The sequence below is a fragment of the Micromonospora sp. NPDC049051 genome (assembly GCF_043197575.1).
GTDB lineage: Bacteria > Actinomycetota > Actinomycetes > Mycobacteriales > Micromonosporaceae > Micromonospora.
Genome location: NZ_JBICTL010000015.1, coordinates 1 through 57,671, shown reverse-complemented (window position 1 = coordinate 57,671; position 57,671 = coordinate 1). Strand labels below are relative to the sequence as shown.

Here is a 57,671-nt window from a genome sequence, read left to right as displayed (position 1 = left end):
TGTGGAAGGCGAGCGACTCCGTCGCGCTCTGGCTGTCGAGCCCGAAATCGATGACGCCGAGCAGGAACAGCAGGGTCCACTGGTCCTGGCGGTCGCCGCCCGGTGTGCCGAAGGACAGCACGGACCCGTCGTCCTTCACGACGACTGTGGGGCTCAACGTGGTCCGGGGACGCCGCCCAGGAGCGACGCCGTTGGGGTGTCCGTCGACCAGCCACATGGTCTGTCCACGGGTGCCCAGCGGGAAGCCCAACTCCCCGATCACGGGCGAGCTCTTCAGCCACCCGCCACTGGGTGTCGCCGCCACGGTGTTGCCGGCCCGGTCGGTGACCGTCACGGTGCAGGTGTCCCCACGGGCGGCCGTCCTCGGCAGGATGGTCGGCAGACCGTTGCCAAGTTGGTTGATCCAGTCTTCCGCCCCGGGCTGGAGGTCTGGCTTTCCGGGCGTCGGCATCCAGGGATCGCGACCGTCCGGCGCCCCTGGGCGCAGGGTCTCGGCTGCCTCCTTGGTGACCAGTTCGCGACGGGCACGGTTGTAGTCGGCGCTGAGCAGCGTCTGCAGCGGGACGTCGGATTGCAGGGGGTCTCCGTACCATGCCTCCCGATCAGCGAACGCCAGCTTCGCGCACTCGACGACGGTGTGGAGGTACTCGGCGCTGCCCAGCCCCATGGCGGCGAGATCGAAGCCTTCGAGGAGCGCCAACTGCTGCAGGAAGACCGGTCCCTGCGACCAGGGTCCGGGCTTGTGGACGAGATGCCCCCGATAGACCACACCGGGTGCCTCTTCGACCGTCGGCTGCCAGTTTGCGAGGTCCTGTCCCGTGAGGAAGCTTCGATGACGCCTTCCCGTCGCGTCGATGGCCTCGGTACGGTTGGTGAAGGCGTCGATGGCCTCTGCCACGAAGCCCCGGTAGAAGGCGTCCTGCGCAGCCTGGATCTGGGCCTCGCGGGACGTGGACGCCGCCTCCGCGAGATCGACGATGCGGCGATACGTCTGCGCAAGAGTGGGATTACGGAACCGTGTCCCTGGCCCAGGAGCTTTGCCACCGGGCAGGTAGATGCTCGCCGACCCCGTCCACTCACTGGCGAACAGCGGGGCCAGCGCGGCGATCGCGTCCGCGGTCTCGGGCAGCAGCGGAAATCCTCGTTCCGCGTAGTCGATGCCGTACGAAAGCACCTCGCGCAGGCGCATCGTGCCGAACTCAGCCAGGAGCCGCATCCACCCACCGAACGCTCCCGGCACGGTGGCAGGCAGCAGCCCCGAGCCGGGGATCTGTCCAAGCCCCAACTCCCGGAACCGATCCAGCGTGGCCGCACCAGGCATCGGGCCCTGTCCGCAGACCGCGGCGGTCTTCCCGGTCGCCGACGAGTACAGCACGACGGAAAGATCACCTCCCGGGCCGTTGTAATGAGGCTCCACCACCTGAAGCACGAATCCCGCGGCCACCGCCGCGTCGAAGGCGTTGCCACCGCGCTCGAGGACGGCCATTCCCACAGCCGACGCCGCAGGATGCGTCGAGGAGACCGCTCCTAGATCACCTTTCAATTCCGGTCGGGACGGAAACAAGCTGTCACCACCATCTGTCGTCACCGGGAAGGCCGCCGGCCGATACCGCTTGCGACTGCCGGCCGGCCGGTTCTTGTCAGGAGCCCCACCACAGGCCTTGCGCGGATCTGCACCGGGGGCACGGACAGCATATGACGTCACTCGATTTCAGTCCGCCCACGCTTTCTGCTGCGTCGCTTCTCGCGGAAACCGCGTCTCGCCGGCGAGACATTGACCGTCGCTCCCGGAGCGCATCGGCCCGCCCAGCCAGCCAGGACTCGATGCGCTGCTACACTTCCGCGCTGCGCAAGAGTTTCGAATCCGCGCCGATCGACTGCACCCGATTGCGGAACCAACGTGCCTAGGATCTGCGGGAGGCAAATCATCGACGGCGACAAGGAAGCATCACCATGACCGATAATCCACTGCAGATCGTAGAGTTCCGCGAAGCGGAGCAACTACGGGCGTGGCAAGACTTTCACCTGTCGAAGATGCCCGAGCTGATCAGTTCGATGCACTTGTGTCAGGCGGTTTTCGCCATGCTGGACAGCGGCCTTCTGCAAAGGCTCCGCAACGGTCAGCACCGAACGGAGGACGGTCTCCTCGACGACCTCGACGAGCGGATGGGACCGGGGTTTCTGCAGTATCTGACCATCCGGGGAGTCCTGGAACAACGCGACGGCGGAGTCCACCTGACGCGTTGGGGGGAACTGCTGACCTCCGACGTGTCGTTGGCACGGCTCGGCATCTACGTCGGAGCGTACGGCCCGGTCACCAGCAGGATGAGCGACCTGTTGACGGGCCGGGTGCGTTACGGCGAAGACGTCAACCGCAACGGCGGTCCGTTGGGGGCGCACTGCGCCACCCTGTTCTCGATCTTCCACACGCCCGTGGTGCTCAGGGCGATGCAGGGTCGGGACGTGACGTGCGTGCTGGACGTCGGCTGTGGCGGCGGTCAACTTCTCGTCGATGCGTGCCTGCGCGACAAGAGCCTCAGGGGGGTGGGGCTGGACATCTCGCCCGAGGCGGTGGAGGTGGCTCGTGACCTGGCCCGCCGAGAGGGTGTCGACGACCGGGTGGAGTTCATGGTGGCCGACGGCTTCGCGCCGGAGACCTGGCCCGAGGCGGCGTTCAAGGCCGACGGGCTGTGCGCGGTCAGCGCGCTGCACGAGCACTTCCGCGACGGCGAGCAGGCGGTCGTCGACATCCTCGACACATACGCGAGGGTGCTGCCGGAACAGAAGATCTTGCTGGTGGGCGAGCCAGAAATGCTGTATGTGGACAACGAGAACCACGACGACTTCTTCCTCGTGCATCTGTTGTCGGGACAAGGGCTCCCACGGGACAGGTCGGCATGGCTCGCGGTCTTCGAGAAGACGGCGCTGGAGTGCCGTCTCATCTACACCAGGCCGGGCGCCGGGCCCCGGATCTGCTTCTATGATCTCGCGCCGCGCCGGTGTTAGTTCAGGCGTCGGTCACGGCCGGACGGCAGGCACCTGCGGGGAGTCAGGCCGGGCCCGGCCGGTCTCGTTAGACCGACCGGGCCCAGCTGTTCGTCGATGGACTCACGCCCTGCTGGTCATGCTGTGGAGGCACTGGACAACGACCCCTGCACCGCGCGGTCGAGTACCCTCGCCATCCAGTCGGACAAGCTGCAGTTGTGCCGGGCTGCTTCAGCCTCCCACCGTTCCATTCGCTCCGGGCTTATCTGCAGCTGCAGCCGCACCTTCGCGACGTCCGGCTCGTTGCTGTCGGCCACGCTGGCCCGCACCTGCTTACGTAGTTCGTTGCGCGACCAGTTCATCCGTAGCGCGAAATCGAGCCAGTGCTCTTGTTCGTCAACCGGAAGCGCAGCGACCTCCATGTGGTGCTGAAAGGTCAGTCTGGCCCTCCGGCGCGAAGGCTCGAAGCGTCGCGCGACCCAGGCGTAGTTGCGCAGGGTCTGGTAGTCGAGCAGGGTCTCGGCCATTGCCCGCTTGTAGCGGTCGCGGTATCGCTCCTGGCCGAACACCAGCCAGTCGCCGATCCACCAGGACGACGAGTCCGCCAACCGGAGAATCTGATTGCCGATCTCACACCACGTCGGCAGCGGAAGGGTCTCAGGCAGGTCCAGCCGGGTTGGTTCGACCGACGCGGCGAGGTCGAGATAGTTCGGTAGCGAGTTTCCGGACTCCGGCCTGCGACGTGTCTCAGCGGGTTGGCTCGCAGCGGCTGCCGGGTGGCGTCCCCCGGCCGACACCGCCCCACCCGGGCCCGTCCCGTACTGCGGCTCACCGCGTCTCCCCGTCATCAGCTTCACCAGTCTCCATTTCTGCGGAAAACGAGGGCGGAGACCGAAGGTCGGCCAAAGCACCGACCAGACCGTGGCCGAAGGCAGGAGGAGGTGGTCGGTCAAGTGACAGGGCAGGCTCGGACGATCGGCGATGGTGGCCCGACGATCGGCCGATGGCGGCCCGACGTCGGCCGGCCATCGACGCTGACAGGCGCTGGACCGAGCGCTGGACCGAATCGTCCCAGGCAGAACGAACCCCCGTACGTGACATCCGCCTTCGCCCCCGGCGCGGGGATCTCCACCCGCCACCAAGGATTGCCCGACAAACGTAACAGTGAATGTCGGCTTGGAACGCGCTCCGTCACATGCCACACATCGTTTAACATCTTTTTCTCGGTGAAGCAGGTAGATATCGCGTATGGGCGATAAGAGTGCTTCGCGGCGACAGCGCGTACGTCGCCACGTTCGTGCGGACAGGAGAGGAATGAGCGACGACGCGGCTCCGACCAGCAAGGGGTGGCTACTCGACCGGCTCGAGGAACGAGTCCTGGCGTCGGGTGACTCGGTTGCGCTCGCCCACGGCGACGACACCATGACCTACACCCAGCTCGACACCCACGCCAACAAACTCGCCCACCACCTCCGAAACCACGGCATCGGCCCCGAAACCGTCGTCGGCGTAACGCTGCACCACGGCTTCCCCGCCGTCATCAGCCTGCTCGCCGTCCTCAAAGCCGGCGGCATCTACCTACCCCTCGACACCCGCCACCCCACCGACCGACTCACCTACATGACCACCAACGCCGACACCCGCCTCATCCTCACCGACCACAAAACCACCCTGCCCCCACTCCCCACACCCGTCATCACCTACGACGACACCCCCGACACCACACCAACCCCACCCCCCAAACCCCGCACCACCCCCGACAGCGCCAGCTACATCGTCTACACCTCCGGATCCACCGGAAAACCCAAAGGCATCACCGCCACCCTGCGAACACTTCTGCCTGCGGTGCGCTGGCTCCTGTCCCGTGACGGCGCCGCAGCGCGGTGCGTTCAGCTCGCGTCAATCGGGTTCGACGTCTCCCTGCTCGAGATACTCGGCACGTTGCTCTCCGGTGGCGTCCTCGTCCTCATCGACGACGAGCACCGGCAGGACCCGGAGAAGCTCCTCCAACTTCTCGCAGAGCAGCGGGTCGAGCGCCTCTACACCTCGCCGGCCCAGCTGCACCACATAGCGCTCGCCTGGACCGAGCGAAAGCAGCCGCTGTTCCTCTCCGAGGTACTCGTTTCCGGTGACGTCGTGCACATCTCCGACCCGATTTGTCAAATGCTCTCGAGCATCCCCGGAGTGGTTCTGGAGAATCAGTACGGTCCCTCCGAGACCCACCACGCCACCGCCAACCGCCTCACCACACCCCCCACCCAATGGCCCACCAACCCCACCATCGGAACACCCATCCCCGACACCCACATCTACCTACTCGACCACCACCTCAACCCCACACCCATCGGCGCCACCGGCGAAATCTACATCGCCGGAAAAGGCCTCACCCGCGGCTACACCAACCAACCAACCCTCACCGCACAACGATTCATCGCCGACCCCCACACCGGCAACGGCCAACGCATGTACCGCACCGGCGACATCGCCCGCCACACCACCAACGGACAACTCCAATTCCTCGGCCGCGCCGACAACCAAATCAAAATCCGCGGCCACCGCGTCGAACCCGCAGAAATCGAAACCACCATCGCCCAACACCCACACATCAACGACGTCGCCGTCATCGCCCACACCACACCCACCGGACCACAACTCACCGCCTACATCGTCACCACCCCCCACACCACCATCACCAACGACGACCTCCGCAACACCCTCAAAAACAAACTCCCCGACTACATGCACCCCACCACCACCATCACCATCCCCCACCTCCCCCTCAACACCAACGGCAAACTCGACACCACCGCACTACCCAAACCCACACCCACCCGCCCCACACTCACCACCACCTACACCGCCCCCCGCAACACCCAAGAAAACCTCATCACCGCCATCTGGACCGACATCCTCGGCATCACCGGAATCGGCATCGACGACAACTTCTTCACCCTCGGCGGCCACTCCCTACTCGCCACCCAGGTCATCTCCAGAACCCGCACCACATTCCAAACCAAAACCCCCGTACGAACAATCTTCGAAAACCCCACCATCCGCACACTCGCCAAAGCCATCGAAAAAGAAGCCCCTACCCGGAAGCAAGCGCTGCCCCCCGGTGACCGCAGCCGGCTCTCCTTCGCCCAACAGCGGCTCTGGTTTCTCGACCAACTGCTGCCGGGCGTTCCGCTCTACAACGTCGACACCGTCTGGCGCCTGACAGGAGCGTTGTCGCACACCCACTTCAAGCAGGCGTTCGTCGAAGTCGTCGCGCGCCACGAGACGCTGCGGAGCAGGTTCCACGATGACGGGGGACAGCCGCGGCAGATCATCGACACGAGCACTTCGGTGGAACTGTCGATCGAGGATCTGAGCGGGCTGGCCCCGGCAGAGGCCGAAGCTCGGGGACGGCAGATAGCCAGCGAGAGTGCCGTTCGCCCATTCGACCTGGCAGGCGGGCCGCTCCTGCGCGCGCAGTTGGTCCGACTCAACGATCACGAGCACCTCCTGGTGCTCGTGTTCCACCATGCCGTGATCGACGGCTGGTCCATGGTGATCTTCTGGCGGGAACTGACGCTGCTGTACGACGCGTTGTCGGCCGGCCGCGTGGCCGAACTGCCGCCGTTGCGGGTCGGCTATGCCGAATACACAGCCTGGCAGAGATTGTGGCTCGACAGCGACGATGCCGCCGCGGACCTGGCGTACTGGCGGCGGACGCTTCAGGATGCCCCCCGGACGACCGAGCTTCCGGCTGACCACCCCCGGCCGGCAATGCTCAGTGGCGCCGGCCGGCTCGTACGGTTCGACCTGCCCGCTCAGACGGCTGACGCACTGCGCCACCTTGGGGTGACCCAGGGGGCCACCACCTTCATGGTGCTGCTGACGGCCTTCACCATGCTCCTGTCGCGCTACACGGGAACCAGCGATCTGGTCACCGGCGTGCCGAGCGCGGGGCGCGCCCTGACCGAGTTCGAAGATCTGGTGGGCTTCTTCGTGAATCCGTTGCCGGTGCGGCTGCGCTGGTCGGGCGATCCCACCTTCACCGAACTACTCGGCACCACCCGCGAGGCCATGCTCGACGCGGTCGCCCATCAGAACATGCCGTTCGACCGTCTGGTCGAAGAACTGGTCGACGGTCGGGACCTCAGCCGCAACCCCCTCTTCCAAGTTTGGTTCGACGTCGACAGCTCCCCCGAAGTCGCGCAACCGAAGGACCTGGGCGTCGCACTGGTGCCGCTCGACACCGGTAACACCCGATTCGATCTGGAGATGCGGCTCGAGGACCGGCCGGACAGACTCACCGGCACGTTGTGCTACAGCACCGACATCTTCGCCGACGAGACAGCAGAGCGCCTCGTGCGACATTTCCAGCACGTACTGGCGAACGTCGCCGCCGCCCCTGAGGAACGCCTGTCGCGCCTGTCCCGACCTGACGAGCATCAGCAACGCCTGGTCCTGGACGTCTGGAGCCGTTGCACCACCCCGGGGACGACGGCCATCGACGACGTGATGGCGAAGTATCAGCAACGGGTCGTGGCGTCGGGTGACTCGGTTGCGCTCGCCCACGGCGACGACACCATGACCTACACCCAGCTCGACACCCACGCCAACCAACTCGCCCACCACCTCCGAAACCACGGCATCGGCCCCGAAACCGTCGTCGGCGTCACGCTGCACCACGGCTTCCCCGCCGTCATCAGCCTGCTCGCCGTCCTCAAAGCCGGCGGCATCTACCTACCCCTCGACACCCGCCACCCCACCGACCGACTCACCTACATGACCACCAACGCCGACACCCGCCTCATCCTCACCGACCACAAAACCACCCTGCCCCCACTCCCCACACCCGTCATCACCTACGACGACACCCCCGACACCACACCAACCCCACCCCCCAAACCCCGCACCACCCCCGACAGCGCCAGCTACATCGTCTACACCTCCGGATCCACCGGAAAACCCAAAGGCATCACCGCCACCCTGCGGACACTCGCGAGCTTCACCGCCCCCCGGGTCACCCTCTCGCCCGGGCCGTCGTGCGTCCAACTCGCCTCGATCGGGTTCGACGTATATCTGCAGGAGGTGTTCGGTACGTTGCTGTCCGGTGGCGTCATCGTCCTCGCCGACGACGAACACCGGCAGGACCCGGCACACCTGATCCGGCTCATGGCACAGCAGCGGGTCCAGCGGCTCTTCCTCTCGCCCTCCCTGTTGCACCAGGTGGCGCTCACCTGGGCCGAAGAGAAACCGCAACTCGCGCTCGCCGAAATAATCGTCGGCGGTGAGAAACTCACGCTGACGCCCGAGATCCGAACGTTCGTCGAGGCGCATCCGGGGATTGTCCTCGAGAATCAGTACGGTCCCTCCGAGACCCACCACGCCACCGCCAACCGCCTCACCACACCCCCCACCCAATGGCCCACCAACCCCACCATCGGAACACCCATCCCCGACACCCACATCTACCTACTCGACCACCACCTCAACCCCACACCCATCGGCGCCACCGGCGAAATCTACATCGCCGGAAAAGGCCTCACCCGCGGCTACACCAACCAACCAACCCTCACCGCACAACGATTCATCGCCGACCCCCACACCGGCAACGGCCAACGCATGTACCGCACCGGCGACATCGCCCGCCACACCACCAACGGACAACTCCAATTCCTCGGCCGCGCCGACAACCAAATCAAAATCCGCGGCCACCGCGTCGAACCCGCAGAAATCGAAACAACCATCGCCCAACACCCACACATCAACGACGTCGCCGTCATCGCCCACACCACACCCACCGGACCACAACTCACCGCCTACATCGTCACCACCCCCCACACCACCATCACCAACGACGACCTCCGCAACACCCTCAAGAACAAACTCCCCGACTACATGCACCCCACCACCACCATCACCATCCCCCACCTCCCCCTCAACACCAACGGCAAACTCGACACCACCGCACTACCCAAACCCACACCCACCCGCCCCACACTCACCACCACCTACACCGCCCCCCGCAACACCCAAGAAAACCTCATCACCGCCATCTGGACCGACATCCTCGGCATCACCGGAATCGGCATCGACGACAACTTCTTCACCCTCGGCGGCCACTCCCTACTCGCCACCCAGGTCATCTCCAGAACCCGCACCACATTCCAAACCAAAACCCCCGTACGAACAATCTTCGAAAACCCCACCATCCGCACACTCGCCAAAGCCATCGAGCAGGAGGTGATCGCCGAGGTGGCGGCCCTTACTATCGACGAGATCCACCCGGCAAATACCAATGGCGACGGCACGGACCATCAGCAGAGGAGAAGTGATGGAGCGTAAGGTCATTTCGACCGGCACCCGATTCGAGAAGATCTTCGGATACGCCCGCGCCGTACGCGTCGGCCCGTTCATCTCCGTCGCCGGCACGACCGCCATGGGACCCGACGGACCTGTGGGTGGCCCTGACGTCGCGGAGCAGGCCCGTGAGGTGCTGCACCGCATCCGGGCCGCGCTCGAGGAGGCTGGCGCCTCCCTCCAGGACGTCGTGCGCACGCGCGTCTTCGTCGCCGACGTCTCGGAGTGGGAGAGAGTCGGCGAGGTCCACTCCGAGTTCTTCGCCGAGATCCTGCCGGCGAGCACCATCGTCGAGGCGAAGCTGGCCGACCCGCGCCTACTGATCGAGATAGAGGCGGACGCGGTGACGACCGACTGATCGCCTCCCTCCGCGTACGTCGTCGGCGAACCGGTGGGACCGCCCTCCCGTGCAGCCCCACCGGTTTCCGGCGCCCTGAGAACGGTGGTAGCGCCACCACTCCCCACCAGGACGGACCCGCTACCCGTACGGGTCAGGCACGACCGGACGGACGGCGGCTCCTGGAAGGGGTTCCATCCAGCGCCGGTGCTCGGCGGGAGGCCGGAACCGGGCCTTGCGTCGCGTCAGGCACCGGCACCCGGTGGTGGAGCTGATGCCGGACGAGCCGGAGGCGCGTCCAGGTGCCGCCATGCTGGGCCGACCGCCGGATAGGCGCTGATCAGCAGGTAGAGCGCGGCAGCCAGCACAAGGGTAGGGGTCAGGCCGAGGTGCGACACCAACAGACCCGCGCCGAACGCGCCCAGTGGTACGGCGGTGACGACGGCGGACATGATCGTCCCCGAGACACGGCCGCGGAGCTCGGGTGGTACACGGGAAAACTGCGCCGAGGTCAGCAGCGGATTGACCGGTCCGGCCGCCACACCCGCAACAGCCATCACCGCGACCAGCGCCGGGACGCTGGGAACGAACGCCAGGACGACGAACTTCGGCGCGCCCGACACTACTAATGCGGTGGCCAACACCGTGCGCCGGGGCAGCCGGTGGCCGAAGACACCGAACGACACGGCACCGACGAGCGCCCCCGCGCCGAACGCTGCGATCGACAGTCCGAGTGCGAGAGGGTCGTCGAGTACCTGCTCCGCGACGGTCGGCAGCAGCACGGCGAACAGCGCGTTGTCGACCATGTTGGCGACCATGAACAACACGAGCAGTCCGGGAAGCAGCGAGTCGGCACGAATGAATGCCAGTCCCTCGTGGATGTCGGCCAGGTAGCGACGACGACCGGCAGACCTCGGTGCGACGGGTAGTGCGCGGCGGGCGATCAGCCCCACCAGCAGAGCTGACACCAGGAAGCTGGCCGCGTCGACGACCAGGACGCCGACGGCCCCGACTGCGAGGATCAGTGCGCCGCCGAGAAGACCGCCCGCGAGCTGCGCGACGCGGATTACCGTCTCGTGCGCGCTCATCACCCGCTCCAAGCGGACGGCCGCCTGCGTGGCGAGTCCGGGCAACAGCGCCCGGCGGGCGGTCGTGCCCGGGACGTCCAGCAGCGATCCGACGAAGGTGAGCACGAGCATCCACCCGAAGGAGAGCTGGTCCACTTGGTGGAGAAGTGGTATCGCTGCGACCGTCAGTCCGCTCGCCACGTCCGCAGCGACACTGCTGCGGACGAACCCGAACCGGTCGACCAACGCGCCGCCGAGGACGCCCCCCAGCACGACGGGAAGGAAGTAGGCCACGCCGGTCAGGCCTGCCCGGGCCGGGTCTCCGGTGGTCTCCAGGACGAACCAAGGGATCGCGATCATGGCCAGGCGGTTGCCGGTGATCGAGATCGCCTCGGCCGCCAGCACGAGACCCAGCCCACGCCGTGCCGCGGAGGTGGCGACGGACGAGGGCATCGGGCCCGTTGTCGGGCCGGCAGAAGGCGAGGTCATTGGCTCCGGAAGAGCGCGGAGACCGCGCTCACGCCGGTGCCCCGTCCCGCCAGTCATGACTGTCCCGGTCGTCCACATACGGTGCCAGCTCCGGGGCGTCGAGCGGCAGACCCGCCAGCATCGTCGGCAGGTAGTCGTCCGCGGCAGGCAGGTAGTAGGTGCTGGGTACGGCGTCGGCGATCCCTCCGAGCAGCAGCCGCCTGCGCGGGGTCATGCGGTCGAGGACGTGGGCTTCGACCTGCGCATAGTCGACCGGTCGGGCCCACAGCTGCGAGTACCAGACGACCGCGCTCACCCTGGTGGTGGTCGTGTTGTTGGGCCCGACCGAATGCCACAGGTTCCATGGGAACAACACCACGTCGCCCGCGTCGACCACCAACTCGCGCTCCCGGGCTCGAGCCGGATGCGTGCTGAACCCCTCGCCCGTGCGGGGCAAAGGTATCCGGTGGGAACCTGGCACCACGGTCATGTTTCCGGTGCCCGGTCCTGGAGTGGCAGTGAGGAAGTAGAGCGCCTTGACGTGCGAAACCGGCGCTCCGGGCACCGTCATCATCCGGCTGAGTGCTGCCCCGCCGTCAAGGTGCATGGCCAGTGCCGGAGTCGGTCGCGGGTGCCGCAGGATGATCTCCGTGCCACACACCTGCAGGTACGGTCCCGCGAGGGCGACCGCCCGCCGGTAGACCGGATCAAGGTCGAGGAGTTCGTCCAAGCAGTCCGACAGGCTCACCACGTTCTTCACCCGCAGGTCCTCACGGTTGCCGGTCGCACCCTCGTGCGCGCGTCCCACCCTGGGTCCGTCGCGGTAGTCGGTGGCGGCACGCTCCACCCGGCCGCGCAGGTCGCGCACCTCAGCCCGGTCGAGGACTCCCTTGAGGACGAGGTAACCGTCCTCCTCCCACCGTGCCAACTCCTCTGCTGCGAGAAGCCTCGCCGGCCTGCCCGTCGACACCATCAGCGGACCTTCGCGACGGGAAGTGCCGTGGCTCCGGTGGACGCGGCGGTCGAGGCCCTGACGCCTTCGCGGACATGCTCCACGAAGGGACGCCATCCGCAGCAGTTGGCGTACGCGTCCGGTCCGAGGTACTGGCGCGACAGGTGGTAGTCGTGTGGGCATCCTCCCGCACAGATGTCGAACCCGGGGCAGTTGCGGTGATCCGCCAGCCGCTGGTCGTTGTCAGAGACGGTCTGGAGGTAGCTCGGGTGTTGGCGCATCTGCGCGAAGGTGTCGCCGTGCACGGTGCCGATGACGAAGTCGGACAGGTCCTCGTAGAGCCCGCAGACGTAGACCTCGCCCGTCGGCTCGATCCCGAAGAATCGTCCCATGCAGTCGCCGCTCGTGACACAGCCGACCGAAGAGGCACCGAGCACGCGACGCACCACCGAGTCCATCGTGGTGATGCGTACCGGACGCTTGCTGGTCCACCAGCGGTCGAACAGATCGCACAGAAATTCCGACCACCGGTCGGACGCCTCACCAGCGGAGAACTTGACCGCCTGTGGCGACACCGTCTCGTGCTCGGGGGTGTTGGGGGGTCGGGCCGGGATGAGGTCGACGTCGGTGAGCCCTTCGTCCTCGATGAACCGCCAGATCCGATCGGCGCCGAGATCGATCATCTCCTGCGATAGCACCATCAGGGTGGCGAACGGGATACCCCGGTCCAACATCTTGTCCATCGTCGCGCGGACGGCGCGGAAGCTTCCCCGGCCGGACACGGTCGGACGCATCCGGTCGTTGAGTTCCTGCGGGCCGTCCAGGCTGATTCCGACGCGGAAGTTGTTGGCCGCGATGAAGTCCAGCCAGCGGTCCGACAGGGAGACGCCGTTGGTCTGCACGACGTTGGCCACCAGCCTGCCGTGCTCTGCGGTCAACTCGCGCTGTCTACGCACGGCGTACTCGTAGAACTCCAACGGTGCCAGCGTGGGTTCCCCGCCATGCCAGGCGATGACCGCCATGGTGCTCGCGGGATCGGTCAGCGCCGTGACCAACGTGCGATCGAGAGTCTGCATGCTCATCACCGGGGCCGTGTTGGGCCGCCAGTCGTTGCAGTACACACAGCGGAGGTTGCAGCGACGGGTCACCTTGACGATCAGGGTCAGCGATTCCATCGGTCGACCGCCTCAGTGCTCGTGGTGCCCGGCGAGCACGCCGATCATGTGCCGGGGCTCCGGCCTTGTCCCGAGGGCGACTTCCCTGACGTGCCGCTCCACCTCGGCCGTGGCCCACCGAAGCTCGTGCTGGTCGACCTCGGCGTGCTCGTCGATCCATGCCCGCGCGGCGGCGGCCATGCCGTCGAGGAGCTGCTGGCCTGCCTCGGTAGGCCGGGCATCGGACTCGCGAAGTAGTTCGACCGCGCGCAGCACGGCGGCCCGCCAGGCAGCCCGCCTACGCCTGCCCTGCGCCGACGGCCTTCCCAGCGCCATGATCGGGTCGAACGCGCGCGCGACGTTCGCGAAGACGTAGGCACCGTGCAGTACCCCGTCCGCAGTCCGGATGTCGGGCCGCCACGGTGCGATGACCGGCGCCGCCGGGTTTTCCAGCAGTGGGACAGTTTCCGCGAGCAGATCCAGTTTGAGGTGGTGGTACTCATGGACTATCAGGTCGACCGTCTCCAGCGGGTCGACCAGATTGGTGTAGATGACGTCCGGCAACCCGGTCGCGGTCAGGCTCAGCCGGTGCTGGCCCCGATCGAGCAGGGCGAACCGGACCGGTAAGGCCCGCAACTCGGCGTGGAGTTCGGGGTTGGTGCGCGCGAGCACGGCCAGCGCCTGACGAAGTTGGGTCGACTCCGGCCCGTTCGGCGAACGGCCGAGGAGAGCGAAGTGCGGCGGCAGCGTGATCACCGAAGACACCCCGTCGACGTCGATGAGGAAGTCATCGAGCGCGGGAATCCGCTCCACGCCGGCGGCGTTCTCCGGCGCTTCCAGTCCCACTTCTCCGCAGGTCCGCGCGGTGAGCACCGTCCAGACGCCGTCCGCCTGCACGGTCACGGTCTCGTGGTCGATGGTTATCGTGGCTTCGGTCACCGAATCGAAGCGCACGATGAGCCGGCTGGAGGGAAACGAGACCGCAGCGGTGGGACCGACCGTCAGCACGGCGCTGATCTTTGCCGCACAGGCGACTTCGGCGACAGCACCCGCAGCCGCTGTGGCGACGCGGTTGATCCGGGCGGGCAAGGCCCCGTCGGCGAGCCGCACCCCGGCCGCGCCCGGAACTCCGCGCCACAGTTCGGGGCGCACGTCGAGCGCTTCGTCGAGCGCTTCGTCGAGGGCGGCGAATGCCGTGTGGACGCCTGCAATCCGGGTGAGGAGCTGGCGGTCGCGGTCGAACCGTCCCTCGATGGCTGCGGTCAGTGCCGCCGACGCGCCGAGCGGGAAGAGCCAGTCCGCTGAGATCCGACCTTGTGCCTCTGCCATGTGAAACCTGCTTCCCGTCGGTGCGCCACGGATCGGTTCAGCGGTCGAGCGGGGCCACCGCACGCGCTGACCCCGCCCGAATCTCAGCCCGCCAGTGCGGGGACCCCGATTACTTCCTCGACGTCCTCCACGAAGCCCGCCCTCGGACGGTTGTCCTCGGGCACCGCTGCGATCCACCACTTGGTGGGGGTCTCGGTGTCCTCGGTGGCCAGGTCGTTGGTGATGCGGTCCAGCTGCGAGAGGCTTGCGCCGGTGCTCATCTCGACTCTCCCGTTCGTCGTTGTCGGACAAAACCGTTCTCGAGAAGGTCTTTTATTTATACCTACCGATTGATGACATTCCGGCCGGTCGCCGCGCCTCATCACCAGCTCGGGCGGAACGCCGCTGAGGCCGCCTCCGCTCGTCTGCTCGTCTCGCCGGCGGGACGGGACGCGGCCTCGCCGTCGGCGTCCTGCCAGCTGATTCTGGATGTCCTCAGCTTTCAACCAGCTGAAGCAGACGAAGTCCGAGGCTGCTCAGATCCGCCGCCACATCCAGCTCCTGCCGACGCTGTGGCCTCCGACAGCTTCGACTTCCGCCGGTTCCGCAACGTTCCCCAACTCCACCTCCCGGCCCTCGCGCAATCGAGAGTGGTCCCCGAGCCCCTCAAAGAGGCACCCGCGAGACGGGACTGTGCCGCGACGACGGCAAAATGTCTGCGATGTCCCAGTTATTTGGATTCCCCGCCGGGAGTCGGGATCCTGCGGCATTCTTCGCGACGCAGATGCCGATCAGCCGGGGCAAACTGCCACCTGCTGATCACCCGCCGCTGGCCGTGCGGCGCACCCTCTGACAACCGCGGTCGCTGCGGCCGCATCGACTCGCCGAGAAGCTGTGCCGTACAACCTGCAAGAACACGCCCCGCCAGAGTGACTCCGGCGGGGCGTGTCCTTGCCTATCGAAAGCGGTTCAGCACCTCACTCGTCGCAGGACGGCCTTTCAATTGCCGCCCAAGAGAACAGTTCCCCACTCGCGGGATCCACCAGGATCACGTGGGTGATGGAACCGACCTTCAGCGACCCGATCGCCACGCGCCCCGACTTCCGCTCCAGATCAACCATGAAGCCGTCGAACCCGTGGAGAGTCAATCCCTGGTCCTTTGCGATCTCACCTCTGACACGGTAAGTGGCGACGACATCAGACGCGAGGACCACGGCGAAGCCGATTTCCTGGCCGATGAGATCCTCGATCTGCACTCGCATACCGGCCCTTGCCGCCATGGCTTGCATGGAGCTTGCCAATTCCTGATCGATTGTGCGGTTCGTTTCCATCGACACCACCCCGCCGATCAGCCGACATGATAATGTCGCTGAACGTTCACCACACCTTGTATCAGCACTTCACTTTCCCCCCACTTGTCCAGATCCATGAACGCCATGTCGATGATCGGCCCCGTCGTACCACGGCGCACCATCAGGACGGCACCCCTGCCAGAAAGCAACTTCGCGTGCCGCTCGGCAGTCGACCTGTTGGAAGTCCACGAGGTGAACACACTGTCCGTGTCGTTGTCGTTGTGGCGCACAGGATCATTGTGACCACCGACCGGCGCGACCGTGCCGCCATGCTGCGTCGCGTAGGAGCGATGATGTTCATCGACTCCCCGGAAGAACCACTCGCCGTCGTTCTCCGGAGGCCCGTCATCGCCGCAGTTGTGCACCAGGACCGGCGTGCCACCGGCCACGACATAGTACGTGTGGACGGTGGAGACCGTGAGGTCCCGCATCGTCTCTCGGCCGCGGAAGTTGTCGACCTTGGCAACGGTCACCGGGTCGCCCGACGCGGTCTTCAGCCACTCCGTCGGCTGGAGCTCCCCCGCGTCCACCCACTTGCCCCGGCTGTCGCTCCAGAACGGGTGGTGCTGGGTGGTCTTGAGGGTGACGAAGGTGCCGTCCTCCTTGCGGACGGACAGGTTGGTCAGTGCCTCGTCCTCGTTGACGTGCAGGACCTCGACCGTCTGCGCGGTGGTGTCGCCCGTCTCCGGATCGTGGGCGAGGACCTTGTCCCCCACCTTCACCTCGGCGATCGGGAGCGTGCTTCCGCCTGCCATGAGGACTGGGGTGGCGGGGTCGAAGCTGTGCGTCGGGCAGCCGTCCTTTGACGTCGGCGCACCGCCGCCGTTCTCGCCACCGGTCTTGCCCTTGGTCTTCGGCGCGGGTTCCTTCGTCGGCGGCTTCGGGGTCTTCGCGGGGGGCGGGTTCTTGGCCGCCTCACGGATCTCCTTCTTCAGTGCGGCCATTTCCGCGGCTTCGGCCGCCGGGTTGATGCTCGGCGCCTTGCCGAGCGGGACTCGACCGAGAAGTTTCTGGACCTTGCCACCGACCCAGTCGATACCTGCCTTGCACCAGGCTTTGATCTTGCAAGCCCAGTCGAGGACGGGGACCGCCGACACGGCGGACAGGGCGGCCTCGGCCGGCTTGCCTTCCTTGATGTAGATAGCGGCGTTGATCCCGTCGCAGACCGCGCCCAGGCCGACGATGAACAGACCGCAGGCTTCCAGGCTCTCGTGAGTCTTCTGCGAACCGCTCTTCTTCGGGAATCCGCTGTCGCCCGTACCGGGAGCGGGGTCACCCTCACCCAGACCGGTGGTGCCCTCCATCATGTTCTGGCACGCGTAGCCACCGACGTTCAGTGCTGCGCAGACGCTCAGTCCATTGCCAGCCGGATCCGCGTACTCGGGGATGATTTCGCCGCTGGGGTCGCTGTAGGTGGTCGGGTTGTTGGCGGCATAGGTGTATGCCGGCAACTGTTGCGGGTTGCCCGGGTCGTTGATCGGATCCACGGAGATGAACCGGCCGATGGTCGGGTCGTACTCACGGGCACCGAGGTGGGTGAGCCCGGTGGGATCCTGGTAACCGCCCAGGAATCCCTGTTTGTTGGGCCAGGTGACCGATGCCCCGCGGGGCGTCCCGTACGGTGTCTGCCGCCGTTGGGTGATCGTCTGGTTGGTGTCGTTGGCGACGCTGACCTGCGCTGTTCCCTGGTGGTCGCTGGCGAGCCAGGTGATGCCGGTGACCGTCCGTTGGGCGATGGTCTCGCCGTTGAACGAGTAGTACCGGGTGGCGTCGACCTGGCCGGTGCTCGCGTTCTTGCGCACCTCCTGGTCGCCGAGGAAGAGCGTGCTGCCGGTCGGGTCGGTGGCGATGAGCCGGTTGCCGTCGGCGTCGTAGATGTAGGAGTTGCCGCCGTTGCTGTCAGTCAGCGACGCCAGGTGCCCCTCGACGTCCCAGGTCAGCGTCTGCTGACCGGATGGTCCGGGGCGGGTCTTCATGTTGCCGGCTTCGTCGTAGGTGTACGAGCCGGTGGTGGTGCCGACGTTGTCGCTCCTGCTCCAGCCGTCGAGCCGGTGCGGCTGGGCCGCGCCCGCCGCCGGGTAGGAGTAACTGGTGGTCACCGTGCCGGTGGGGGTACCGAACTCGGTCTGGGTGAGCCGGTTACCGATACGGCCCCTGGGGTCGTCCGGGGCACCGAAGGACCACTGCTGCCAGTACGGCGCGGGGCCGCCCAGGTCCGTCGTGGCCTGCGGCTTGGTGGCGCAGTCGTAGGACGCGGGCGTCCACGCCTCGGTGAGCCGGCGTTGGTGGTCGTACGAGAAGCACTGGGTGTCCCTCGGACGCGCGCCGGAGTTGTCGTCGATCTTGAGGAGATTGCCACTGGCGTCGTAGTCGTAGAACGTGTTGGCGATGTACGACGGTGAGGTCGAGCGGATGATGGCGCTGTTCTCGACCCGGCCGGTGCCGTCGTCGTACCGGTTGGTCGTCTGCACGAACTTCGCCCCGGTCAGCGCGCTGGCGCGGGTGAGGGTGCTCAGCTCGTACAGGTTGGTGTAGCCCGACTGGATGGCGTAGTGCGTGGCGTCGCCGTAGTCGGTGGCCAGCTTGTCGGCCATCGCGTACGTCGAGTCGTACTCGTAGGTCAGTATTTCCTGATCGAGCCCGCCGGCGGCGGGCAGCGTCACCGTGTTCGGCGAACCATCGGCGCGGTAGGTGGCCCTGGAGGTGAAGCTGCACGTCGTCGCCCCGATGCCGCAGAAGCCGGCCTGCGAGGTGGGCAGGGTGAGCCTTGTCTGGGTCGGCCGGTACCGTGCGTCGACGGTGACGGTCTCCGACCGGTACTCGTCGGCGCCGATCCACCGGGAGGCCGACTTGGTCAGGCCCTTGGCTGGCAGGTCGTAGGTGTACTCGGCCCGCTTCGCGCCGGTGAGGCTGCCCTCCCGCACGGTAAGCATCCGACCCAACCGGTCGTAGTCGTACCAGAGGTCCGGAGTGTCCGGGCGCGAGTCGGTCGTCTTCTCCAGGTCACCCAGAGTGTTGTACTGGAGTGTGGCCGTGCCCTTGTCCGGGTCGCTGGACGAGATCAGCCGGCCCTGGATGTCGTAGGAGTACGACCACGTGTTGCCCGAGGCGTCCTTGACGCTCGCCAGTTGGCCCACCGGGTGGTAGGTGTAGCTGGTCTCGTCGTAGCTGCCCGTGGCGGTGGGGCCGTGGTACTGCCACAGCTTCGCGGTCCGCCCCTGCGCATCGGTCCAGACCGTGGTCGCGGCCTCGCCTTCCGGCGGCACCACCGTCACGTGGTCACCGTGGTAGGTCGTCGAGGTGCGGGCCTTCTCCACCTGGACGCTGGCCTCGGACGCGAGCAGCAGGGAGTGGATCTGCCGCCCCGCCGCGTCGTACAGCGTCCGGGTCTGACTCGGCACGTCCGCGTCCAGGCCGGAGTACAGGGTCGTACCGGCCGTACCGCTGTTGTAGTACGCCGAGTTCGCCTTGTAGACCCGACCCGCGGCGTCGTAGAACGTGTCGGTCAGGATCCGGCCGCCACCGTACGCCGCCTCCTGCGTCTGCCTCGGCCGGCCCAGCGCGTCCACCAGAGCGTACGAGGTGTCGTAGGTGCCGTTGGCGTTCAGCGCCTTCGTCATGATCGACGACGGCGCCGTCTTCGACAGGGTGTACGTGTAGCTGGTCGACGGATCGGACGGGAAGGTCGCCTTCGACCGACCCGGCAGCCAGACGGCGCTGTTGCGACCCATCGCGTCGTACGCGTACTCGGTGATCCGGTTGTTCGGGTCTGTCGCCTTGAGCGGCAGACCGAACACCGGATCCAGGTCGACCGTCTCCGTCCAGAGCAGCGGGTTGGTGGTGACCATTTTGGTCACCGGGCCACCGGTCGCCGGGGTGTAGGCCGTGGTGGTCGTCTCCCCGGCCACATCCGTGGCTTCCACCATCCGACCCAGCACGTCGTACTTCGCCGTCGACACCTGCTGGTAGGAACGGGTGCCGTTGGCGAAGCCCGTGACCTTCTCGGTCGCGGTCAGCAGCCCCTTGGTCGGCGCCGTGCCGTAGGCGAGCGAGTCGTAGCGGAACCGGACGTCCCCGGTGACCTGCTCCTTGGTGGTCGGAGCCGTCGCACAGTCGCCCGTCCAGCCGTTGATGCGCTTGACCCGCGTCAACAGGTGGATGCCCGTGTTGCGGACGTACTCGGTCTGCACGCACCGCTCGTCGCCGGTCCTGGTGTCGTCCCCGCTGTCCTCGACCGTGGTCGGCATGCCGTAGCTGTCGAACGTCGTGGTCGATGCGGTCCGCCGCCACCCGTCGTCCGTGGCGATCCGGTTACGGCCCACACGGACCCGGGAGTAGCGGGCCTCGGCGACGGGCGTGCCGGCACGGGTGGCCGTCGCGTCGGACCGCCACATCTCGTTCACCGAGGCGGACAGGATCTTCGACCCCAGCCAGGTCACCGTCTCGCGAGGCGTGCCGGCATAGTGGTCGTAGTCGTTGGTCGCCCCGCCCTCACGGCCCTGCACCTGCGTGGTACGGGTCCCGCCCGCGGCAAGCTTGTCGCCGTACATGCCGCGGAAGTAGAGGGTCTCGGTCTTGATCCGGTCGGCGCCCTCACCGGTGTACGTGACCACCGTCGGGTAGCCCCGCCACTGCGACCAGGTCCGGCGCTTGTTCGGAGCGATCCCGGTGTCCTCGTCGTGGTGCCACAGCGGCTCGCCATCCGGGTTCAGGTAGTCGTACTCCGTCCGCACCGGCCGGGCCCCACCGGTGTGGTCGATCTGCTGGACCTCCTCGACCACGTACTTGTGGAAGTAGTCGGTCACCGGATCGGTGTAGCCCTGCGGGGTCCACTTGACCGGGTAACACCGCAGGGTGTTGCTGTCCAGTGCCGTCGCCGACGGCATCGTGCCGCCCTTGACGCACTCCCGGGAGCTGTAGGTCACGAAGATCTCGCCGCCGGTCTCCAGCCTGATCGAGTTCACCCGCCACCAGTTCATGGCCAGCGCCCAGTCGCTGCCGGAGGCGTCCACCCGGTTCGGCATCTGGATGCCCGAGAAGGTGACCTCCGGGGCCGTGACGGTCGTGCCGTTCAGCCCTCTGTGCGTGACGCCCTCCAGCCAGAGCCCGGCGCGGGTGCCGTCACCCGGGTCCAGGAAGCTGTGCCGCAGCGTCCAGGAGTCCGCCGACTGGTACGACGACGTCGCAGCCTTCCACACCTTCGTGGTGACGACCGTCGTCCGCTTCGCCGACCAGAACGTCGGGGAGACGTTCAGACACGGGTTGGTGGACGCGGTGCACTCCTGGTCCCAGGGGGTGTCGGGCCAGGTGGTCGCGTTCTTCGTGGTGCAGTTGGCCAGACACCGGTCGACGTTCGTGAACTCGATCCGGGCCGGGGCGTTCTGGACGTACGGGCTGGTGGCCGCGTACTCGGTGTTGTCCCGGTTGTCGGTGCCGTAGTCGATCCGGGTCAGGTGACCGGCCCGGTCGTAGACGACCGGCGTCGCGTACGTCATGTTCTTCGCGTAGTGGCTGGTCTCCTTCGACCACCACAGCGACATGGTGTTGCCGTGAACGTCCTGGACGTAGTCCAGGTTCCACCGCCACGCCTGCCGCTGACCACCACACTCCGACGCGGCGAAGGTGCTGGCGTAGCACGGCTCACCCGGGTTGTTGCCGAACACCGGCACCGTCAGGACCGAGTTGGTCGTCGGACGCCCCGAGGACCAGCCGGGCAGCTGGTGCCGGCCGAACCAGTACTGGGTGCCGTCAGCGGTCGTCACCTTCCAGTACTCGTTGTCGTTGTCACCGTTGCCGTAGGCCGGCGAGGTCAACAGCTCGACCTTCGAACCGTCCTCCCGCCGCGGATGCCACTTGCCGTCGCTGCCCTTGAGCAACTCCACTGACGAACCGTTCAGGGACAGGACGGCGTTCTCCGGCCCCCAGCAGAGGTCACCCGTCTTGGTGGTGTTGTTCGCAGTCCCACCCATGTCGTCGGCGCAGGTCTTGTACTGCCGCTCGATGAACCCCGGCGAGTAGTCGAAACCCTCACCGAACGCACCCGGCTGGTTGTTGGTGGCCGCCTGCCGACCATCCACCGACTGTGACGAGTAACCCAGGCCCAGGCTGGGCGCAGGCCCACCCGGACCCGGCGGCGTCCGCATCGGATACGACCACTGGAAGCTGCCCGTCGAGCCGCTGTGGCTCCACGACGACGAAGGCGCGAGGCTGGACGCGGTGAAGTCACCGGCCCCACCCGAGGGGCCACTGGTCAGCGCGACGAGCGTACCGGCGCTGCCCGCGGTCACGGTTGTCCCGAAGCGCTTCGCTTCCGCCGCCGACACCCCCGCGTCCGCCGGCGACACCGACACCGTGGCCGACACCGTCCGTGTCCGCACGTGGTTCCGCGAGTCCAGCGCCAGGGGCGCGCAGTCCTTGGCGCCCGGGCTCGCCAGCGCGCACTCCGGCAGGCGCACCAGCCGCAGCCGCGACGACCAGTCCGCCCCGTACGCCGACGCGAACGACGCGTAGTCCACGCTGACCTCGGCCTGGCCGGCCGAGGTCGCGCCGTCGGTCCGGCCGACCCGCACCAGTACGCCGTTCACACCTGCCGCCTGCGCCTTGGCCTTTGGCAGCACCTCGACCCGGACCTTGGTCAAGTCGGCCGCCGCAACCTGGGCACGAGCGGTGGGGGCCACCGGCTTCACGGTCACCGGCAACGTGCCGGCCCGTACCGCTGACGCAGTCGCCGCCCGGGCGCCCGCGGCGACCGTCGGCAGGGTGACCTCGGCGACCCCTGCCGCCGGCCACACCGGCGCCGGCCGCCTGACCTTGGCCGCCGCCTCCTCGGCCTCCGGCCCTGGCTTCGTGGCCCTGACCCGCTGGACGGGCACCGACTCGTACCGCTGCGCCTCGAGACGCTCGGCCTGTGCGGCCAACTGCGCCCGCGCAGGCACCTGACCGCCAACCGTGCCCGCGAGCACCGCGAGCAGACCAGCGGCAAGGACCTTGCGTCCCCCTTGCCGCATCCCCTCGAACGCCGGTGTGCCCCGCCGCCTGCGGTGCGTCCGACTCGTTCTGAGCGTTCCCATCGTTCCCTTCCTGGAGAGGTGTCTGCGCCGCCAACGGGTTGTGGCGGCGCGGGCCGGGCCGGATGGCTCTCCGTTGGCCCCGGCCGACAGGTGGTGGGGACTTGCCGTCACGGCACAGTCCCCACCACCTGTGATGCTTTGGGAATCAGGCGCCCGCGAAGACCGCCTGGATCTCGGCGCCGCTCAGCGCCCCCTGCCAGGCCCGCACCCGGTCGATGTCGCCGGTGAACCAGTCAGTCGAGGCGCTCCACTTGGCCCGGCCCACCGTGAACGGTCCGTTGGCATGCCAGGGGGACGCGGCATTGATCTGCACGGAGAGCGCGCCGTTGATGTACAGGCTGAGCGTCTGCTTCGCCGCGTCCTGCACCGCGGTGAGGTGCACCCAGGTGTTCATCTGGCAGGTGCCGCCGATGGCGTACCGGGCACCGCTGGAGGTCGAGTCGACCGTCCGGTTCATCACCGACCACTTGATGCCGGTCGAATCGTTGCGGCAGGCCAGGAAGAAGCCGGACACCTGGGTGCCGTCCTGGGCGATGACCGATCGGGCGCCGGTGCCACCGGCCCAACGCACCCACGCCGAAACGGTGTACGACTGGTCGGTGCGGAGCACCGGCCCGCTGGTCTGGGCCTGGCCGGCAACGCCGTCGAAGTGCAGGCCGCTGGAGTCGAATCCCGCCTGGTCGGACCAGTCGACAGTCGGGGCGGCGCTGAGGTTCAGCGGCCGCTGGTAGCCGGAGATGTCACCCTCCTGCCGCTGGTCGTAGTTGTAGTCCTCCATGTCCCAGCCACCGACGAGGACCGGCTTGACGACCTCCACAAGATCCAGGTCAGGGTCGATAACCCGGTCCCAGACACGGACCTCGCTGATCGCCCCGTTGAAGTGACCCGTGTAGTCGCCGTTCTTGGCGCCGGCGATGAGCAGCGGGCCGGACGAGGCCCAGGCGGCTGAGGCGACGTTCCCGGTGCCCTTGAGGATCCCGTTGACGTAGATGCTCAGCTTGTTGGCGGCGCCGGCGTCATACACGCCGGTCAGGTGGCTCCAGACGCCGACCGGAACGGGGTCCGTCGCGCAGGCCGGCGAAGCGGTCGCCGTGCCGTTCACCGTGTCGGAGCCGTAGCTGACGAAGCACCACTGGCCCTTCGAGGGGAAGTACTGCAGCTCGAAGGGGCTCTTGTTGGTGCCCGGCTGCGACAGCACCACACCGTTGGGCGTGACGTCCGGACGAACCCATGCCGAGAAGGAGAAGCTGCGCGAGGTGTTTACCAGCGCAGCGGCGGTGCTGGCCCGGTTGGCGCTGCCGCTGAACTTGACCGCCCAGTCCTTGCCCTTGCTCTTGTGGGTGCCGAGAACCCGCGAGTCGGTCCAGGTGCCGCCACCAGTGAGGGCCGCCGTCGGGCCCCCCTCGATCCTGTTGGTCAAGGTGGTGCCGCTGCCCTCGTCCATGGCCCAGTGCGCCTTCGGCGCGGACGCGTTGTCGACCAGGAAGATGTAGTCGTAGGGCTCGGAGGCGTTGCCCGCCTGGTCCCGGCTACGCACCGTCAGAACGTTCTCGCCCACGACGTTCGGGGTCACCCACACCGTGCCGGAGCCGCCCAAGCTGGCCGCCCTCACCGTCAACTGCGGGCCGCCGCTCACCTGGTAGACGTAGTCGTACACGTCAGCCGCGCCGTTGGCGGAGAAGGTGAACTGCCCCGAGTAGCCGATGGAGCCGCGCACGTCCTGGTTGGTGCCCCGCGGTGCGGACTCCAGGTAGAGACCGTCGGCCGGCTCGACCTTCGGAGTGACGGCCGGTGCCGAGTAGTCGACGTAGAACTCGCACCACGGCGACCAGAGTGACTCTCCGCCGAGGGTGTCCTTGGCCTGCACCTGCCAGCGGTAGACGTCGCCGTCGACGGTCTTGGTGGTCAGCTGCACCTCAGCCTTGGCACCCGGCGCGACGCCCGAGTCGGTCCTGGGCCAGCCGGCCACCGTGGTCCAGACGTTGGCGACCAGCTTCTGCAGCGTGAACGTGCCGGACAGAGAACCGCCGTTGCTGCCGTCCGGGTCGGTCAGTGCGGCCTTGAACCACGGGTAGTCCGACCGCACGGCTGGCCGGGACGTGCCGGTCGTGCAGGCCTGGGCCGCCGAGGTGTAGTTCGCGTGCGTCGCCAACTGGGCGGCGGTTGGCGTGTTCGGATTGGTGTTGTACTCGATCGACAGTTTCGTCGCTGCCGCGTCGAACTTCTTCCACCACGTACTGGTCGACTCGGACGAGCCGTCGGACTGCCGAGTGGAGAGCGCCAGCGTGTAGATCGCCTGGCCCCGGTTGTTCGTGATGTCGGTCTTCAGATTGCTGCTGGAGAACTCCATCGGCAGGTCCGGTTGCGGATCGTCCGAGCAGCCCGCTCCTGTCGACGGCTTGTGCGCATGGCCGGACCGCTGTTCGATCCACAGCGAGAAACTCGGCCCCGACCACGTCTGCTTACCCGACGTGGTCAGGTCCGCTGTCCGCCACAGGTTGATCGGCGTGGAGGTGCACGACCAGGAGTGCGTCATCTCCGTCAGGAACTTCGCCGACCGGATCGTCTTGCCCGACAGGCTGGTGAGGCTGAAGGAGAAGTACGACCGGAAGACGCCGTCACCGGACGGGTCGAGGCCGGCCCGAGGGATGCCGTCGTCTCGGGTGGAGTTGGTGGTGTTCGCGTACCCCCACCGGAGTTTGCCGATCGTGCTCCACGGGTCGATCACCACGGGGTAGGTGGTGTTCTTCCCCCGCAGCAGCGACAGATCCGGTCGGATGACCAGGTCTCCACCCTGCACCGTGGTCGAGAGTTCCGCCTTGCGCGCCAGGTCGGGAGCCGCCCGGACGATGTCCTGCTTCTCCCGCGCCGCGAACGCGGCAAGCGCGCCGTTCTTCGCGGCCTGCGCCGGCGGGGTGAGACCGGACGAGTCCCACATCGCTGCGCTGCCCGCCGAGAGGAGCGGAGTACCCGAAGCGTCCACCACCTCGAAGCCGCCAGCAACGCGGCTGCGCTTCCGCAGCGAGCCGGTGGTGTCGAGGCCGAACCGGAGGGTGTCCAGCGCCGGGTTGGCGGCGGCCTCCGCCGACTTCACCACGAGCACCCAGGTGAACCCGTCGCTCAGCGCGCGCAGCCGCAGATCCACCCCGGGCAGCACCGACTCGTAGACCGCCGAGTCACCCTCGACACGGGGCGCCGGCAGGGCGCCAGGCCAGGTCAGTGACACCTGGCCACCGTTCAGCGGTAGCCGCACCGCAGGTGCGGAGCCACCCGCCGAGAAGGTCACGTCGGCGAGCGTGGCGATTGGCCCGACGCTGCCATCCGGGTTCTTCTGCAACCGGGTGTCGATCGGCTGCCAACCGCGATCGTCGCGCTGACGGGTCCACTGTGGCACCGCGTAGGACTCCAGGACCAGGCTTCCTCGGGGTGTCGCGACCACCCGCGAGTTTTCCGTCTTGAGCCCGATGACCTCGACCGGCGAGCCCGAACGCTTCGCCGCCGCGAGGGCATCAGCCTCACTCAACCCAGAATCCGGACGATTGTTGGCAGGTTCGGCACCAACGGCAACTTTTTCGGTCACCACACCGCCGACCGCCATTAACGAAACAGCCATCAAGGTCGCAGCGCAACCGCCCCAACGCGAACCTCGGGAACCGGACTTACTCACTCAGAATCTCCTCCCCGCAGGGCAACAAATCACTGGTAATAATCAATGGTCATTCTCGAACCACGCCCGCCACCGCGTTTTACTGGTTTCGGGAATGGCGAAGGTTTCGCTCAAGCTGCTCGTCGACTCCGTCGAAGGTTCGATCGACTGGTCAACAATGCGAGAGGGCAGTCAAATCACCCTGGTGGGCGATGATGTCGTTGAGATTCGCGTCAACGGACGCGGTCGACAGCTCCAGCTGCGGATCGTCGGAACATCCCGCGCCGCCCAAGGAGTTGTGCGCTCACCCCGAGCACCGACACTGGCGACCAGTCAAACCCTGACTGCGGACACACTTGATCGCGCCACGACGTCGCACGTCGCCCCTCCACTCCCCCGTGTACAAAGCGTGCTGACGGTAGGCACCAACTACGAACAGTGTCAATGATCTACGGAAAGCTACTCTGGGTCACCGGCCTCTGGAGGGCTGACCAGGGAGGATTCTCGCCGCAGCACCTTGCGTCACCGTCGCCACCGGATCGTCAGCTGGGCGGTGGCCTCACCTGCACACCGGCCTGATCGACGCCGCGCTATCGACGCAGTCCGTCAGTGCAGCCCGCCGCCGGCCTGATCTTCCACTCTGACTACAGCCTCCAGCCCCGTAGGTGGGAATCACTGACCACGCTCGCCGCCGCGCTGGTGGAACGGTCCGCGAACGCCTTTCCCGGATGGGGAGACGTGATCATCTTCGCCGCCTGCACAGCGGCCAGAATCGGCGAGGTTTCCGGCGTCCGCGCCGAGGACATCGACCGAAAATTGTGGATGTGGACGGTACGCCGACAGACCACGCCCAGCCCCGGCGGCCTGGTCGACAAGGGCACTAAAGGAAAGCGCGCACGCGTGGTTCCGCTGATCGAGGAAGTGCGGCCGATCGTCGCCCGCCGCCTGGACTCGGTCGCCGAGCCGCACTCCCGACTGTTCACCGGGCCGCGTGGTGGACGGATCAGCACTGCCGTACTGCGGGACGCGACGCACTGGGACGAGGTGGTGACGAAGCTGGGCTACGAACACCTACGTCGGCACGACCTGCGGCACACCGGGCTGACCTGGATGGCCGATGCGGGGGTTCCGGTGCACGTGCTGCGGAAGATCGCCGGGCACGGATCGCTCAGCACGACACAGCGGTACCTGCACCCCGACCGGCAGTCGATCACCGACGCGGGAACGGCACTCAGCGCCCACTTGAAGGCTCGCCGGTCCCCAGATGGTCCCCAGCTACGCGCCGTCTAGATCAGCAAATCCCTACTACCCCAGTACGAGTTAGAGGCCGCTGGCCAGGGCGTATGCCCCGGTCGACGGCCTCTTTTCGTGCTGTCGGGACGGCCGGATTCGAACCGACGACCCCTTGACCCCCAGTCAAGTGCGCTACCAAGCTGCGCCACGTCCCGATGCTCCCGCGCGGATCTCCCCGCGACAGCCGGTACAGCTTAGCGCAGGATCTTCGTGCCGTCCGCACGGCCCCCTCCGGTGCCGGCTCGCGTCGCGTGGCCCACTTCGTCTAGGGCGTCCTAGGAGGGTGGGGGTGTTGGTGGGGACGGAAAAGCCGGGTGGGAGCTGCTCCCACCCGGCTTTTCTCAGTACGGCGGATCAGCCGTGTGCCTTGCCCCGGCCGCCGGGGCCGAGCTTCTTGCGAGGGCGTACGGAGATCTCGATCGGGCTGCCCTCGAAGCCGAACTCCTCGCGCAGCTTGCGCTCGACGAACCGCTGGTAGCCGGCGTCCAGCGGGGCGGTGGTGAACAGCACGAAGCGCGGCGGCGCCACGCCCGCCTGGGTGGCGAAGAGGATCTTCGGTGCCCGCCCGCCACGTACCGGGTGCGGTGTCGCCTGCACCAGCGCGGTCAGCCACGCGTTGAGCTGGGCGGTCGGTACGCGGGTCTCCCAGCTCGCCAGCGCCTTGCGCAGCGCCGGGGCGAGCTTGTCGACCGCCCGACCGGTCTGCGCCGACAGGTTGAGCCGGATCGCCCACGGAATGCGGCGCAGTTCGCGCTCGATCTCCTTGTCCAGGTAGTACCGGCGGTCGGCGTCGACCAGGTCCCACTTGTTGAAGGCGATCACCAGGGCCCGCCCGGCCTCGGTGACCATGGACAGGATCCGCTGGTCCTGCTCGCTGATCGGCTCGCTGGAGTCCAGCAGCACGACGGCGACCTCGGCGGCCTCGATCGCCGCGGCGGTGCGCAGACTGGCGTAGTACTCGGTGCCGCTGGCCTTGCCGACCCGCTTGCGCAGGCCCGCCGTGTCGACGAGCTGCCAGGTCTCCCCGCCGATCTCGACCAGGCTGTCGACCGGGTCCACGGTGGTGCCGGCGACCGAGTCGACGACCGCCCGCTCCTCGCCCGAGAAGCGGTTGAGCAGGCTGGACTTGCCGACGTTCGGCCGGCCGACGAGGGCCACCCGACGCGGGCCGCGAGGCCGGTTCTCGACGATCTTCGGCGCCTCCGGCAGCGCGTCCATGATGGCGTCGAGCAGGTCACCCGAACCGCGCCCGTGCAGCGCCGACACCGGGAACGGCTCACCCAGACCCAGCGACCACAGCGAGGTCGCCTCCATCTCGATGGTGGTGTTGTCGGCCTTGTTCGCCACCAGGATCACCGGCTTGGCACTGCGGCGCAGCATCCGTACGGCCGCCTCGTCCACGTCGGTCGAACCAACCATCGCGTCGACCACGAACAGCACCACGTCGGCGGTCGCGACCGCCGTCTCGGCCTGCGCCGCGATCGCGGCCGCCCGGTCCTTGGCGTCGGGCTCCCAGCCGCCGGTGTCCACCACGGTGAACTGCCGGCCGGCCCACTGCGCGTCGTACGGGACGCGGTCCCGGGTGACCCCGGGAACGTCCTCGACGACCGCCTGGCGGCGACCGATGATGCGGTTGACCAGGGTCGACTTGCCGACGTTGGGGCGGCCGACCACGGCCACGACCGGCTGCGGGCCGGTCGAGTCCTCGGTGTCAGCGTCCGGTTCCCGCAGCTCGATCCACCCGTCGGTGTCGGTCATGCCACTCCCCGATCGGTCAGCAGGCCGCGAAGACGCTCGACGACCTCGTCGATGCCCAGCTCGGTCGTATCCAGCACCACGGCGTCGGCGGCCTGGGCCAGCGGGTCGGCCTTGCGGGTCGAGTCGAGCCGGTCCCGCCGGGCCAGGTCCGCAGCGGTGGCCGCCACGTCGGTGGCGTCCTCGGCGCTGCGCCGGGCGGCCCGGGCCGCCTCGGAGGCGGTCAGGTAGACCTTCAGGTCGGCGTCGGGGGCCACCACGGAGCCGATGTCGCGGCCCTCGACCACGATCCGGCCCGCGTTGGCGATCATCTCGCGCTGCCGGGTGACCAGCAGCGCGCGTACCGCCGGCACGGCGGCCACGGCGGAGACCGCCCCGGTCACCTCCGGCCCGCGGATCTCGGCGTCCACGGTCACACCGTCGGCGGTCACGCCGTACCCCTGGGGGTCGGTGCCGATGCGCAGGTCGACCTCGCCGGCGACCTTCGCCACCGACTCGGCGTCGGCCAGGTCGACCCCCGAGCGCAGCACCGCCCAGGTAATGGCCCGGTACATGGCGCCGGTGTCGAGATAGCGGGCACCGAGGCCGACGGCGAGCCGCCGGGAGACGGTGGACTTACCCGAACCGGACGGCCCGTCCACAGCGACCACGCATCGCCCGGTCCGTTCGTTTTCCTCCACCGTCGTCCTCCTCAGCCCGTACCTCACGAAACACCGGATGTGTCGCGAGCGGTTGTCCAAACGCTCTCAATGATGCCCGGCGTCGCGCGCCCGGTGGGCGCCGCCCGCGCCGGGCCGCCAGGGAGCCTACCGGCAGCCGTACCCCGAACTCGGGGGTCAGTCACCCACGGCCTTGAACAGGGCGGCGACCTCCGCGTTGGTCAGCCGCCGCGTCCGCCCCGCGCGCAGGTCGCCCAGCCGGATCGGCCCGATCGCGGTACGCACCAGCCGGCTCACCGGGTGGCCCACCTCGCCGAGCAGCCGGCGGACGATGTGCTTGCGCCCCTCGTGCAGGCTCAGCTCGACCTGGGCGCTGCGTCCCAGCGTGTCCACCACCCGGAAGGAGTCGACCTTCGCCGGGCCGTCCTCCAGCTCCACGCCGGCCATCAGCCGCTTGCCGAGGTTGCGCGGGATCGGCCCGGACACCTCGCACAGGTACGTCTTCTGCACGCCGTACGACGGGTGCATGAGCTTGTGCGCGAGGGTGCCGTCGTTGGTGAGCAGCAGCAGGCCCTCGCTGTCGGCGTCGAGCCGCCCCACGTGGTAGACCCGCTGTTCCACCCGGTTGCCGAGGAAGTCGGCGAGCGCGGTGCGCCCCTTCTCGTCGGCCATGGTCGAGACCACGCCGCGGGGCTTGTTCATCGCCAGATAGACCAACCGGGTGTCGGCGACGAGGCGCTCGCCGTCGACGTGGATCACGGCGGTGGCGGGGTCGACCTTGTCGCCGAGCTGGGCGACCCGGCCGTCGACGGTGACCCGGCGGCGGAAGATCAGGTCCTCGCAGGCGCGCCGGGAGCCGACGCCGGCGGCGGCCAGCACCTTCTGCAGGCGCTCGGCCCCCTCGAAGGCGGGCGCGTCGGGGCGGGGCGTGCGGTCATCGCGTGGCATCGGCAAGCTCTTCTACGTCGTCGGGAAGGAACGGGGCCAGCGGCGGGAGGTCGTCGACGCTGTTCAGCCCGAGCTTCTCCAGGAACATCGTGGTGGTCCGGTAGAGGAACGCCCCGCTGTCCGGTTCGGCGCCGCACTCCTCGACCAACCCGCGGGAGACCAGGGTACGGATCACCCCGTCGCAGTTGACACCCCGGATGGCGGAGATCCGTGACCGGGTCACGGGCTGCTTGTAGGCGATCACGGCCAGTGTCTCCAGTGCGGCCTGGGTCAGTCGTACGGACTGCCCGTCCAGCACGAACCGTTCCACGTAGGTGGCGTATTCCGGGCGGGTGTAGAGCCGCCAGCCACCCGCGGCCCGGCGCAGCTCGAAGCCGTGCCCGGCGGCCGTGTAGCCCGCGGCGATCTCGTCCAGCACCGGCCCGATCCGCTCGGCGCGCTGTTCCAGCACCTGGGCGAGGACCAGCTCGCTGACCGGCTCGTCCACCACCAGCAGGATCGCCTCCAGCGCCCCGCGCAGCTCCGCGTCGTCGAGCTCCGGCGCCGGCTCGGGCACCGGCCGCCGTCGTCCCTTCCTCGGTACGTCATCCCCCGGCCCCACCTCCGCCGGTGCCTCTGCCGCCGGGCTCCCGGCCTCCGCCAGCCCCGGCGCCGGCACGGCCTGCTCCCTCGGTGCGCCCTCCCCCGCCGCCGGTACCGCCTCCTCCGCACGCGCGGCGTCGGCCTCCTGGGAGATCTTGGTAGGTTCGGGCCCTTCGGGAGGCGCGGAAGTACCAGGATCTCCGGTTTCGGCAGGAGCTGGGGAGGGAGTGCTGGGGCGCTGCCAGGGGGGCACCCAGGCGGCCGCCTGCTCGGCCAGGGAGTCCCGACGCTCGTCGCTGCTCATCCCGCTCGCTCCTCCGTCGTCGCCGTCCCGTTCTCGTCCGCCCCCGCACCGTGCGCCGTCCCGCTGGCCGCACCCGCCGCCGAGCCGCTGTGCGCCGCGGCCGATCCGGTGTCCTCGGCCGCCACACCCACCACCGCGCCCGAGCCGGTCTCGTCCGCCGTACCGTCCGGCACCGGCCGCTCGGCCGAGGCCGCCGGCAGCGGGCCGGAGCCCGCCGGCTCGGGCGACGTCGGGGCCGGCTCGGCCGGGGTGCCCGCGTACTCGTCGATGTGCAGGTCCGGGCCGCCGTCGGCGGGGCCGGTCCAGCGTACGGTCAGCTCCTCCAGGGCCTGCTCCTGCACGAAGGCGACGAGCCCCTCCCGGTAGAGCTCCAGCAGGGCCAGGAACCGGGCCACCACCTCCAGGGTGGCCTCGCAGTCGGCACAGAGCAGCGAGAAGGTGGCCGTGCCGGCCCGGCGCAGCCGTTCGGTGAGGATCCCCGCGTGCTCCCGGACGCTGACCCGGACCATGTGCACGTGCGCGATGGACACCTCGGGCACCGGCTTCGGGGTCATCGCCTTGATCGCCAGTTTCAGCAGCCGCTGCGGGCCGATGCCGAGCACCAGGTCGGGTAGCGCCTCGGCGTAGCGGGGCTCGAGGGTGACCGCCCGGGGGTAGCGCCGGCCGCCGACCTCCTCCAGCGCGGCGATGTGCGCGGCGGCCTCCTTGTAGGCCTTGTACTGCAGCAGCCGGGCGAAGAGCAGGTCCCGCGCCTCCAGCAGCGCGAGGTCCTCCTCATTTTCGACCTCGGCGGCGGGCAGCAGCCGGGCCGCCTTCAGGTCGAGCAGGGTCGCGGCGATGAGCAGGAACTCGCTGGCCTCGTCCAGGTCCCACTGGTCGCCCATGGCGCGGATGTAGGCGATGAACTCGTCGGTGACCCGGTGCAGCGCCACCTCGGTCACGTCGAGCTTGTGCTTGCCGATCAACTGGAGCAGCAGGTCGAACGGGCCGGTGAAGTTCGCCAGCCGGACGGTGAACCCGCCGCCCTCCACCGTCGCCTCGGACTCCCCGGCCGCATCGGCCGCCTCGGAGATCCCGGCCGGATCCGCCGCCTCGGGCTCGCCGGCAGCCTGATCCGTGACCATCCCGGGTTCGCCAGCCGGGCCCGTCGGCACCTCGCCGGTTGGGGCCGTCGACACCTCGGATGCGGCCCCGGCGGCCCGTACGGGCGGCTGCTCCGGCGTCGTCGGAGGGTCGAGGGGTGGCGCGGTCACCGGAAGACCGTAGTCCACGCCACGGACGGCGCGGCGCGAAGGTGCATCCCCGGCCTACCGCTCGGCCTGGGCGGCGATCACCTCGCGGGCCAGTTGACGGTAGTTGCGGGCACCCGACGAGGCCGGGTCGAGCGTGGTGATCGGGGCCCCGGCGACGGTGGACTCGGGGAACTTGACGGTCTTGGTGATCACCGTCTGGTAGACCTTGTCACCGAACGCCTCCACCACCCGCTGGAGCACCTGCCGGCAGTGGGTGGTGCGGCTGTCGTACATGGTGGCGAGGATGCCCTCGAGCTCCAGGTCGAAGTTGAGCCGCTCGCGGACCTTGTCGATGGTGTCGAGCAGCAGGGCCACCCCGCGCAGGCTGAAGAACTCGCACTCCAGCGGGATGAGCACGCCGTGCGCCACGGTCAGCGCGTTGATCGCCAGCAGGCCCAGGGAGGGCTGGCAGTCGATCAGGATGTAGTCGTACTCCTTGCGGACCGACCGCAGCACGCGGGCCAGGGCCATCTCGCGGGCGACCTCGTTGACCAGCTGGATCTCGGCCGCGGAGAGGTCGATGTTGGCCGGCAGCAGGTGCAGCCCCGCCACGTCGGTCTTGATCAGGACGTCCTCGGCGGTGACGTCGTCCTGCATGAGCAGGTTGTAGACCGACAGGTCGAGGTTGTGCGGGTTGACGCCCAGCCCGACGGAGAGGGCGCCCTGCGGGTCGAAGTCGACCAGCAGCACCTTCCGGCCGTACTCGGCCAGTGCGGCGCCCAGGTTGATGGTCGTGGTGGTCTTGCCCACGCCACCCTTCTGGTTGGCCATCGCGATGATCCGGGCCGGGCCGTGCCGGTCGGTCGGCATCGGCTCGGGGATCGGCTTACGCATCGTGTATGCCGCCGGATCCGCCGGACCGAGATCCGCACCGAGCGTGGCCTGCTGCTCGCGGAGCTCCGACGTCCAGGTCTCGGCACGGTCACCGTTGCCAGCCATGTGCTCGTTGCCCCCTCCCGACGACCACCCGGCGTCGGAGCCGTCCGACGTCCTTCGCGGCGCCGCTGCGCACCCCGGTCCGCATCACCATCGCCCCAGGAGGTCCGCGCCGGTGCCGACTCTACGCCACCGCCCCGCGGGCCGGTCGCACCCGCTCGGCGTGTCGCCGCCCCCGCCGACCAGGCCAGCCACCGGCGGCGTCCACCACGCGCCGCCCCCGGCCGGCGGAAGGCCGCGCGTGCCGGCCGACGCTCACCCGGCGTACCGGCGGACCCGTGCCCGGACCGAGCCGGGCGGGGATCAGTCCCGCGCCCGGGGGTGGGCGGTGGCGTACACCTCACGCAGCCGCTCGACGGTGACCAGAGTGTAGACCTGGGTGGTGGTGACCGACGCGTGGCCGAGCAGTTCCTGCACCACCCGCACGTCCGCGCCGCCGTCGAGCAGGTGCGTGGCGTACGAGTGGCGCAGGGTGTGCGGGGAGACCGCCTCCGGCCCCTCCACGGGCAGCCCGGCCCGCTGGGCGGCGCGGCGCAGGATGGTCCAGGCGCCCTGCCGGGACAGCGCGCCGCCGCGGGCGTTGAGGAAGACCGCCGGGGTGCCCCGGCCGGCGGCGGCCAGGGCGGGCCGGGCCCGCACCAGCCAGGCCCGCACCGCCTCGACCGCGTACCCGCCGATGGGAACCAGCCGGGTGCGGCCGCCCTTGCCGCGCAGCAGCGCGGTGCCCTCGTCGACGTCCAGGTCGTCCACGGCGGCGCCGACCGCCTCGGAGATCCGCGCCCCGGTGCCGTACAGGAACTCCAGCAGCGCCCGGTCGCGCAGCGCGAGCGGTGCCCCCTCCCCGGCGGCGGTCACCGCGCCGGCGGTCTCCAGCAGCCGCACCACGGCGTCGACCGGCAGCGCGCGGGGCAGCCGGCGCGGCGGCGTGGGTGGGCGGACGTCCCGGCTCGGGTCGGCGCCGGCCAGCCCCTCGCGCAGCGCGAACCGGTGCAGGCCGCGCACCGCGCTGGCGGCCCGCGCGGCGGAGGAGACCGCGAGCGGCGGATGCTCCCCGTCGCCGGCGCGCAGTCGGGCCAGGTGCCCCTCGACCTGCCCCGGGCCGACGGTGGCCAGGTCCGCCACGCCGGCCGCCGCCAGGGTGGCCAGGTAGCGCTCCAGGTCCCGCCGGTACGACGAGAGCGTGTTCGCCGACAGTCCCCGCTCGACGGTGAGGTGGTCGAGGTAGCCGCGCACGGCACGACGCAGGGCCGGCGCGGGCTCCGGGCCCGCGCCGGCCCCGTCCACTGTGCCGGTCAGTCCGCCACCCCTCAGGCCAGCGCGTCGGCCAACGCGAGGGCCGGCATGCCGTGCGCCTCGGCAACCGGGCCGTAGGTGACCTGGCCGTCGTGGGTGTTCAGGCCCAGCGCCAGCGCCGGGTCGCGGCGCAGCGCCTCGCGCCAGCCGTGGTTGGCCAGTTCCAGCGCGTACGGCAGGGTGACGTTGGTGAGCGCGTAGGTGCTGGTGTGCGGCACCGCGCCCGGCATGTTCGCCACGCAGTAGAAGATCGAGTCGTGCACCTGGTAGGTCGGCTCGGCGTGCGTGGTGGGGCGCGAGTCCTCGAAGCAGCCGCCCTGGTCGATGGAGATGTCGACCAGCACGCTGCCCGGCTTCATCCGGGAGACCAGCTCGTTGGAGATCAGGGTCGGGGCCTTCGCGCCGGGCACCAGGACCGCGCCGATGACCAGGTCCGCGTCCAGCACGGCCCGCTCGATCTCGTACGCGTTGGAGGCCACCGTCTGGAGGTGACCGCGGTAGATGGCGTCGGCCTGCCGCAGCCGCGCCACGTTCTTGTCCAGCAGCAGCACCTCGGCCTGCAGGCCCAGCGCGATCGCGGCGGCGTTCATGCCGGAGACGCCGGCGCCGATGACGACGGTCTTCGCGGCGTACACGCCGGAGACGCCGCCCATCAGGATGCCGCGCCCGCCGCCCTGCCGCTGCAGGTGGTACGCGCCCACCTGCGGGGCGAGCCGGCCGGCCACCTCGGACATCGGGGCGAGCAGCGGCAGCGACCGGTCGGGCAGCTCGACGGTCTCGTACGCGATGCCGGTGACCTTGCGGTCGACGAGCGCGTCGGTGCACGCCTTCGAGGCGGCCAGGTGCAGGTAGGTGAAGAGCACCTGCCCGGCACGCATCCGGTGGTACTCCTCGGCGATCGGCTCCTTGACCTTGAGCACCAGCTCGGCGGTCTCCCACACCTCGTCGGCGGTCGCCAGGATCTTGGCCCCGGCGGCGGCGAACTCGTCGTCGCCGATGCTGGATCCGACTCCGGCGCCGGACTCGACGAAGACCTGGTGACCGCTGCGGACGAACTCGTTGACGCCCGCCGGCGTGATCGCCACGCGGTACTCGTGGTTCTTGACCTCGCGGGGGATTCCGACCTTCACGATGCAGACACCTCTCTTCGGGGCTGCGCTCCCCCGACTGCGCGGTGCCACGGAGGCCCCTTTGCCACCGCGGTCCACCGGTCCCGCCGGCGGCAGTCTAGGCGCGGGACCGCTCCCGATGAGGCAGCACAGTGACATCCGGTGGCCGCACCCGCTGACGATGTGTCAGGCATGAAAGGGGCCGGCGGTGGGACCCGTACCTCAGCCGTCAGGACAGTGTTGTCCATCATCGTCCCACTCTTCGGGTCCCGCTGCGGACAGGAGGCGAGTCGATCACTAGGGTGACGCCTCATGACCACACCTCCTTACCAGCCCGGCTACCCGTCGGGTGTCTCCGACAAGAGCAAGGTCGTCGCGGGCGTCCTGCAGATCGTGCTCGGCACCTTCGGCGTCGGCCGCTTCTACATGGGCGACACCAAGACCGGCGTCATCCAGCTCATCGTCTCCCTGGTGACCTGCGGCATCGGTGGCATCTGGGGCCTCATCGACGGCGTCCTGATCCTGATCAACGGTGGCGTCGACGGGCAGGGCCGGCCGCTGCGCGACTGACCAGGTCCGCAACAACGAAAGGGGCCGTGCGGCGTACCGCACGGCCCCTTCGCGTTCCCCGGCTCAGCCCGGCAGCGGCGCGTCGGCCCGGCGCAGCACCGCCCAGCCGGTGTCGCGGGCCCGGACGGCGGCGAGCAGTCCGGCCACACAGGAGGCGTTGGTGATCTCGCCCGCGAGGACCATGCGGACCGCCTCGTCCAGGTCGACGCGCAGGACCTGGAGGTCGGCCTCCTCGTCGCGGCGCTCGTGGCGCTGCTCCGCCGGCACGGCGGTCAGGTCGCGGGCCAGGAAGACCCGGACCAGTTCGTTGGTGAAGCCCGGCGAGCTGTGCAGGTCCACCAGGACGTCGACCCGCCCGGCGGTCAGGTCGACCTCCTCGGCCAGCTCCCGGACCGCGGCGGCGGCGAGGTCCTCGCCGGAGACGTCGGTCAGCCCCGCGGGCAGCTCCCACAGGTGCCGCCCGACCGCGTGCCGGTACTGGCGGATCAGCACCACCTGGCCGGCCGCGTCGAGCGCCACCACGGCGACCGCCCCGACGTGCCGCACGACGTCGCGCACGCCCGTCCCGCCGCCCGGCATGGTCACCTCTTCGCTGACCACGTCGAAGATCCGACCCCGGTAGCGCTCGGTACGCGAACGCACCTCGTAGCGGTGCGCCACGGCGCTCACGTCGCCGGTCGCCGGGACCGGCCCGCCGTGCTCGCCCGACGCCGACGCCACGCCGCCGTGGCCGGTGCTCGCCTCGCCGCGCCCGCTCACGAGGCCGACGTCGCCTTCGCGGCGGCGCCGTTGCGGGCGGCGTTCTTCGCCGCGGTGCCCTCGTCCAGCTTCGCCGCGCTCTCGGCCGCGTCCAGGTCGACCGGGAGCTGGTCGGCCTCCGAGTAGGCCACCGCCGCCTTCACGAACGAGGCGAAGAGTGGGTGCGGACGGGTCGGGCGGCTCTTCAGCTCCGGGTGCGCCTGGGTGGCGACGAAGAACGGGTGCAGGCCCCGGTCCAGCTCGATGAACTCGACCAGCCGCCCGTCGGGCGAGGTGCCGGAGATGTGCAGACCCGCCTTGGTCAGCGCGTCGCGGTAGGCGTTGTTCACCTCGTACCGGTGCCGGTGCCGCTCGCTGACCTCGGTGCTGCCGTACGCCTCGGCGACCAGCGAGCCCTCGGTGAGCGCCGCCGGGTACGCCCCCAGCCGCATGGTGCCGCCCAGGTCGCCCCTGCCGGCGACGATGTCCTCCTGGTCGGCCATCGTGGCGATGACCGGGTGCGCCGCCTCCTCGTCGAACTCCAGCGAGTTGGCGCCCTCCAGGCCGGCGAGGTGCCGCGCCACGTCGATGGTCATGCACTGCAGGCCGAGGCAGAGGCCGAGCAGCGGGATGCCGTTCTCGCGGGCGTAGCGGGCGGTGCCGATCTTGCCCTCGATGCCACGCACCCCGAAGCCGCCCGGGATGACGATGCCGTCGACGCCGGCCAGGGCGGCCGCCGCGCCGGACGCGGTGACGCAGTCGTCGCTGGGCACCCAGCGCAGCTGCACCCGGGCCCGGTGGCCGAAGCCGGCCGCCCGGATCGCCTCGCTGACCGACAGGTACGCGTCGGGCAGGTCGACGTACTTGCCGACCACGGCGACGGTGACGGTGTGCCGGGGCTGGTGCACCCGGTCCAGCAGGTCGTCCCAGCTGACCCAGTCGACGTCACGGAAGGAGAGGCCGAGCCGGCGCACCACGTACGCGTCGAGGCCCTCGCGGTGCAGCACCTTGGGGATGTCGTAGATGCTCGGCGCGTCCGGGGCGGCGGTGACGGCCTCGCGGTCGACGTCGCAGTAGAGCGACAGCTTCTGCTTGACCTTGTCGGGGATCTCCCGGTCGCAGCGCAGCACCAGCGCGTCGGGCTGGATGCCGATGCTGCGCAGCTGGGCCACGGAGTGCTGGGTCGGCTTGGTCTTCAGCTCGCCCGAGGGCGCCAGGTAGGGCACCAGCGAGACGTGCAGGTAGAAGCAGTTGTCGCGGCCCAGGTCGTGGCGGACCTGACGGATCGCCTCCAGGAACGGCAGCGACTCGATGTCGCCGACGGTGCCGCCGACCTCGGTGATCACCACGTCCGGCACCTGGCCGTCCTCGTCCGGGTCGGCCATCGCCAGGATCCGCGACTTGATCTCGTTGGTGATGTGCGGGATGACCTGGACGGTGTCGCCCAGGTACTCGCCGCGCCGCTCCTTGGCGATCACCTCCGAGTAGATCTGGCCGGTGGTCACGTTCGCCTTGCCGGAGAGTGCCCGGTCCAGGAACCGCTCGTAGTGCCCGACGTCGAGGTCGGTCTCGGCGCCGTCCTCCGTGACGAAGACCTCGCCGTGCTGGAACGGGTTCATCGTCCCCGGGTCGACGTTGAGGTAGGGGTCGAGCTTCTGCATGACCACGCGCAGGCCGCGCGCGGTGAGCAGGTTGCCGAGGCTGGAGGCGGTGAGGCCCTTACCCAGCGAGGAGGCGACTCCCCCGGTGACGAAAATGTGCCTGGTCGTCCGTGCTGAAGGGGCCAAGGCCTGCTCCCGTGTCGTCCGTCGCGGTCGTGCAGACCGCCGTGCCGATCAGCCAAGTGATCACGCGATCCACGGGATTCCACGGTAACACCTCTCCCGGCCCGCCCGCTGGGCGCACCCGGACCGGGCGGCGGGCGGGCCGGGTGCGCCTCAGGAGGCGGTGACCTCGCTCGATGACCGGGCGACCGGTGCGCGCTGCCCGACGTCGGAGCCCGCCGTCGGGCCCTGCGCCCCGCCCGCCGGTCCCGGGGAGCGCGGGGCCGGGGGCGTCGGCGCCACGGCCGCTCCCCCGCCCGGATCCGACGTACGGGCGGTGCCCGTCCCCGCGCCGGTCGGCGCCGGCCGGTCCGGGCCGTCGTCGTCGTCCGGACCGTCGCCGTCCGGGCCGCCGCCGGTGTCACCGCCCGATCCGCCGCCCGACCCACCGGGTCCCTCGTCGCGCTGGCGACCCGCGTCGGGCTGCGTACGGTCGGTGGAGTGGTCGAGCACCCGCAGCGCGGCCAGCGCCGCCATCGGCACCACGACGGCGGCGGCCGCGCCGGCGACGTCCAGGGCGTCGCCGGCCAGCACCCCGCCGATCACGGCGGCGACGGCGGTGCCGGCCATCGCCGCCCGCATCGCCGGGTAGATGCCGAACAGCCGTTTCAGCCCGCCCCACGGTTGGAGCAGGGCGAACCAGACCAGCAGAGCACCGGCCAGGGCCAGCACGGTCAGCGGGCTGTTGACCAGGGTCTCGAAGTTCGCCGTACTGGAACGGTGCACGGTGAGCCCACCGGTGCCGTCGCCGACGGCGGCCAGGAACCGGCCGAGGCTGCCCCGCTCGGCGGCGGGCCGGCGCAGGTCGAGCACCGCGAAGCCGATGGTCAGCGCCAGCCCCGCCATGGTGGCCCAGGCCAGCCGGCTGATCGTCAGCCAGCCGCCGGCGCTGATCGCCGCGGCGACGCTCAGGCCGGCGGTCAGCGCGATCGCACCGATCGGATCCGCCCCCAGGTACGGGCTGCCGACGACCAGCACGGCGGCGCCGCCGACGGCCACCATCACGGGCGGCCGCCAGGACCGACGGACCCGCTGGGCCAGCCAGCCCGCGCTCAGCAGGGCGCCGGCCGTGAACACGCCGAGCCCGACGGTGCCCAGTCCGGCGTACCGGCCGCCCTCCAGGGCGGAGTAGCCGACCACCCCGTTGAGCTGGAGGCGGGCGCCGGTGAGCACGTCCATGCCCACGGTCAGCGTGGTCAGGCCGGCCACCGCCCCGAGCGGCCCGAGGGTGCCCGCGTGCCCCGGCGCGAGCCGGACCACGGCGGTCGCGGCGACCAGCAGCAGCACGGTCACCCCGGCGAAGTACACGCCGGCGTGTTCCCCGCGCCACCAGGGCACGACGTCGGCGAGCAGGGCGGCCGGCACGGCGAGGGCCGCCGCGATCAGCAGCAGCTCCACCACCGCCACCACCCGCGGCGAGACCGGCTCCGGGCCGTACGGGCCGGCGTGCCGGCGGGCCCGGCGCAGCAGCGGCAGCACCGCCACGGCCAGCAGCACCTGGGCGCCGGCCAGCAGGGTGAAGAACCCGTCCGCCACCCGACGCTGGGCGGCCGCCTCCCGGTCGGCGTCGGCGGGCTCGGCGATCGCGGCGGCGAGGTCCGCCGGCCGCCCGCCGACCGACTCGGCCGGCCGGCCGAGGAAGAGCCGCTGCGGCATCGGCCGGCCCAGCGCGGTGAGCGCGGTCGGCGCGAGGTCGACCAGTTGCAGGTAGCCCTCGCGTCCCGTACTGGCGGAGGTGAGCCAGCCGCGCTCCCAGCCCGGCCCGTCGGCGACGGCGACGTGCAGCCGCGACGGGGCGTCGGTGTCGGACACCCCCGCGACGAGCACCAGCGAGCGGGGCGGCCGGGCGGCCAGCACCCGGGCCAGGCGGGCGTCGGCCTCCCGCGCGGCCGAGGCGCGGGCGGCCTTGTCCTCGCCGGCCACCGTGCCGAGGTCGACGATGCTCAGTACGCAGGAGCCGAGCAGGTCCATCGGGTCCGCGGGCAGCGCCGACGCGTACCGGTCGACGCGGCCGAACGGCCGGGCGGCGGCCACGGCCGCGCCGGGCCCGACCGCCACCGAGCAGCGCACCGACTCCGAGAGCGCGCCGGGCACCGCGCCCCAGGGCAGCCGCTCCTGGTTGTGCAGGACGACGCTCTCCTGGTCGGGCAGGTTCGCGCCGATGCCGTCGGGCTGCTCGATTGTCACCTGGGCTGGCGGGCAGCCCCCGACCTGCCGGCTGCCGTTCCAGGCGGCGTAGCTGCCGGCGCCGAGGGTCAGCCAGCCGTCGACGGGGCAGGTCGGCCGGTGCGCGGACCGCACCGACAGGGAGCCGATGGAGCCGTCCTGGGCCATCCGCCACAACGTCGGCGTGGTCTGCGGGTCGACGTCCTCCCAGCGCAGCCCGGCGACTCCCGCCAGCACGACGAAGTCGGCGGTGCGCCCCGGGGCCTCCCGGTCGGGACGCACGGTCAGCGCGGTGATGCCCAGCACCACCACGACGAGGGTGAGCAGGATCGGGGCGATTCTGCGCCACATCACCGGTGTCCCGTCGACGGGGCGTCGGCGCCCGGGGTCGTCGGCCCGGCGGCGTGCGGGGCCAGCTCGGCGTAGAGCGCCGCCAGTTGGGCCAGGGTGTCCGCCTCGCTGGGCCAGGTCGCGGCCCGCTCGGCGCCGCGCCGCGCCAGCTCGGCCCGCCGGGCCTCGTCGTCGAGCAGGTCACGCACGGCCGCGTCGACGGCGTCCACGTCCCCGGGCGGCACCAGCACCGCGGCGTCGCCGACCAGCTCCGGCAGGCCGCCGACCGCGGTCGCCACCAGCGGTACGCCGGCCCGCATCGCCTCCTGCGCGAAGAGCTGGCGGGCTTCCCAGTCGCTGGTCACCACCGCCAGGTCGGCCCCGGCGAGCAGGTCACCCACGTCGGTGCGGTGCCCGAGCAGGGTCACCGGGGCCCGGGCGGCGGAGATCCGGGCGGCCAGCGGCAGGTAGGCGGGGCCGCTGCCGGCGATCACCACGACCGGCGCCGGGGTCCGCGTACGCCACCGGCCGGCCGCGTCGATGAGCACGTCGTAGCGCTTCTGGGGGTGCAGCCGGCCGACGGAGAGGATCAGCGGCCGGTCCTGGCCGACGCCGAACTCGGCGCGGACGGCGGCCCGGCGGCGGCGCGGCGCGGGCAGTGCCGGCGCGGCGACCGGGGCGAGCCGGGCGTCCGTCGCGCCCAGCGCGGCGGCCCGCTCGACGAGGTCGGCGGAGGCCCCGAGCGCCACCCGGGCGCCTCGGGCCACCACCCGCTCGACGAGGCGCGACACGCCGCCCCGCAGGCCACCGGCGAGTACCGCGTTGTGCCAGGTCACCACGAGCGGGGCGGCCGGCCGGGCCAGGACGGCGACCAGCCCGGCCCGCAGGCCGTGGGCGTGCAGCACGTCGACCTGCTCGGCGGCGAGCGCCCGGCGCAGCGCGCCGACCGCCCGGGCGTCCGCCGGCGTGGGGCTGGCCGGGATCTCGACCGGCAGGAAGCGGGCGCCGGTGGCCGTGAAGTCGAACTGCTCCTGCGTCGCGGCGGGCCCGCAGACCAGCACGGAGGCGCCCGCGTCGGTCAGGCCCCGCGCCAGCGAGCGGACGTGCTGCCCGACGCCGCCGGTGCTGGAGGCGAGCAGCAGGGCCACCGTGCCGTGCCAGGAGGGAACCGGTGCCGGTGTCGTCACCGCGACCACCCCCGCTTTCCGGTCGCCGTCGGTCGGTCACCCGTCCTGCACCCGCTCACCGGGACACCGTCTCCTTCCCGCCACCCCGTTCCGGGGGGATGTCGCCCTCGCCCGTCTCCTCGGCGGGGGCCGTCGGCCCGCGCCGGCCCGCCCTGCCTAGGCGCCGGAGCACCCCGGCGAGCAGCGGCGTCACGTCCCGCCGGTCGACCAGCCAGACGACGGCGAGGAAAACGACGCCGACCAGAACTCCGGACAGCATGCCCTGCACGAGTGCGCCCGGTGTCGTCGGGGTGCCGCCGCCGACCGTGTCGAGCCAGCGCGCCAGAGCCGTTCCGGCGAGCGCGGCCAGGGCGCCGGCGAGGAGTCCGGCGGCGCCGGCGCGGGCCGCCCCGGAGAGCGCGGGCCGTCCCGCAGAGCGCCGCACCGCGAGGAGCAGCAGGCCGCCGAGCAGCACCATCCCGACCGAGTTGGCCAGCGCGACCGCGAGCACCCGGTCCCGCAGCGGCAGCACCGCGGCCAGCAGCAGGGCGGTGGCCGGCACCGTCAGGAAGCCGGCGGCGATGGCGACGGTCGCCGCCCGGGTCTCCCCCCGGGCGTAGAGGGCCCGGCTCAGCAGCGCGTAGAGCCCGTAGCCGAGCAGGCCCGGCGCGAACCCGGCGATCGCCGCGGCGGCCGTGCTCGCCGGGGCCGGCGCGAAGAAGAGGTGGCCGACGGGGACGGCCGTGCCCACCAGCGCAGCGGCCCCCAGGCAACTGAACAGCAGCACGCCGCGTACGGCCGGCGCCAGGGTGGCGCGGTAGCCGTCCTCGTCGCCCGTCGCCTGGGCCGCCGCCAGCGCCGGGTACGCGGCGACCGCCAGCGGCACCGCCAGCACCGCCCAGGGCAGCAGGTACAGCGTCTGGGCCAGCTGGTAGACGCCCGGGTTCGCCGCCGCGCCGTAGGTGACCTGGTTGAGGCTCACCATCAGGGCGACCTGCTGGGCCGTGACGGCCACGGCGCCGGCCGCCACCAGCCCGCCCACCCGGGCTCGGGCGTCGGCCGGGAAGCCGAACCCGGGTCGGACCCGCAGCCTCAGCCGGCGGACGGGAACCAGCAGCGACAGGGAGAGCACGACGACGCCCAGCGTGGTGCCGGCGGAGAGCAGCAGTTCGTTGCCGGGGCTCACGTCGGCGACGGTGGCCAGCGGCCCCTCGAGGGCGGTGAAGCCCAGGTAGACCACGATGACGGTGAGGCTGGACAGCAGCGGAGCGAGCACCGGCCAGGCGAACCGTCGGTGCGCCTGGAGCACCCCGGTCAGCACGATGCCCACCCCGTACAGCGGCAACTGCGGGGCGAAGACCCGCAGCATCCGCTCGCCGCTGGCCTGCTGGGCGGCGGTCAGCCCTTCGCCGAGCAGCGCGACCGCCGGCCCGGCGAGCAGCCCCACCAGCACGGCCAGGGGCACCAGGAGGCTCACCGTCCAGGTGAGCAGCGCGCCGGTGGTCCGGGCCACCGCCGCCCGGTCCCCCGCCGCGACCGGCCCGGCGAGCAGCGGTACGACCAGGCTCGCCAACGCGCCACCGGCCACGATCTCGAAGATGAAGTTCGGCACCGCGTTCGCCACCACGTAGGTGCCGCCGAGGTCGGTCGGCGCCAACGTCCAGGTGAAGACGGCGGTACGGCCGAAGCCGGCGAGCCGGCTGAGGACGGTGAGGACGGCGATGAGCGCGGCGGCGCCGGCGACGCGGCCGGCGCCGGCGAGGGGTGCCCGGGTCGTCACGTCAGTCGGCGCGCCGGCCCAGTGCGTCGAGCTCCCGCAGCCCGGGGGTGCGCTGGATGACCTGGGTGAAGCTGACCTTCTCGCTGGCCGCGGTGAGACCGGCGAGCACGGTGAGCAGCCCGGCCCGCCCGAGCGGCCCGGTACGCGCGGCCAGCGCCACGCCGAGCAGTGCGCCGAGCGCGTTCGCGCCGCTGTCGCCGAGCATCACGTCCTCGCCGAGGTCGGCGGGGAGCAGCCCGGCGGCGGCGCCGACGGCACCGGCGGCGATCCCGCCGTGCGGGCCGCCGGCCAGCGGGGCGCCGAGCAGGAGGCCGGACTTCAGCGCCCGGCCGGGACGCAGGTCGAGCAGGTTGAGCAGGTTCGCGGTGCCGGCGATGACCCCGGCGCCCAGCAGCACGTCGACGCCCCGGCCCAGCGGGCCCTGCCGCTGGCGACGCCGGTGTCCGGCGACCCGGGGATCGGCGGCGAGCAGCGCGGCGGCGCCGAGCCCGGCCGCGCCCACCCCGACGACCTTGACCAGTCCGGCGGTGACCCGGCCCTCGCGCAGCGCCGCCAGGTGCCCGGCGAAGCCCTTGGCCGCCTTCTGCTCCGGCCGGGCGCCGACCACGTCGTCGTAGAGCCCGACGGCCCCCGCACCCACCCCGGCGACCAGGGCCGCGGCTCCCGACGGGCCGCTGGAGGCGCCGAACGCGCTCGCCCCGGCCGCGCCGGCCGCGAGGGCGGGACCGGCGGCCAGGGTCACCGTACGGCCGCGGAAGTTGGTCCGCTCCAGCGCCGGCCCGGCCGGTGAGGTGCACACCTCGCGCAGGGCGTAGCGGGCGGCGGCGGCACCCGCGCCGGCGATCAGCAGTCGACCGAGCAGGCTCACTCGTCCCCCTCCCGCCGTGCGTCGGCGAGGCTGGATCCGGACACCGGGGTACGTCGTCGCATCACTGGGGCAGTCTAGGCAGCAAAGTGGCGTTGTCGGCGACGCCGTACTGACCGGCCTTCTTCTCGGTGACCTGTTGCACCAACGCGAGGGCGGTGACCAGCTGGCCCTGGTTGGTGTTGGCGTTGTCGACGGTGGAGATGGTCTGCACGAGCACCGGGTCGCTCCGGACGGCGGCCACCAGGTTGCCCCCGGCCGAGCCGTTGCCGGCGACGACGAGCGTTCCGGCCTGGTCGAACTGCTCGGCGACCTTCAGCACCGACTCGTCCTTCTTCGCCGAGTCCTTGTCGACGTACGGCTGCCCGCTGACCACGACGACGGCCTCCGCCGCCGCGGTGATCCGGTCCCCCTGGGTGGTCAGGTAGTTGGCGTTGGTGTACGCGGCCAGCACCGCCCGCCGGTCGGCCTCGCTGACCGGGGTCGCGCCGGGCGCCCGGTCGAGCAGCACGCTGGCGAGCAGGGCGGTCGAGGTTTCGACCCCGTGCCCGTTGCCGGGCAGCCCGGCCGTCGGGGCGCTGGTGGGGCGAGCCGCGTCGACGGCCAGCTCCAGCAGGTTGTTGTTGTTGTCCGGGTTGATGAACTTGTCCTGAAGGTCGATGCGGCCGGTCACCTGTGCCCCGGCGAGCTGGAGCATCTTGACCACGCCCTCGGTGTGGTCGCGCCCGGTGGGCAGGCTGAACACCAGCACCCGCTTGCCGGTCAGCTTGCCCGGCAGGACGACCTCCGCGATCTGGGCCGCGAACTCCTCCTCGAGTTCCAGCTCCTTCTCCATGTTCTGGACCGCCTGGCGCATCAACTGGTTGTCCTTGCGCAGCCCGTTGACGTTCTCCTTCAGCGAGTCGGCCACCGGGCCGTTGAGGGCGGCGGTGCCGACCACCAGCCCGATCGCCAGCGCGAGGAAGACAGCGGTCAGGGACACCACGTGGTACCGGAAGTTGATCACACCTGTCGCCTCTTGATCGGTGGGACGCTAGAAAAGCTGTTCGAGCTGGAACACGAAATTGTTCCACCACTCGGAGACCACGCCCAAATACGCCTTGCCGACGGTGGAGACCGCCACCGCCGACGCCATCGCCGCGATCGCGGAGAGCACCAGCAGCAGCAGCGACGACCCGGAGATGCTCTGCCGGTAGAGCCGGCTCACGCCCTTGGCGTCGACCAGCTTGCCGCCGACCTTCAGCCGGGTCAGGAACGTGGAGGCCATTCCGCCCCGGCCCTTGTCGAGGAACTCGACCAGGGTGGCGTGCGTGCCGACGGCGACCAGCAGCGAGGCTCCCTTCTCGTCGGCCAGCAGCATGGCCAGGTCCTCGCTGGTCGCCGCCGCCGGGAAGGTCACCGCCGGGACGCCGAGGCCGTTGACCCGGGCCAGGCCGGGGGCCCGGCCGTCCGGGTAGGCGTGCACGATCACCTCGGCGCCGCAGCGCAGCACGTCGTCGGTGACCGAGTCCATGTCGCCGATGATCATGTCGGGCGTGTAGCCGGCCTCCACCAGCGCGTCCGCGCCGCCGTCCACGCCGATCAGCACGGGCTTGAACTCGCGGATGTAGGGGCGCAGCACGTCCAGGTCGGCCTTGTAGTCGTAGCCGCGCACCACGATCAGGCAGTGCCGCCCCTGGATCTCGGTCTGGATCTCCGGCACGCCGACCCCGTCGAGGAGCAGGTCGCGCTCCTGGCGGAGGTAGTCCATCGTGTTGGCGGCGAACGCCTCCAACTGGACCGAGAGCCCCTCCCGGGCGTCGGCCATCGACTTGGCCACCGTGTCGGCGTCCTGGAGGCTGCCGTGCGCCACCGGCTCGTCGCCGACGAAGACGGTGTTGCCCTCGATGCGGACGGTGTCGCCTTCGCGGATCCGCTCGAAGATCCCCTCGCCCAGGTCGTCCAGGAGGGGGATGCCGGCGGCGACCAGCACCTCGGGCCCGAGGTTCGGATAGCGGCCGGACACCGACGGCTTCGCGTTGAGCACGGCGCCGACACCGACGGCGACGAGCGAGTCGGCGGCCACACGGTCGAGGTCGACGTGGTCGATGACCGCGATGTCACCAGGGCGCAGCCGGCCGACCAGGCGCTTTGTCCGGCGGTCGAGGCGCGCGGTGCCGAGGATCCTGCCCGGTTCCGTGTTCCGGGTCCGGCGCAACGTGGGTAGACGCATCGTGACCATCCTGGCATGTGAGGCAGGCAATTCTGTCGCGACATGCCTGAGCAGGGCCGCCTACCCAGGGAAACACACTACCGCGTGGGCCGGTGTGCCTGTGCTCACAATCGCCGGCCTCACGCACGCCTTTCCCGGGCCGCCACCGCCAGCAGCTCCTCGGCGTGCGCGATACCCAGGTCGGAGTCGGGCAGACCGGCGAGCATCCGGGCCAGCTCCCGGGCGCGCTCGGTGTCCTCCACCACCCGCACCCCGCTCGTGGTGACCGCCCCACCCGTGTCCTTCGCCACCACCAGGTGCCGGTCGGCGAACGCGGCCACCTGCGGCAGGTGGGTGACGACGAGCACCTGGTGGCTGCGGGCCAGCCGGGCCAGCCGCCGGCCGATCTCCACCGCGGCCTGACCGCCGACCCCGGCGTCGACCTCGTCGAAGACCAGCGTGGGCGGCCCGCCCGAGCCGGCGAAGACAACCTCGATGGCGAGCATCACCCGCGACAGCTCACCGCCGGAGGCACCCCGCTGCAACGGCAGCGAGGGCGCACCCGGGTGGGCCAGCAGGCGCAGCTCGACCTCGTCGCCGCCGTCCGGCCCGACGCCGACCTCGACGCCGTTGACCGGCAGGGCCGGCTCGGTGCGGCCGGCCGCGCGGGGCAGCACCGCCACCTCGATCCGGGCGTGCGGCATCGCCAGCCCGGCCAGCTCGACGGTGACCTGCTCCGCGAAGCGGCTCGCCGCCTCCCGCCGTGACGTCGACACCCGGCCGGCCAGGTCGGCCACCTCGGCGGCCAGCCGCGCCGCCTCCCGGTCCAGCTCGTCGAGGAGGTCGTCGGAGGTGTCCAGGTCGGACAGCCGGGTGCGGGCGTGCTCGGCCCAGGCGATCACCCCGTCGACGTCGTCGGCGTACTTGCGGGTGAGCGCGCGCAGCGCCGCCCGCCGCTCGTAGACGGTCTGCAACCGGGCCGGGTCGGCGTCGAGCGCGGCGAGGTAGGCCGACAGCTCGGCCGAGACGTCCGTGACGAGGGTCGCCGCCTCCTCCAGCCGCGCCGCCAGCTCGCCCAGTGCCGGGTCGGTGCCGGCCTGCGCCTCCAGGGTGCGACGGGCGGTGCCGAGCAGCGCCGTCGCGTCCGGCGTCTCGTCGGCCGCCTCCACGCCGCCGGCCACGCACTGGTGGGCCACCTGCGCCGCCGTGCGCAGCCCCTCGGCGTGCTCCAGCCGCTGCGCCTCCGCCTTCAGCTCGTCGTCCTCACCGGGCTGCGGGTCGACCCGGGTGATCTCGTCGAGGCCGAGCCGCAGCAGGTCGGCCTCCTGGTTGCGCTCGCGGGCGTTGCGCCGCCGGTCGGCCAGGTCGTCGACCACCGCGCGCCAACGGGCGTACGCCTCGCGCAGCGCGTCGAGCAGCTTCTCGTGCTCCGGGCCGGCGAACCGGTCCAGCGCGGCCCGCTGCTCGGCCGGCCGCAACAGCCGCAACTGGTCGGACTGGCCGTGCACGGCCACCGCCTGCTCGCCCACCTCGCCCAGCATCGACACCGGCATGCTCCGCCCGCCCAGGTGCGCCCGGGAGCGGCCCTCCACGGTGACGGTACGGCTCAGCAGCACCGAGCCGTCGTCGTCGGGCTCGCCGCCAGCGTCGCTGATGCGCGCGTGCACGGAGGCGGCGACGCGGCCCGCGAGCCGTAGCCGGCCCTCGACCACCGCCCGGCCCGGCTGGGCGCGGACCCGCCCGGCGTCGGCACGCCCACCGAAGAGCAGCCCGAGGCCGGTGACCACCATGGTCTTGCCCGCACCGGTCTCGCCGGTGATGACGTTCATGCCGCCGGTCAACGGCAGCGTGGTGTCCTCGATGACGCCCAGTCCGGTGATGCGCAGCTCTTCCAGCACAGCAACCGACAGTAGACGCGGCCCCCGACACTTGACCAGCCGGCGTGGTCGCTGCGGCGCGTCCGCCCGCCGACACCACCACCAGGCGGCCTCGGTGCCGCCGATGGGCGCCGGTCCGGCCGGCGGGTCAGCGACGGTTGCCGCGCCAGCCGTGCACGGGCAGGTCGAACTTCGCCACCAGCCGGTCGGTGAACGGGCGGTCCCGTAGCCGTACGACGCGCACCGGCAGCGCGCCCCGGCGCACGGTGACCCGCGCCCCGGGCGGCAGATCGTAGACCCGCCGGCCGTCGCAGGAGAGCACCGCGAGGGTCGTGAACGGGTCGACGGTGATGACGAACGTGGACGTGGGCGCGGTGACCAGCGGACGGCTGAACAGCGCGTGCGCGCTGATCGGCACCAGCAGCAGGGCCTCCACCTCCGGCCAGACCACCGGCCCGCCGCCGGAGAACGCGTACGCCGTCGAGCCGGTGGGGGTCGCGCAGACCACGCCGTCGCAGCCGTACCGCGACAGCGGGCGACCGTCCACGTCGACCATCAGCTCCAGCATCTGGGCGCGCTCGCCCTTCTCGACGCTGATCTCGTTGAGCGCCCAGGACTCGATGGTCGGACCACCGTCGAACTCGGCGGTCACGTCGAGGGTGAGCCGCTCGTCGACGGTGTAGTTGCGCTCGACGACGTCACGTACCGCGCTGTCCAGGTCGTCGATCTCGGCCTCGGCGAGGAAGCCGACCTTGCCGAGGTTGATGCCGATCAGCGGCACCTTCGCCGGACGGGCCAGCTCCGCCGCGCGCAGGAAGGTGCCGTCCCCGCCGAGCGCGAAGACGATCTCGGCGCCCTCGGCCGCCTCCAGGCCGGCCATCGGGACCGCTCCGGGCAGGTCGAGGTCGTCGGCCTCCTCCGCCACGACCCGCACCTCGAAGCCGGCCGAGATGAGGTCGGCGGCGACGGCACGGGCGTGCTCGGTGCTGCGCCGGCGACCGGTGTGCGTCACCAGCAGGGCCGTGCGGCTCACCGGGACGGCCGTCCCGTCGCGCCCGCGCGGCACGCGCACGGCACGCCCGCGAGCGCGGGGCTCGCCAGCTCACTCACCCGGCCACCTCCTCCGTCGCCGCGTCCGGCAGGTCGCCGGACGACACCGGGCCGCCCGGCCCGGCGGCCACCACGGCGCGTACCCGCTCCGGGTCGGCCGGCGGTGCGCCCCGGCGTAACCATACGAAGAACTCCACGTTGCCGCTCGGCCCCGGCAGCGGGCTCGCGGCCACGTCGGCGAGGCCGAGGTCGAGGCGGGCCGCCGCGGCGGCCACGTCGAGCACGGCCTCCGCCCGCAGCGACGGATCGCGGACCACCCCGCCGGCACCGACCCGCTCCTTGCCGACCTCGAACTGCGGCTTCACCATGAGTGCCAGGTCACCTTCGGGCCGGGTGCAGCCGGCCAGCGCCGGCAGGACCAGCCGCAGCGAGATGAACGACAGGTCGGCGACCGTGAGGTCGACCGGGCCGTCGATGGTCTCCGGCGTGAGCGTACGGACGTTGGTGCGTTCGAAGACCCGCACCCGGGGGTCGTTGCGCAGCGGCCACGCGAGTTGCCCGTAGCCGACGTCGACGGCCACCACCTCCGCCGCGTCGGCGCGCAGCAGCACGTCGGTGAAGCCGCCGGTGGACGCGCCCGCGTCGAGGCACCGACGGCCGGCGACGGTCAACCCGCCGGGGGCGAAGGCGGCCAGCGCGCCGGCCAGCTTGTGCCCGCCCCGGGAGACGTACTCCGAGGCGGGGTCCTCGCCGGTGACCAGGAGCGGATCGGCGGGATCGACCATCGCGGCGGGCTTGCGGGCCGGTACGCCGCGCAGTTGTACCCGGCCGGCCTCCACCAGCGCGGCGGCCTGTTCCCGGGATCGGGCCAGGCCGCGGCGGACGAGTTCGGCATCCAGCCGGTTACGACGTGCCATGCGTGGTTCTTCTCCGGTCGGTCAGGCCTGGTCGATGGTGGCCAGCGTTTCCCGCAGCGTCTCGTACGCCGCCTCGTACTGCGCGATCTGGTCGGCCGGGGCGAGGGTCGCGGCGTTGGCCATGGCCCGCACGGCCACCTCCACCGCGGGATGCCGGTCGTCCTCGCCGAGGTCCTCGACGGGCCCGGACCCGGGCGGCGGAGCCGGACGGGCACTGGGCGGCGGCCCGGGCCGGAAGCCGCCGGGGCCGGAGCCCGACGGACCGGGGCGGGGGCCGGGCGGCGGGCCCGGTCGGAACGGGCCGCTCACGACCCGCTCCCCGCCGGGACCAGGCCGGTCACGCCTCGCCCTCCGAGGGCCGGTTACGGCCCGGTGCCTTCTTCGCCGGCCGCACCGGCTCCGCGGGGCCCTCGGCCGGGGCGACGGCCGACGGAGTCCGCTTGGCGACCGCCTTCTTGGCCACCGCCTTCTTCGCGACGGCCTTCTTGGCGACGGCCTTCTTCGCCACGGCCGACCCGACCACCGGGGCGGGGGGCGCCGAGCTGGGTACGGCCGGCTCGGCGGCCCCCGGAGCGCCCGGCCGCTCGGTGTCGACGGTCGACGGGGCGCCGGTGCCGGCCGGCGCGGGCGGCGGGGTCCCGAGGGGCGCCTTGGCGTCCCGGAGTTCGCGCTCCAGCTCGTGCACCCGTCGGGTCAGCTCGGCGACCTCGTCGGCGGTGGCGAGCCCCACCGCGCCGAGGGCGCGGTCGACCTCGAACCGCACCAGCTTGGCCAGCGCCTCACGGTTGGCCGCGCTGGTGGAGACCAGTTCCTCGGCGAGCGTCTGCAGTTGGGCGGCGGTCGCCCCGCCCGAGCCGACGACCCGGCGAACCGCGTCCTGGGCCTTCTTCCGGGGCGCCTCCGTCAGGCCCATGGCCAACTCGAGGTAGGCGCGCCACGCGTCCTGCATGCCTGGTTCCTTCCACGGGGCGGGGGTGTGCAGGTGCCACGCTACCGGGCACCTCGTGACGCCCCGTGGGGTACGGTGCCGGAGGACGGCGTGGCGAGCGGTGAGGGGGCGATCGTGGCCAGCGTAGACGAATGCCGGCAGGCGTTGCGGGATCTTGCCACCCGGCTGGACCGCAACGCGGAGACGGTACGGGAGAAGGTCGACTTCGACCGTACGCTGGCCTGCCGGATCACCGACCTGGAGACCGCCTTCCACGGCCGGCTCTCCGGCGGTCGCCTGGTCGACCTGGCCGACGGCGACGACCCGAAGGCCAAGATCGCGCTGAGCACCAGCAGCGACGACCTGCTCGCACTGGTCCGCGGCGACCTCGACGTCACCCGCGCGGTCACGTCCCGGCGGGTGTCGATCAAGGCGAACCCGCTCGACCTGATGAAGCTGCGCAAGCTGCTCTGAGGGCGGTGCCGGTCGCCGTCAGCCGGACAGGCCGAGTTCGGCCAGTGCCTTCTCCGCCTCGGCCGACCCGGGACGGATCGGCGCCGGCCGCACCGACCAGGCGACCGCGCAGAGCGCCGCCAGGGCGTCCAGCGGCCGACCGGCCCCGGACAGCTCCAACATGTCGTCCCGCGCGGTCACCGACCATCCGCCGTCGTCCGCCGTGCCCGGGACCCGCACGACGGCCGCGGGGTCGAAGAGCCCCGCCAGGTCCATCGCGACGTACGTGGGCCTGCGGGGCGGCGGGGCGGCGAGCAACTCGGCCGCGTCGCTCACGCCGGTGAGCACCAGCAGGCTGTCCAGGCCGGCCCGCCGAGCGCCCTCGATGTCGGTGTCCAGCCGGTCGCCCACCAGCAGCGTCCGGCCCTCGCCGGCGCGGTGGGCCGCCGTGGCGAACAGTGCCGGTTCGGGTTTGCCGACGACCACGTCGGGATCCCGGCCGAGCGCGGTACGCAGCACGGCCACCAGGGCACCGTTGCCCGGCAGCGGTCCCCGGCCGCTGGGCAGGGCCGGGTCCGTGTTGGTCGCGACCCAGGTCGCGCCGCCGCGTACGGCCACCGAGGCCTCGGCCAGGTCCGCCCAGCACACCTGCGGGCCGAACCCCTGCACGACCGCGAGCGGCGCGTCGTCGGCCCGGGACACCGGGGTGAGCCCCACGGCGCGCACCTCCGCCCGCAGCGCCTCGGTGCCCACGACCAGCACCGCGGCGCCGGCGGGAAGCCGGTCGCGAAGCAGTTCGGCGGCGGCCGCCGCAGAGGTGAGCACCTCTTCCGGCCGGGCGGGCACGCCCATCCCGGTGAGCAGGTCGGCCACCTCACTGGAGCGACGCGAGGCGTTGTTGGTCGCGTACGCCACCGACCGGCCCTCGGCGTGCAGCCGGCCGACCGCCTCGACCGCGCCGGGGACCGGCCGGTCGATCAGGTAGATCACGCCATCCAGGTCGAAGACGACCAGGGCGTACCCGTCGACCAGCCGTTCCCCGGCACCCGTCGTCATCGCTGTGCGGTGTCCGTACCGCCGGTGGCGGTGGACTCGACATCACCGGCGGCGGCAACGGAGTCGCCGCCGGTCGGCCGGACAGCGTCGTCGCCGGTCAGCTCGTCGTCCGTCGCGTCGCCGGCCAGCTCGTCGTCCGCCGGCGCGGTCGCGACGGCCTCGTCCCGCCCCTCGTCGCGGGTCCCCGACCCGTCGCGCCGCTCGTCGGCCGGCTCCGGGTCGTCCCCGGCGTCGTCGTCGACATCCCCGTCGCCGCCGAGGTCCGCGTCCGGTCGGGCCGGCACCGCACCCGGGGCGCCGGGGCCGGAGGCGACCGCCTCGGCGTCCTCCTCGTCCTCCTCGTCGCCCTCGATCACCACACCGTCGAGCTCCAGCAGCCGCTCGGCGGCGTCGGTCTCGCCCTCGGTGTCGACGTCGGCCGCCCGGGAGAACCACTCGCGGGCCTCGTCGCGCCGATCGACCGCGAGCAGCGCGTCGGCGTACGCGTAGCGCAGCCGCGCCGTCCACGACTCAGCCGTCTCACTCGTCAGGTCGGGGACCTGGAGCATGGCCACGGCCGCGTCCTTCTGGCCCAGGTCGCCGCGCGCTCCGGCCGCCACGATCAGCAGCTCCGTCGCCACGGCCCGGTCCAGCTTCTCCCGGTCCGCGCCACGGAACAGGTCGATCGCCCGCTCCGGCCGGCCCAGCGCCCGCTCGCAGTCCGCGAGCACCGCCAGGTGGCTCTGCAAGCCGCTCATCCGGTGGTACGTGCGCAGCTCCGCGATCGCGGTCTGCCACTCCCCCGCGTGGTACGCGGCCAGGCCGACCGCCTCGCGGACGGCAGCGATCCGCGACGCCAGCCGACGGGCAGCCAGCGCGTGCGCCAGCGCCTCGGCCGGGTCGTCGTCGATCAGCTGCCCCGTCGCCACCAGGTGCCGGGCAACCGTCTCGGCGACCGGCTTCGCCAGCGAGAGCAGCTCGGCCCGGACGTCCTTGTCGAGGTCGGTCGCGACGATCTCGTCGGGCAGCGCGGGGGCCGCCGTACGCTCCCCCTCCGCCTCCGGACGCTCGCGCCGCTCGTCGCGACGGTCCCCGCCACGGTAGCCACCCTCGCGTCGGTCGCCCTGGCGCTCGCCGCCCCGGTAACCGCCGTCGCGATCGCCGCCCCGGTAACCACGCTCGCGGTCACCACCGCGGAACCCGCCGGCACGGTCGCCGCCCTCACGACGGTCACCACCGCGGTACCCGCCCTCGCGCTCACCGCCACGGAAGCCACCTGCGCGGTCGCCGCCCTCACGACGGTCACCACCGCGGAAACCACCGGGGCGCTCGTCGCCGTCCCGACGGAAACCACCCTCGCGGCGATCCCCGCCACGGAAACCACCCTCACGCGGCGGACCCGAACGGAAACCACCCTCACGACGGTCACCGCCACGGAAGCCACCTTCACGGTCACCGCCACGGAAACCGCCGGGACGGTCGCCGCCCTCACGTCGATCGCCACCGCGGTAGCCACCCTCGCGGTCACCACCGCGGAAACCGCCGGGACGGTCGCCGCCCTCACGGCGATCGCCACCGCGGTAGCCACCCTCGCGCTCACCGCCACGGAAGCCACCTGCGCGGTCGCCGCCCTCACGACGGTCACCACCACGGAAACCGCCTTCGCGGTCACCACCGCGGAAGCCGCCGGGACGGTCACCGCCCTCACGGCGATCCCCGCCACGGAAACCACCCTCACGCGGCGGACCCGAACGGAAACCACCCTCACGACGGTCACCACCACGGAAACCGCCTTCGCGGTCACCACCGCGGAAGCCGCCGGGACGGTCACCGCCCTCACGGCGATCCCCGCCACGGTAGCCACCCTCGCGGTCACCGCTGCGGAACCCGCCAGCGCGGTCGCCGCCACGGAAGCCACCGGGACGGTCGCCGCCCTCACGGCGATCGCCGCCGCGGAAACCACCGGGGCGCTCGTCGCCGTCCCGACGGAAACCACCCTCACGACGATCCCCGCCACGGAAACCGCCTTCGCGGTCACCACCGCGGAAGCCGCCGGGACGGTCACCGCCCTCACGGCGATCCCCGCCACGGTAGCCGCCCTCGCGGTCACCACCACGGAAGCCACCTGCGCGGTCGCCGCCCTCACGGCGGTCGCCACCACGGAAGCCACCGGGACGGTCACCGCCCTCACGGCGATCCCCGCCACGGAAACCACCCTCACGCGGCGGACCCGAACGGAAACCACCCTCACGACGGTCACCACCACGGAAACCGCCCTCGCGGTCACCACCACGGAAGCCACCTGCGCGGTCGCCGCCCTCACGACGGTCACCGCCGCGGAAACCACCGGGGCGCTCGTCGCCGTCCCGACGGAGACCACCCTCACGACGATCCCCGCCACGGAAACCGCCCTCGCGGTCACCACCACGGAAACCACCGGGACGGTCGCCGGCGTCCCGACGGTAGGCACCGCCACGAGAGTCGCCATCACGCGGACCAGACCGGAAGCCGCCCTCGCGGCGGTCGCCGCCGCGGAAGTCGCCGTCACGGGAAGCAGACCGGAACCCGCCTTCACGGCGGTCGCCGCCGCGGGAGTCGCCGTCACGGCGGCTGCCGCCGGCGTATCCACCGCGCTGGCCGCCCCGGTCCTCCCGGTACGGGGGCCGGTCGTCGCGGCGCGGAGATCCCTCACGCCCACCCGAGCGGTCTTCGTAGCGACGCGGACGGTCTCCGCCCTGCGGTCCTGAACTCACAGGTACATCCTTCCTGATTGCGCCACCCACGACGCTACGCAGTCGAGGGCCGACCCGGATGGGGCGGCCCTCGACTGGAAGATTGTCCGGCGGTGTCCTACTCTCCCACACCCTCCCGAGTGCAGTACCATCGGCGCTGGAGGGCTTAGCTTCCGGGTTCGGAATGTA

At 71.0% G+C, this 57,671-nt stretch carries 40 protein-coding genes, 1 tRNA gene and 1 pseudogene (1 of these 42 running past the window's edge); 8 read left to right on the top strand and 34 right to left on the bottom strand.

Annotated elements, in window-relative coordinates:
- Positions 1-1,486: the 5' portion of a gamma-glutamyltransferase family protein gene (locus tag ACGFIR_RS31140; protein ID WP_393008845.1), read on the bottom strand. Its footprint begins 236 nt before the window's first position; the window shows 1,486 of its 1,722 coding nt (coding positions 1-1,486); its start codon is at positions 1,484-1,486; the stop codon falls past the left edge of the window.
- 467 nt (positions 1,487-1,953) lie between these two features.
- Between ACGFIR_RS31140 and ACGFIR_RS31135 the strand changes: the two genes are divergently transcribed.
- Positions 1,954-3,006 (top strand): SAM-dependent methyltransferase, encoded by a 1,053-nt coding sequence (locus tag ACGFIR_RS31135; RefSeq protein WP_393008847.1) that lies wholly within the window; start codon positions 1,954-1,956, stop codon positions 3,004-3,006.
- A gap of 116 nt (positions 3,007-3,122) precedes the next feature.
- Here the strand turns inward: ACGFIR_RS31135 and ACGFIR_RS31130 are convergent, their stop codons facing one another.
- The gene (locus ACGFIR_RS31130) at positions 3,123-3,833 is read right to left on the bottom strand and encodes an LmbU family transcriptional regulator (RefSeq protein ID WP_393008851.1); all 711 of its coding nucleotides are present in this window, start codon (positions 3,831-3,833) and stop codon (positions 3,123-3,125) included.
- Between the two features lie 466 nt (positions 3,834-4,299).
- Here ACGFIR_RS31130 and ACGFIR_RS31125 point away from each other — a divergent pair, with 466 nt between their 5' ends.
- The gene (locus tag ACGFIR_RS31125; RefSeq protein WP_393148920.1) at positions 4,300-9,321 is read left to right on the top strand and encodes an amino acid adenylation domain-containing protein; all 5,022 of its coding nucleotides are present in this window, start codon (positions 4,300-4,302) and stop codon (positions 9,319-9,321) included.
- A complete protein-coding gene (locus tag ACGFIR_RS31120; protein WP_393008701.1) occupies positions 9,311-9,694 on the top strand; it encodes a RidA family protein in 384 nt (127 codons plus the stop codon). The genes ACGFIR_RS31125 and ACGFIR_RS31120 overlap by 11 nt, the downstream gene beginning before the upstream one ends.
- Before the next feature lie 224 nt (positions 9,695-9,918).
- Here ACGFIR_RS31120 and ACGFIR_RS31115 read toward each other — a convergent pair whose 3' ends face one another.
- From ACGFIR_RS31115 to ACGFIR_RS31080, 8 genes are all read right to left on the bottom strand, one after another.
- A complete protein-coding gene (locus ACGFIR_RS31115; RefSeq protein ID WP_393148918.1) occupies positions 9,919-11,145 on the bottom strand; it encodes an MFS transporter in 1,227 nt (408 codons plus the stop codon).
- 112 nt (positions 11,146-11,257) lie between these two features.
- On the bottom strand, positions 11,258-12,136 hold the full coding sequence (locus ACGFIR_RS31110; RefSeq protein WP_393148916.1) for a phytanoyl-CoA dioxygenase family protein: 879 nt from the start codon (positions 12,134-12,136) through the stop codon (positions 11,258-11,260).
- Positions 12,137-12,180: 44 nt separating this feature from the next.
- Entirely contained in the window at positions 12,181-13,335 is a 1,155-nt protein-coding gene (locus ACGFIR_RS31105; RefSeq protein WP_393148914.1) for a radical SAM protein, read from the bottom strand.
- 12 nt (positions 13,336-13,347) lie between these two features.
- Positions 13,348-14,643 carry an aKG-HExxH-type peptide beta-hydroxylase gene (locus tag ACGFIR_RS31100; RefSeq protein WP_393148912.1) on the bottom strand — a complete coding sequence of 432 codons (1,296 nt, stop codon included), beginning with the start codon at positions 14,641-14,643 and terminating at the stop codon, positions 13,348-13,350.
- An 83-nt stretch (positions 14,644-14,726) separates the two neighbouring features.
- A complete protein-coding gene (locus ACGFIR_RS31095; RefSeq protein WP_393148910.1) occupies positions 14,727-14,903 on the bottom strand; it encodes a hypothetical protein in 177 nt (58 codons plus the stop codon).
- 696 nt (positions 14,904-15,599) lie between these two features.
- A complete protein-coding gene (locus ACGFIR_RS31090) occupies positions 15,600-15,953 on the bottom strand; it encodes a hypothetical protein (protein ID WP_393148908.1) in 354 nt (117 codons plus the stop codon).
- Between the two features lie 17 nt (positions 15,954-15,970).
- On the bottom strand, positions 15,971-22,909 hold the full coding sequence (locus ACGFIR_RS31085) for a polymorphic toxin-type HINT domain-containing protein (protein ID WP_393148906.1): 6,939 nt from the start codon (positions 22,907-22,909) through the stop codon (positions 15,971-15,973).
- A gap of 280 nt (positions 22,910-23,189) precedes the next feature.
- Positions 23,190-26,567 carry a LamG domain-containing protein gene (locus ACGFIR_RS31080; RefSeq protein WP_393148904.1) on the bottom strand — a complete coding sequence of 1,126 codons (3,378 nt, stop codon included), beginning with the start codon at positions 26,565-26,567 and terminating at the stop codon, positions 23,190-23,192.
- Between the two features lie 16 nt (positions 26,568-26,583).
- Here ACGFIR_RS31080 and ACGFIR_RS31075 point away from each other — a divergent pair, with 16 nt between their 5' ends.
- The gene (locus ACGFIR_RS31075; protein ID WP_393148902.1) at positions 26,584-27,138 is read left to right on the top strand and encodes a hypothetical protein; all 555 of its coding nucleotides are present in this window, start codon (positions 26,584-26,586) and stop codon (positions 27,136-27,138) included.
- A 218-nt stretch (positions 27,139-27,356) separates the two neighbouring features.
- Positions 27,357-27,980, top strand: a pseudogene (locus ACGFIR_RS31070) (tyrosine-type recombinase/integrase); the annotation flags it as partial.
- An 84-nt stretch (positions 27,981-28,064) separates the two neighbouring features.
- Here ACGFIR_RS31070 and ACGFIR_RS31065 read toward each other — a convergent pair.
- The 9 genes from ACGFIR_RS31065 to ald all read right to left on the bottom strand — a co-directional run bounded on the left by ACGFIR_RS31065 (position 28,065) and on the right by ald (position 36,882).
- Positions 28,065-28,138 (bottom strand) — tRNA-Pro (locus ACGFIR_RS31065).
- A gap of 199 nt (positions 28,139-28,337) precedes the next feature.
- Positions 28,338-29,741: a ribosome biogenesis GTPase Der gene (gene der, locus ACGFIR_RS31060; protein ID WP_393008684.1), complete on the bottom strand. Its 1,404-nt coding sequence runs from the start codon at positions 29,739-29,741 to the stop codon at positions 28,338-28,340.
- Positions 29,738-30,418 (bottom strand): (d)CMP kinase, encoded by a 681-nt coding sequence (gene cmk, locus ACGFIR_RS31055; RefSeq protein WP_393008682.1) that lies wholly within the window; start codon positions 30,416-30,418, stop codon positions 29,738-29,740. The genes der and cmk overlap by 4 nt, the downstream gene beginning before the upstream one ends.
- A gap of 156 nt (positions 30,419-30,574) precedes the next feature.
- Positions 30,575-31,345 (bottom strand): pseudouridine synthase, encoded by a 771-nt coding sequence (locus tag ACGFIR_RS31050; protein ID WP_357724848.1) that lies wholly within the window; start codon positions 31,343-31,345, stop codon positions 30,575-30,577.
- Positions 31,332-32,231, bottom strand: coding sequence for an SMC-Scp complex subunit ScpB (gene scpB, locus ACGFIR_RS31045; protein WP_393008680.1), 900 nt, complete (start codon positions 32,229-32,231; stop codon positions 31,332-31,334). The genes ACGFIR_RS31050 and scpB overlap by 14 nt, the downstream gene beginning before the upstream one ends.
- Positions 32,228-33,502 carry a segregation and condensation protein A gene (locus ACGFIR_RS31040; protein WP_393008678.1) on the bottom strand — a complete coding sequence of 425 codons (1,275 nt, stop codon included), beginning with the start codon at positions 33,500-33,502 and terminating at the stop codon, positions 32,228-32,230. The genes scpB and ACGFIR_RS31040 overlap by 4 nt, the downstream gene beginning before the upstream one ends.
- Positions 33,503-33,538: 36 nt before the next feature.
- Entirely contained in the window at positions 33,539-34,462 is a 924-nt protein-coding gene (locus ACGFIR_RS31035; protein WP_121397670.1) for a ParA family protein, read from the bottom strand.
- A 300-nt stretch (positions 34,463-34,762) separates the two neighbouring features.
- Complete coding sequence (locus ACGFIR_RS31030) at positions 34,763-35,755, bottom strand: site-specific tyrosine recombinase XerD (protein WP_393008711.1); 993 nt, start codon at positions 35,753-35,755, stop codon at positions 34,763-34,765.
- A gap of 11 nt (positions 35,756-35,766) precedes the next feature.
- Positions 35,767-36,882, bottom strand: coding sequence for an alanine dehydrogenase (gene ald / locus ACGFIR_RS31025; RefSeq protein WP_393008676.1), 1,116 nt, complete (start codon positions 36,880-36,882; stop codon positions 35,767-35,769).
- Between the two features lie 291 nt (positions 36,883-37,173).
- Between ald and ACGFIR_RS31020 the strand changes: the two genes are divergently transcribed.
- Positions 37,174-37,431 (top strand): TM2 domain-containing protein, encoded by a 258-nt coding sequence (locus ACGFIR_RS31020; RefSeq protein ID WP_393008674.1) that lies wholly within the window; start codon positions 37,174-37,176, stop codon positions 37,429-37,431.
- A 63-nt stretch (positions 37,432-37,494) separates the two neighbouring features.
- On the opposite strand, the gene ACGFIR_RS31015 is transcribed toward ACGFIR_RS31020, so the two are convergent.
- The 13 genes from ACGFIR_RS31015 to ACGFIR_RS30955 all read right to left on the bottom strand — a co-directional run bounded on the left by ACGFIR_RS31015 (position 37,495) and on the right by ACGFIR_RS30955 (position 53,283).
- Positions 37,495-38,100 carry an NUDIX domain-containing protein gene (locus ACGFIR_RS31015; RefSeq protein WP_393008709.1) on the bottom strand — a complete coding sequence of 202 codons (606 nt, stop codon included), beginning with the start codon at positions 38,098-38,100 and terminating at the stop codon, positions 37,495-37,497.
- Between the two features lie 86 nt (positions 38,101-38,186).
- On the bottom strand, positions 38,187-39,956 hold the full coding sequence (locus tag ACGFIR_RS31010; RefSeq protein WP_393008672.1) for a CTP synthase: 1,770 nt from the start codon (positions 39,954-39,956) through the stop codon (positions 38,187-38,189).
- Positions 39,957-40,106: 150 nt separating this feature from the next.
- On the bottom strand, positions 40,107-42,509 hold the full coding sequence (locus tag ACGFIR_RS31005; protein WP_393148900.1) for a hypothetical protein: 2,403 nt from the start codon (positions 42,507-42,509) through the stop codon (positions 40,107-40,109).
- Complete coding sequence (locus ACGFIR_RS31000; protein WP_393008668.1) at positions 42,509-43,675, bottom strand: glycosyltransferase family 4 protein; 1,167 nt, start codon at positions 43,673-43,675, stop codon at positions 42,509-42,511. Before ACGFIR_RS31000 ends, ACGFIR_RS31005 begins: the two co-directional genes overlap by 1 nt.
- A gap of 55 nt (positions 43,676-43,730) precedes the next feature.
- Entirely contained in the window at positions 43,731-45,434 is a 1,704-nt protein-coding gene (gene murJ / locus ACGFIR_RS30995) for a murein biosynthesis integral membrane protein MurJ (protein WP_393148898.1), read from the bottom strand.
- 1 nt (position 45,435) lies between these two features.
- Positions 45,436-46,302 carry a hypothetical protein gene (locus ACGFIR_RS30990; RefSeq protein ID WP_393148896.1) on the bottom strand — a complete coding sequence of 289 codons (867 nt, stop codon included), beginning with the start codon at positions 46,300-46,302 and terminating at the stop codon, positions 45,436-45,438.
- Positions 46,303-46,363: 61 nt separating this feature from the next.
- Entirely contained in the window at positions 46,364-47,305 is a 942-nt protein-coding gene (locus ACGFIR_RS30985) for a copper transporter (protein ID WP_393008663.1), read from the bottom strand.
- A 27-nt stretch (positions 47,306-47,332) separates the two neighbouring features.
- A complete protein-coding gene (gene steA, locus ACGFIR_RS30980; RefSeq protein WP_393148894.1) occupies positions 47,333-48,511 on the bottom strand; it encodes a putative cytokinetic ring protein SteA in 1,179 nt (392 codons plus the stop codon).
- 119 nt (positions 48,512-48,630) lie between these two features.
- Positions 48,631-50,388, bottom strand: a complete 1,758-nt coding sequence (gene recN, locus ACGFIR_RS30975) for a DNA repair protein RecN (protein WP_393008659.1) — start codon at positions 50,386-50,388, stop codon at positions 48,631-48,633.
- 127 nt (positions 50,389-50,515) lie between these two features.
- Positions 50,516-51,400 carry an NAD kinase gene (locus ACGFIR_RS30970; protein ID WP_393008657.1) on the bottom strand — a complete coding sequence of 295 codons (885 nt, stop codon included), beginning with the start codon at positions 51,398-51,400 and terminating at the stop codon, positions 50,516-50,518.
- Positions 51,401-51,473: 73 nt separating this feature from the next.
- Positions 51,474-52,334: a TlyA family RNA methyltransferase gene (locus ACGFIR_RS30965; protein WP_393008655.1), complete on the bottom strand. Its 861-nt coding sequence runs from the start codon at positions 52,332-52,334 to the stop codon at positions 51,474-51,476.
- A gap of 21 nt (positions 52,335-52,355) precedes the next feature.
- A complete protein-coding gene (locus ACGFIR_RS30960; RefSeq protein WP_393148892.1) occupies positions 52,356-52,643 on the bottom strand; it encodes a hypothetical protein in 288 nt (95 codons plus the stop codon).
- Positions 52,644-52,671: 28 nt separating this feature from the next.
- Complete coding sequence (locus ACGFIR_RS30955; protein WP_393148890.1) at positions 52,672-53,283, bottom strand: hypothetical protein; 612 nt, start codon at positions 53,281-53,283, stop codon at positions 52,672-52,674.
- A gap of 114 nt (positions 53,284-53,397) precedes the next feature.
- Between ACGFIR_RS30955 and ACGFIR_RS30950 the strand changes: the two genes are divergently transcribed.
- Complete coding sequence (locus tag ACGFIR_RS30950) at positions 53,398-53,736, top strand: SCP2 sterol-binding domain-containing protein (RefSeq protein ID WP_393008707.1); 339 nt, start codon at positions 53,398-53,400, stop codon at positions 53,734-53,736.
- An 18-nt stretch (positions 53,737-53,754) separates the two neighbouring features.
- On the opposite strand, the gene ACGFIR_RS30945 is transcribed toward ACGFIR_RS30950, so the two are convergent.
- Complete coding sequence (locus ACGFIR_RS30945; RefSeq protein ID WP_393148888.1) at positions 53,755-54,771, bottom strand: HAD-IIA family hydrolase; 1,017 nt, start codon at positions 54,769-54,771, stop codon at positions 53,755-53,757.
- A complete protein-coding gene (locus ACGFIR_RS30940; protein WP_393148928.1) occupies positions 54,768-55,727 on the bottom strand; it encodes a Replicase polyprotein 1ab in 960 nt (319 codons plus the stop codon). The genes ACGFIR_RS30945 and ACGFIR_RS30940 overlap by 4 nt, the downstream gene beginning before the upstream one ends.
- On the opposite strand from ACGFIR_RS30940, the gene ACGFIR_RS30935 reads away from it, so the two are divergent.
- Positions 55,629-57,497 carry a hypothetical protein gene (locus tag ACGFIR_RS30935; protein ID WP_393148930.1) on the top strand — a complete coding sequence of 623 codons (1,869 nt, stop codon included), beginning with the start codon at positions 55,629-55,631 and terminating at the stop codon, positions 57,495-57,497. The two genes, ACGFIR_RS30940 and ACGFIR_RS30935, sit on opposite strands and share 99 nt — an antisense overlap.
- Positions 57,498-57,671 lie beyond the last annotated feature (174 nt).

Bases quoted from the DNA above. Each gene is read 5' to 3' on its own strand.
- ACGFIR_RS31135 (WP_393008847.1), top strand. From the start codon at position 1,954: ATGACCGATAATCCACTGCAGATCGTAGAGTTCCGCGAAGCGGAGCAA.
- ACGFIR_RS31130 (WP_393008851.1), bottom strand. From the start codon at position 3,833: ATGACGGGGAGACGCGGTGAGCCGCAGTACGGGACGGGCCCGGGTGGG.
- ACGFIR_RS31125 (WP_393148920.1), top strand. From the start codon at position 4,300: ATGAGCGACGACGCGGCTCCGACCAGCAAGGGGTGGCTACTCGACCGG.
- ACGFIR_RS31120 (WP_393008701.1), top strand. From the start codon at position 9,311: ATGGAGCGTAAGGTCATTTCGACCGGCACCCGATTCGAGAAGATCTTC.
- ACGFIR_RS31105 (WP_393148914.1), bottom strand. From the start codon at position 13,335: ATGGAATCGCTGACCCTGATCGTCAAGGTGACCCGTCGCTGCAACCTC.
- ACGFIR_RS31100 (WP_393148912.1), bottom strand. From the start codon at position 14,643: ATGGCAGAGGCACAAGGTCGGATCTCAGCGGACTGGCTCTTCCCGCTC.
- ACGFIR_RS31095 (WP_393148910.1), bottom strand. From the start codon at position 14,903: ATGAGCACCGGCGCAAGCCTCTCGCAGCTGGACCGCATCACCAACGAC.
- ACGFIR_RS31090 (WP_393148908.1), bottom strand. From the start codon at position 15,953: ATGGAAACGAACCGCACAATCGATCAGGAATTGGCAAGCTCCATGCAA.
- der (WP_393008684.1), bottom strand. From the start codon at position 29,741: ATGACCGACACCGACGGGTGGATCGAGCTGCGGGAACCGGACGCTGAC.
- ACGFIR_RS31050 (WP_357724848.1), bottom strand. From the start codon at position 31,345: ATGCCACGCGATGACCGCACGCCCCGCCCCGACGCGCCCGCCTTCGAG.
- scpB (WP_393008680.1), bottom strand. From the start codon at position 32,231: ATGAGCAGCGACGAGCGTCGGGACTCCCTGGCCGAGCAGGCGGCCGCC.
- ACGFIR_RS31035 (WP_121397670.1), bottom strand. From the start codon at position 34,462: ATGGCTGGCAACGGTGACCGTGCCGAGACCTGGACGTCGGAGCTCCGC.
- ACGFIR_RS31020 (WP_393008674.1), top strand. From the start codon at position 37,174: ATGACCACACCTCCTTACCAGCCCGGCTACCCGTCGGGTGTCTCCGAC.
- ACGFIR_RS31005 (WP_393148900.1), bottom strand. From the start codon at position 42,509: ATGTGGCGCAGAATCGCCCCGATCCTGCTCACCCTCGTCGTGGTGGTG.
- steA (WP_393148894.1), bottom strand. From the start codon at position 48,511: ATGCGTCTACCCACGTTGCGCCGGACCCGGAACACGGAACCGGGCAGG.
- ACGFIR_RS30965 (WP_393008655.1), bottom strand. From the start codon at position 52,334: ATGGCACGTCGTAACCGGCTGGATGCCGAACTCGTCCGCCGCGGCCTG.
- ACGFIR_RS30955 (WP_393148890.1), bottom strand. From the start codon at position 53,283: ATGCAGGACGCGTGGCGCGCCTACCTCGAGTTGGCCATGGGCCTGACG.
- ACGFIR_RS30945 (WP_393148888.1), bottom strand. From the start codon at position 54,771: ATGACGACGGGTGCCGGGGAACGGCTGGTCGACGGGTACGCCCTGGTC.